Source organism: Streptomyces lusitanus, assembly GCF_042647945.1.
Lineage (GTDB): Bacteria > Actinomycetota > Actinomycetes > Streptomycetales > Streptomycetaceae > Streptomyces > Streptomyces pseudogriseolus.
The window spans coordinates 8,753-66,116 of sequence record NZ_JBHRWL010000005.1 but is presented as its reverse complement, the minus strand read 5'-3'; the positions used below and the strand labels follow the sequence as shown (position 1 = coordinate 66,116).

Here is a 57,364-nt window from a genome sequence, read left to right as displayed (position 1 = left end):
ACGGCACGCCCTCCGTGCTCAAGCTGGCGCCGCCGCGCGCGCGTCCGGAGAGCGAGCGCGTGGCGCTGGCCCACTGGGGCGGGCGGGGCGCGGTGCAGCTGCTGGAGCCGGTGTCCGAGGGCGCCGAGGGGGTGCTGCTCCTGGAGCGGCTGCACCCTGACGTCTCGGTGCGGACGCTTCCGGAGGCGAAGGCGCTGCTGGAGGCGGCGGGCACCCTGCGCAGGCTGTGGGTGGACCCGCCGGAGGACTTCGTGTTCGAGACGGTGGCCGAGCGCACCGGGCGGCAGGCGAAGGCGATGCGGGCCGGGGCGGAGGCGGCGCCCGAGGTGGCTCCGCTGGTGGACGCGGCGCTGTCGGCGCGGGAGGAGCTGCTGGACTCGCCGCCGGAACAGCGGTTGCTGCACGGGACGTTCCGGCAGAGCAAGGTGCTGTCCGGGGACCGGATGCCGTGGCTGGCGGTGGGGCCCGATCCGGTGGTCGGCGAGCACGCGTTCGACCTGGCGCGGCTGGTGCGGGACCGGGTGGAGGATCTGATCGCGCAGCCGTCGGGCGCGACGACGACGCGGCGCCGGGTGCGGCGTCTTGCGGAGTCGCTGGAGGTCGACCGGGAGCGGTTGCGGGGGTGGACGCTGTTCCGGGCGGTCGAGTCGGGGGTTCGCGCGCGGCGCGTGGGGCGCGAGCGGGACGCGGAGCTTTTGCTGGAGTTCGCGAGCTGGCTGTAGACGCGGCGCGCTTGACGCCCCTTCAGGGGCGCGGGGAACTGCGCGCCCAGCCCCGCGCGGCCCGCACCCGGCGTACAACAGCCCCCGGCACCCCAGTGGCCGCACGGAGGTGAAGCGCAGGCCCACTGGAGGGTGCCGCCTGCGCCCACCCGTGCCGCCCCTAGCGGCACGACTGCCCGCAGTCGGCAGGGGCGCGGGGAACTGCGCGACCAGCCACCGCGCCGCCCGCACCCGGCGTACAACACCCCCGGCACCCCAGTGGCCGTACGAAGGTGAAGCGCAGGCCCACTGAAGGGGTGCCGCCTGCGCCCACCCGTGCCGCCCCCAGCGGCACGACTGCCCGCAGGCGGCGGGGGGGCGAGGTGCGCCCCCCTGCCCGGGCAGGGGGGCGCTCGCGTCCGGTCGGCGTGCCTCCCGAGCTTCGCCGGCCGGAGTCAGAGGGCCTGGCCGGCCAGGCCGGCCGCCTCCACCGCTTCCTCCATCACCAGCAACCGCACATGACGCCGGATCACCGCACCCTGCTCCACCGCGTCCACCAGCGGATGCGCCCCCGCGGACTCCGCGTGGAACGGCACGTGCGCGAAGAGGGCGAGGTCGGCGGGAGGTATGTGCCAGGACAGATGCCAGCCGCCGGCGATCAGGCACAGACGGTGCGTCCCCTCGTGCTCCGGCCCGGTCAGCGGGGTGAGGACCGCGCTGGCGGGGTGCAGTGCCGCGAGCCAGGCCAGGAGGTGTGCCCGCTCCCGCTCGGCGTCGCCCAGCCGGCGTTCGTAGGCGTCGGCGTGCTGCTGCCAGCGCGCCAGCCTCAGGCGGCTGACCGCCAGTTCGTGTTCCAGGCGCAGCCGGTCCACGGGCTCGGCGGAGCGGCGGGGGCGTACCAGCCGGCGCAACAGCCCCTCCCGCGCGTGCGCCGGGGCGCCCCTCCCGCCGGGCGGTTCCGTCGCGGTCATCGGTCCCCTTCGTCCGGGGCCGGTTCCGCCGGGGCCTCCGGCTCCGTCACGGGCGTCAACGGCGTCAACGGGCCCGCGTACTCGGCGACGTGGGCGAGGGAGCAGCGTTCGGGGCGGCCGTCGAGCGACATCAGCGGCATGCCGTCGTAGGCGCGCCGCCCCTGGAAGTACCAGGTCTCGCCGTGCGCGTCGCGGTACGGCAGGGTCAGGTCGTACGCCGTCCCGCCGAGTTGGAAGGGGCGGGTGAGCCCCTCGGGGTCCGCGACGTCTTGTTCCTCTGTTTGTTCCCGCGTGTCGTCCGGGCCGGCCGGCAGCGGCTGGACGGCGGCGGTCACGCGGACCCCGTCCCGGCTGCCCTCCCCGGCGAGGATGTGCGGCGCGGTGCACTCGGCGGCGGCGGTGATGCCGAAGTACGCGCACCAGCCGGGCCAGCGGGCGAACGGCGGCTCCAGGCGGAGCAGGACGTGCACGGTGTCGCCGTCGGCCCGCACGGTCCTCACGTCCGGGTGGGTGCCGACCTCCCGCTCGACGGTCCGGGCGACGGACCGGGCGCGGTCGCGGGCGGCGTCCCAGGCGAGCGCCTCGGGGTGCGGGGAGGAGGCGAGGTAGAGGTCGCGGAGGCCGGGCACGGCCACGGTCAGGCGGAGGACGGGCACGGCGTCCCGCGGGTACTCGTTCACGCGGGCACCGCCCCCGCCGCCCAGCGCAGCCGGCACATGGCACGGTGCGTCAGCGCCTTGACCGCGCCGACGGTGCGCCCCATGGTGTGCGCGGTCTGCTCGATCGACAGCCCGCCCAGGAACCGCAGTTCCACGCAGGCCCGTTGGGACGGGGCGAGGGCGCTCAGGGCGCGGTGCACCGTCTCGCGGGCGTCGACGGCGTCCAGGTCGCGCAGGACCAGGGTCTCCGTCCCCGGGCCCGGCTGTCCCGGATCGCCGAACTCGGCGACGAGCATCTCGCGCCGGTGGCGGCTGCGGCCCAGCTCGTCGAGGTGGATGTTGCGGGCGATGGTGGTCAGCCAGGCGGCGGGGTCGGTGCCGCGCCAGGCGAAGCCGGAGATGGTGCGCAGCGCGCGGGCGAAGACCTCCTGGGTCAGGTCCTCGGCCAGGTGCCGGTCCCGGGTGCGGGCCAGCAGATAGCCGTACACCGTGGCGCGGTACTCGCGGTAGAGAAAGGCCAACGCCTCCGGGTCCCCGGTGCGGGCCCGGGTCAGCCAGGCCGGTTCGGAGAGGTCCGGGGTGGTTCTTCCGGTGGCGGGTGAAGTGGTCGCTAAGGACACGTGAGGTGCTCCTCGGTAAGGGGTGGTGGGCAAGGAGGGGCGGAACGCCCGGCACGACCGCACGACATCCGCACAGCACCTGAACGACGTCTGCGATCTTCACGTAGATGTAGATCTCGAGAACATCTACAGTCTTCATGTAGATGAAGATCGGGTCAAGGCGGACGGGGCATATTCCAACCGATGGGTGACAAGGGCGCAGAGGGGGCGGACGGAGGGACGAAGGGCGGGGCAGGGTAGCGCGAGTCGGCTCGAATGCACCGGCGCACACCCTGCGATCCGGCCCCGATCTGCAATCTACTTGCGCTTGTAGATGGCGATGACCGATCCTCGGACGTGTGACGAGCCGACAGACACCGCCCCCTTCGCCCGAGGCCACGGACGACGGTCCACCGTCCCCGGGTGAGGATCTGGCGGCGCTGCTCGAGCGCCTTCTCGCGCTTCCCCAGAGCGGTACGCAGAAGGACCTCGCGCGCGAGGCCGGCATCTCCTACCCGACCCTGAACGCCTGGATGAACCGCACGCGCGGCACGTCCCGCATCCCGCCCGAGAAGCTGCGCGCGATGGTCGAGGTGTTCCGGCGGTGGGGCGTACGGACGACGCCCAAGGAGTTCTTCGAGGCGGTCGGGCGTCCCGTGCCCGGGCCCAGCCGCGACGAGCGCGAGGCCAGGCTGCTGAAGCTGTACCGGCAGCTTCCGGAGGCCCGGCAGCGTGCGCTGATCAAGGACGCGGAGGCCATGCTCCAGGTCAGCAGGATCACCTGATCCTCCCCGGGCGGCCGGAACCTCCCGACGCCCCACGAATGTCCCGAAAGCCCCACAGGTGCGCACCGGCATCGCTACGATCGGAAGCCGCTGGCCTCCCGAAGCGCAACACCGTGCCCTCGCGCATCCCTGGGGAGACAGTCATGTGCATTCGCGTTCACACGGCGGACGACCTGCCGGACCTCGTCGTCTGGGATCCGGACGAGGTCAGCGTCTGGGTGGCGCGCGGCGCCCAGCTGCTCGACGTGGTCCGCGAACTGCGCGCGCTCCTCACCGTCGACCTCGGCGCCCCCGAGGGCACGGGCACCGCCCTCCTCTGCTTCTGCGGCGAGCACGTCGACCTGCCCGCGAGTCTCCTGAGCCGCGCGCTGACGGCGGAGGCCTGCTGAGCACCGACGACGGCGCGCCCCCGTACGAACGCGTCGTCCCGGCCACGGACGGCGAGAGCGTCCATGGCCGGGACGGAACCGGCTGAGCCGTTACGGACTAGCGCGCGGTGAGGCGGGCGATGGCCTCGTCGACCGTCAGTTCCTCGCGCTCGCCGGTGCGGCGGTCCTTCAGCTCCAGGACGCGGTCGGCGGAGCGGCGGCCCGCCACCAGGATGCGGGGGACGCCGATCAGCTCCGAGTCGGTGAACTTCACGCCCGGGGAGACGCCCGCCCGGTCGTCGACCAGGACGCGGACGCCCGCGGCGGCCAGCTTCTCGGAGACCTCGAGGGCCAGTTCGGTCTGGAGCGCCTTGCCGGCGGCGACCACGTGGACGTCGGCCGGGGCGACCTCCTCGGGCCAGCACAGGCCCTTGTCGTCGGCGGTCTGCTCGGCGAGGGCGGCCACCGCGCGGGAGACGCCGACGCCGTAGGAGCCCATGGTGACGCGGACCGGCTTGCCGTTCTGGCCGAGGACGTCGAGCTTGAGGGCGTCGGCGTACTTGCGGCCCAGCTGGAAGATGTGGCCGATCTCGATGGCGCGGTCCAGCTTGAGGCCGGTTCCGCACGCGGGGCAGGGGTCGCCCTCCTCGACGACCACGACGTCCACGTACGCGTCGACCTCGAAGTCACGGCCGGCGACGACGTTCTTCGCGTGGGTGTCGGCCTTGTTGGCGCCCGTGATCCAGGCGGTGCCGGGCGCGACGCGCGGGTCGGCGATGTACGTCACCTTGTCCAGGCCCTGCGGGCCGACGTAGCCGCGCACCAGGTCGGGGCGGGCGATGAAGTCGGCCTCGGTGACCATCTCGACCTCGGCCGGGGCGAAGTGCGCCTCGACCTTGCCCATGTCGACCTCGCGGTCACCGGGCACGCCCACGGCGACGATCTCGCCGTCGACCTTGACCAGCAGGTTCTTCAGGGTGGCCGAGGCGGGGACGCCGAGCTGCGCGGCGAGGGACTCGATGGTGGGGGTGTCGGGCGTGGGGATGTCCTCGGCGGCCGGCGCCCCGGCGGCGTCCACCGGCTTCAGCTCGTAGGAGACCGCCTCGGTGTTCGCGGCGAAGTCGCAGTTGGGGCAGTCGGCGAAGGTGTCCTCGCCGGCCTCGGCGGGGGCGAGGAACTCCTCGGACTTGGAGCCGCCCATGGCGCCGGCGGTGGCCGCGCAGATGCGGTAGTCGAGACCGAGGCGCTCGAAGATCCGCCGGTACGCCTCGCGGTGCAGGGCGTAGGACTGCGCCAGGCCGTCGTCGTCCAGGTCGAAGGAGTAGGAGTCCTTCATCAGGAACTCGCGGCCGCGCAGGATGCCGGCGCGGGGGCGGGCCTCGTCGCGGAACTTGGTCTGGATCTGGTAGAGGATCACCGGCAGGTCCTTGTAGGAGGACGCCTGGTCCTTCACCATCAGCGTGAAGATCTCCTCGTGGGTGGGTCCGAGGAGGTAGTCGCCGCCCTTGCGGTCCTGGAGGCGGAAGAGCTCCGCGCCGTACTCGTCCCAGCGGCCGGTGGCGTCGTAGGGCTCGCGCGGCAGGAGGGCGGGGAGCAGCACTTCCTGGGCGCCGATGGCGTCCATCTCCTCGCGCACGATCCGCTCGACGTTGGCGAGCACCTTCTTGCCGAGGGGCAGCCACGTCCAGATGCCGGCGGCGGTACGGCGCACGTAGCCCGCGCGGACCAGCAGCTTGTGGCTGAGGACCTCGGCGTCGGCCGGGTCGTCGCGCAGCGTCTTCGCCATCAACTGGGACATGCGCTGGACCGGTGCGTTCGCCATGGTTCTCGTACTCCTGCTGCGTCTAGGTGATGAGGCGAGGTTAGCCGGGCGGGACGGGACGGCGGAAATCGGTTATCCGCGCGGCAGGGGCAGCGGGGCGCCCATGACGGCGTAGGGGGTGGGGGCGCTCGGGAAGTGGACCTGGCGGGCGAGGTCCCGGTAACCCAGCGAGCGGTACAGGTGGCGGGCGGGGCTGTCGACGTCCAGAGCGGACAGGATCGACCGGGGCTGCTCGGCGCCGTCGGTGATCGTGGTGATCAGGGCGCGGCCGATGCCGTGTTTCTGGTGCCGGGGGTGGACGTGCAGCTCGGTGATGACGAAGGAGTCGTCGAGCCAGTCGTCGTTGCCCCGGGCGCGCAGGTACGGCTCGACGACGGTGGACCACCAGTGGCCGCGGTCGTTGGGCATGCCGTAGACGAAGCCGACCAGGCGGCCGCGCGTGACGGCGCCGAAGGCGCGGGCGCCGGGGAAGGTCATGTGGCGCAGCACGATCTGCCGGCGCACCGCCACCTCGTCGGGGCCGAGGCCGAACGCCACCGCCTGGACGGCCAGCGCCTCGTCGACGTTGCCGGGGAGGTCGAGGGGGCCGATCACGATGTCGTCGGGCTCGGGACGGCCGTGACCCGGAAAGCGCAGCATGCCGGGGAGACTACAGGGACGCGCGAGTCAGAACAGCACGCTCATGAAGGCGCCGACCTCGCGGAAGCCCACCTTCTCGTACGTGCGGCGGGCGGGGGTGTTGAAGTCGTTGACGTAGAGGCTCACCACGGGGGCGACGTCGGCGAGGGCGTAGCGCAGGACGGCGGCCATGCCGGGGGCGGCGACGCCCCTGCCACGGTGTTCTGGGGCGACCCAGACGCCCTGGATCTGGCAGGCGCGGTCGGTGGCGGCTCCGATCTCCGCCTTGAAGACGACGTTGCCGTCGGCGTCGAAGCGGGCGAAGGAGCGGCCGGAGCCGACCAACTCGGCGACGCGGGCCTGGTAGAGCAGTCCGCCGTCGCCGGCCAGCGGGGAGACGCCGACCTCCTCGGTGAACATGGCCACGCACGCCGGCATGATCGTCTCGAGCTCGTCCTTGCGGACGCGGCGGACGTACGGGTCGGGCGCCACGGTGTCGGGCATGCGGTCGGTGACCAGGAGCGGCTGGCGGGCGCGGACCTCGCGGGCGGGGCCCCACTGCGGTTCGAGCAGCCGCCAGAGGGCGGCGGTGGACTCGGCGGGGCCGACGATGGAGGAGCAGCGGCGGCCGGCGCGGCGGGCGCGGTCGGCGAAGGCGCGGACGGCGCGGGGGGTGGCGCAGATGGGGACGAGGTTGGCGCCCGCGTAGCACATCGAGGTGAGGATGCCGTCCTCGTACCAGCCCCACATCTCGCCGCCGAGCCGCCACGGGTCGAGGCCGGCGATCTGCACGCGCGCTGCCACGAAGGCGTTGGCGACGGGGTCGCGGTCGAGGACGGCGAGTGCGGCGTCGAGGTCGCTCGGTTCGAGGACCCGGGAGGTGGTCTGCGTCAACACGTGCGGGGCCTCACACAATGGGGTTCTGCCTGATTTCCGCACTGTACCCGCGGATGCCGGGGGCCGCCGCCCCCGGATCCCGCGGGTGCCGGGAGGGCCCGGTCAGCCGGCCACCGCGACCTGCGGCTCGCCGGAGGCCACACCGTCCTTCTCCATCTGCTCGGCGATCTTCATCGCCTCCTCGATCAGCGTCTCCACGATCTTCGACTCCGGCACGGTCTTGATGACCTCGCCCTTCACGAAGATCTGCCCCTTGCCGTTCCCGGAGGCCACACCCAGATCCGCCTCACGCGCCTCACCCGGACCGTTCACCACACAGCCCATCACCGCGACGCGGAGCGGCACCTCCATGCCGGTCAGACCCGCGGTGACCTCCTCCGCCAGCTTGTACACATCCACCTGCGCCCGCCCGCACGACGGGCACGACACGATCTCCAGACCCCGCTGCCGCAGGTTCAGCGACTCCAGGATCTGGATACCGACCTTGATCTCCTCCACCGGCGGCGCGGAGAGCGAGACCCGGATGGTGTCACCGATCCCCTGCGACAACAGCGCACCGAACGCCACGGCCGACTTGATCGTGCCCTGGAACGCCGGGCCCGCCTCCGTCACACCCAGGTGCAGCGGGTAGTCGCACTGCGCGGCCAGCTGCCGGTACGCCTCCACCATCACGACCGGGTCGTTGTGCTTCACCGAGATCTTGATGTCGCGGAAGTCGTGCTCCTCGAACAGCGACGCCTCCCACAGCGCCGACTCCGCCAGCGCCTCCGGGGTGGCCTTGCCGTACTTCTGCAGCAGCCGCCGGTCCAGCGAGCCCGCGTTCACCCCGATCCGGATCGGGGTGCCGTGGTCCTTCGCCGCCTTGGCGATCTCCTTGACCTGGTCGTCGAACTTCTTGATGTTGCCCGGGTTCACCCGCACCGCCGCACAGCCCGCCTCGATCGCGGCGAACACGTACTTCGGCTGGAAGTGGATGTCCGCGATCACCGGGATCTGCGACTTCTTCGCGATCACCGGCAGCGCGTCCGCGTCGTCCTGCGTCGGGCAGGCCACCCGCACGATCTGGCAGCCCGACGCCGTCAGCTCCGCGATCTGCTGGAGCGTCGCACCGATGTCCGACGTGCGCGTGGTCGTCATCGACTGCACCGACACCGGGGCGTTCCCGCCCACCGCCACGGATCCGACCTGGATCTGCCGGCTCTTCCGGCGCACGGCGAGCGTGGTCGGGACGGACGGCATGCCGAGAGAAATCGCAGTCATCTGCTGTGCAACCCCAAGTCGTGGATCAAGGTCCGGCTCCCCGTGAGCAGCGGGCTCCGGGCTCCGAGATTACGGCAATGGCCAATGCTCGAGCACATCGCGTTCTTAAACCCACCCAAAGGGCGACGGCCCGGAATCCCAGGGTTCCGGGCCGTCGTGAACGGCGGGTGTCGCGGCGGGGCCGGTCAGGAGATGCGCACCGGGTTCACCACGTCGGCGATCAGGACGAGGATCGTGAAGCAGACGAAGATCCCGGCCACCACGTAGGCGACGGGCATCAGCTTCGCCACGTCGAAGGGGCCCGGGTCGGGGCGGCGCAGCAGCCTGGCGAGGTTGCGGCGCAGCGACTCCCACAGGGCGCCCGCGATGTGTCCGCCGTCCAGCGGCAGCAGCGGGAGCATGTTGAACAGGAACAGGGAGAGGTTGAAGCCCGCGAGGAGCATCACGAACATCGCAAGCTGCTGCGAGGCCGGGATGTCGAGGGTGGCGATCTCGCCGCCGACGCGGGCGGCGCCGACGACGCCCATCGGGGAGTCGGGTTCGCGCGGTCCGTCGCCGAAGGCCGCGTCCCACAGGGCGGGGATCTTCGACGGCAGGGCGGCGAGGGAGTCGATCGCGTCGCCGACCCTGTCGGTCATCCAGGTCACGGACTCGCCGAGGTCCTGCTTGACGACACCGGTGGCGGCGCTGAAGCCGAGGAAGCCGGCCTTGACGTACTCGCCCTCGACGTAGGCGCCGTTGCCGTCCTTCTTGGCGACCATGTTGGTGGCGATGGTGGCGTGCAGCGTCACCTCCTCGCCGCCGCGTTCGACGACGATCGGCACGGTCTTCCCGGCGCTGTCGCGGATGAGGTCGGACAGGGCGCCCCAGTCGTCGGTGCGGACCCCGTCGAAGGCGACGATCTTGTCCTTGGCCTTCATGCCGGCCGCGGCGGCCGGGGACTTCGGGTCGGCCTTGGTGCAGTCGTCGCGGTTCTCGCTCTGCGAGATCACGCACTGGGAGACCGAGCTGACGGTGGTGGTCTGCTGCTGGATGCCGAAGCCCATCAGCACGATGAGGAACAGCACGACCGCGAGGATCAGGTTCATGAACGGGCCGGCGAACATGACGACGACCCGTTTCCACGGCTTGCGCGTGTAGAACAGGCGCTTCTCGTCGCCGGGCCGCAGTTCCTCGAAGGCCGCGGAGCGGGCGTCCTCGATCATGCCGCGCCACGGGGAGGTGGAGCGGGCCTCCAGCTTCCCGTCGGGGCCCGGCGGGAACATGCCGATCATCCGGATGTAGCCGCCGAACGGGACCGCCTTGACGCCGTACTCGGTCTCGCCCTTGTGCCGCGACCAGATGGTCGGGCCGAAGCCGACCATGTACTGGGGCACGCGGATGCCGAACATCTTGGCCGTGGACAGGTGCCCGAGTTCGTGCCAGGCGATGGAGAACAGCAGGCCGGCCGCGAAGACGACTATGCCGAGGATGAACATCAGGGTCGTCATGCACGCGCCTCCGCGCTCGCCGTCCGGGCTGTCAGTTCGCGGGCCCGCGCTCGGGCCCAGTTCTCCGCTTCGAGGACGTCCGGCACGGTCAGGGAGGTTCCCGCGGCGGGCGTTCCGTGTTCCTCGACGACCCGGGTGACCGTGTCGATGATGCCGAGGTACGGCAGCGCACCGGTGCGGAAGGCCTCGACGCACTCCTCGTTCGCGGCATTGAACACCGCGGGGGCGGTTCCCGCGAGTTCTCCGACGTGCCGGGCGAGGTTCACCGAGGGGAAGGCCTCGTTGTCGAGGGGGAAGAACTCCCAGGTGGACGCCTTGCTCCAGTCGAAGACCGGGGCCGCGTCGGGGACCCGTTCGGGCCAGCCGAGGCCGATGGCGATCGGGCCCCGCATGTCGGGGGGCGTCGCCTGGGCCAGTGTCGATCCGTCCGTGAACTCAACCATCGAGTGGACATACGACTGGGGATGCACGACCACCTCAATGCGGTCGAAGGGAATGTCGTAGAGGAGGTGCGCCTCGATGACCTCCAGGCCCTTGTTCACGAGGGTCGCGGAGTTGATCGTGATGACCGGGCCCATGGCCCAGGTGGGGTGGGCGAGGGCGTCCTCGACGGTGACCGCCGCCAGCTCCTGCCGGGTGCGGCCGCGGAAGGGCCCGCCGGAGGCGGTGACGACGAGCTTGCGGACGTCGGCGCGGGTGCCGGCGGCCAGCGCCTGGAACAGCGCGGCGTGCTCGGAGTCCACCGGGATGATCTGACCGGGCTTGGCCAGGGCCTTCACCAGCGGGCCGCCCACGATGAGCGACTCCTTGTTGGCGAGCGCGAGGGTGCGGCCCGCCTCCAGGGCGGCCAGGGTCGGGGCGAGCCCGATGGAGCCGGTGATGCCGTTCAGGACGGTGTGGCAGTCGGAGGCGGCGAGCTGGGTGGCCGCGTCGGGTCCGGCGAGGACCTCCGGCAGCGGCTCCCCGGCGCCGTACCGCGCGGACAGCGCCTCGCGCAGCTCCGGCACGACGTCCTCGCGGGCGACGGCGACCGTGCGCACCCGCAGGCGGTGCGCCTGCTCGGCGAGGAGGGCGACCCGGCCGCCGTTGGCGGACAGGGCGGTGACCCGGAAGCGGTCGGGGTTGCGCAGCACGAGGTCGATGGCCTGGGTGCCGATCGACCCGGTGGAGCCGAGGATCACCACGTCCTTCGGGCCGTCTCCCGCGACGGGGTCGTACACCAGGTGCGGGTCGGCGAGGGGGGCTGGAGCGTCGGTCATGGACCCATTGTGTCGGGTCGCGACCGCTGCCGGGGCCCCGACCCGGCAGCCCGGCTCCGTGCCCCGGCTCGTCGGTCCGCCGTCCCCCGCGCCCACCGGTCAGCGGTCGATGTGGTCGAGCTCACGGCCGTTGCGCGGCTGGAGGGGACGGTTGGTCTTCGGGAACAGCTCCCGGTACGCGGCGACCTGGCCGGGGGTGACCCGCACTTCGTGGTCCAGGACGGTCCACTTGACGCCCTCCGTGCAGGGCGGGGTCGTCAGGGAGCCCTCGTAGCGGTACTGGTCGCGGTCGCGCGGGAGGAACCGGGTGAGGTCGATCGGCCGGGTGAGGTGACTCTGCCCGCCCTCCTCGGCCGGGAGGTGCTTCCACAGGTCCGTGAAGGCCGAGTGGCCCTTCGCCGCCTTCATCAGCACGGCGAGGACGGCGACGTCGCCCTGGTCGTCCTCGTGCACGAAGTGCATCTCCATGGCCGCGTGCTCACCGTCCTCGGTGTGCTCGCTGGGCAGGTGGAAGTGGAACTGCCGCAGCCGGTACGTGGTGCCGTCGACGACGATGGAGCTGCCGGCGGAGACGTTGGCCTGGACGGTGTGGCCGTTGTTCACGACTTCCGCGGTGACGGGCCGGTAGTGGACGGCCACGGGGGTGCCCGTCTCGACGGCGGCGTCCTCGTCGAGGTCGACAGGTGACTGTGCACGGCCGGTGCCGCAGGCCGCGTAGTCCTCGCTGAGCGAGGCCCAGTGCTCGGGGCCGGTGGCTCCCTCGTAGCTCCAGTGCGCCGTCTCCTGGGACGCGCCGTCCGGGGCGGCGGAGGCGGTGGCGGTGCAGGCGGTCGCCGTGACGGCCGTGAGCGCCACGATCGCGGAGACGACAGCCGTGCGTATGTGACGGGAAGACATGCGGATGACCCCTCATCAGGTGTGGGAGGTCATCCACCTTTCGCCATCGACCGCAATGGACGGGACAAGTTTCGAACAGGGGACGGTAAGGAAGGGTAAGCAAACGTTCAAGGCCTCGGTACACGGCCCGCAAAAACGGAGAAAGCCGCTGGGGCACGGGAGTTGACGGTTCACGCGCGGCGGAGGGGGGCGGCCGGGCGCGGGCCGCCCCCCTACGGTGCCGTGGTGTCGCGCGCCGTCAGCGGATCGGGCGGCGCACGTTCTCCCGGGTGCTCGGGCCGGGTGTGGCGTCGGCGATCCAGGGGCCGTCGCCCGACGGGTCCACGACGCCCTCCTCCAGCCACGCGTAGGAGCCCGCGAGCACGTTCTTCACGACCTTGCGGTCCAGGTCGTCGGTGTTGCTCCACAGCCGGCCGAACAGTTCCTCGACGCGCAGCCGGGCCTGGCGGCAGAAGGCGTCGGCGAGCTGGTAGGCCTCGCGGCCGTGGTCGCCCCGGCCGCGCAGGAGCTCCGCGCGGACGCAGGCGGCGCTCATCGCGAACAGCTCGGCGCCGATGTCGACGATCCGCCCGAGGAAGCCCTGCTTGGTCTCCATGCGTCCCTGCCAGCGGGACATGGCGTAGAAGGTGGAGCGGGCCAGCTTGCGGGAGGTGCGCTCGACGTAGCGCAGGTGCGGCGACAGGTCGATGCCGTGCTTGAACTCGCCGTACGTGCCCGGGAGCTGTCCGGGTCCGGCGACCAGTTTCGGCAGCCACCGGGCGTAGAAGGCGCCCGCGCTCGCGCCCGCCCGTGCCTTGTCGCCGAGGGACTTGTCGGGGTCGATGAGGTCGCCGGCGACGGACAGGTGGGCGTCGACGGCCTCGCGCGCGATCAGCAGGTGCATGATCTCGGTCGAGCCCTCGAAGATGCGGTTGATGCGCAGGTCGCGCAGCATCTGCTCGGCGGGGACCGCGCGTTCGCCGCGGGCGCGCAGCGAGTCGGCGGTCTCGAAGCCGCGTCCGCCGCGGATCTGGACCAGTTCGTCGGCCATCAGCCAGGCCATCTCGGAGCCGTAGAGCTTGGCGAGCGCGGCCTCGATGCGGATGTCGTTGCGGTCCTCGTCGGCCATCTGCGAGGACAGGTCGACCACGGCCTCCAGGGCGAAGGTGGTGGCCGCGATGAACGCGATCTTGGCGCCGACGGCCTCGTGCAGGGCGACCGGCTTGCCCCACTGCTCGCGCTCGGCGGACCACTCGCGGGCGATCTTCAGGCACCACTTGCCGGCGCCGACGCACATCGCCGGCAGCGAGAGCCGCCCTGTGTTGAGGGTGGTCAGGGCGATCTTCAGGCCCTGCCCCTCCTCCCCGATGCGGTGGGAGGCGGGGACGCGGACCCGGTGGAAGCGGGTGACGCCGTTCTCCAGGCCGCGCAGGCCCATGAAGGCGTTGCGGTTCTCCACGGTGACGCCCTCGGAGTCCGCCTCCACGACGAAGGCCGTGATGCCGCCCCGGTGGCCCTCGGACTTCGGGACGCGGGCCATGACGACGAGCAGGTCGGCGACCACGCCGTTGGTGGTCCACAGCTTCACGCCGTCGAGGACGTACCCGTCACCCTCGGGGACGGCGGTGGTGGCGAGCCGGGCCGGGTCCGAGCCCACGTCGGGCTCGGTGAGCAGGAAGGCGGAGATGTCGGTGCGGGCGCAGCGCGGCAGGAACGTCTCCTTCTGCTCGCGCGTGCCGAAGATCTTCAGCGGCTGGGGCACGCCGATCGACTGGTGCGCGGAGAGCAGCGCGCCGATGGCGGGGCTGGCGGAGCCGACCAGGGCGAGGGCCTTGTTGTAGTACACCTGGGTGAGGCCGAGGCCGCCGTACTTGGTGTCGATCTTCATGCCGAGGGCGCCGAACTCCTTGAGCCCGTCGATCACCTCGTCGGGGATGCGCGCCTCGCGCTCGATCACGGCTCCGTCGATCCGCGTCTCGCAGAAGTCGCGCAGCTTGGCGAGGAACTCCTCGCCGCGCCGGACGTCCTCGCCGTCGGGGAGCGGGTGGGGGTGGATGAGGTCGAGCCGGAAGCGTCCGAGGAACAGTTCCTTGGCGAAGCTGGGCTTGCGCCAGTCCTGCTCCCTCGCCGCCTCGGCGACCTGCCGGGCCTCACGTTCGGTGACGGTCGGCCGGGACGGGGCCGCTGGTGTCTCGGGTACTGCGGACATGAGGCTCACCTCGCCGCGAATAGGATGGAGTCATTGGTCATTACGGCACGGACCGGTGCTACTCGATCGTATGTACCCGATTCGTAGCGACCCCACCACCCTTCGTGCCGCCGTCCGGCCGACAGGCGCGCGGCGTCGACAGGGCGATCCCGGCCAGTCGAAGCGCTTCGATTGTCTGGACATCAGACCCCTGCGGAAGTTAGGGTCGGAGCGGCTTCACTAGCTGTTTTACCGTCGCCGCGCACTGTCGAAGCGCTTCACATCCCTGGAGATGCCGGATGGTCACCCTCGCCGAGGTCGCCCAGCACGCCGGAGTCTCGGCGAGCACGGTGAGCTACGTCCTCAGCGGCAAGCGGTCGATCTCCGCGACCACCCGGCAGCGCGTCGAGCGCTCCATCCGCGAGCTCGGCTACCACCCCAACGCGGGCGCCCGCGCCCTGGCCAGCAGCAGGTCCAACATCATCGCCCTGATGGTCCCGCTGCGGACCGACATCTACGTGCCGGTGATGATGGAGATCGCCATCGCGGTCGCCACCACCGCCCGCACCCACGGCTACGACGTGCTGCTGCTCACCGGCGAGGAGGGCCCGGACGCGGTCCGCCGGGTCGCCGGCAGCGGACTGGCCGACGGCATGATCCTCATGGACGTCGAGCTGGACGACGAGCGCCTGCCGCTGCTGCGCGAGTCCGCCCAGCCGGCCGTGCTGATCGGGCTGCCCGCCGACACCGGCGGACTGACGTGCGTGGACCTCGACTTCCGCGCGACCGGCGCGCTGTGCGTGGAGCACCTGGCCGGGCTGGGCCACCGTGACGTCGCCGTCATCGGCGAGGCCCCGGCGGTGTACGAGCGGCACACCGGCTTCGCCGAGCGCACCCTGGACGGGCTGCGCTCCCGCGCGCGGGAGACCGGGCTGCGGCTGCTGCACCGCCCGTGCGAGGGCGGGTACGACGCGACGGCCGCGACGGTCTCCCGGATCCTCGACGAACGCCCGGACACCACGGGCTTCGTGGTGCAGAACGAGGCGGCGGTCGAGCCGCTCCTCGCGCTGCTGCGCCAGCAGGGCCGCGCGGTGCCGGAGGACGTCTCGGTGGTGGCGGTCTGCCCGGAACAGGTCGCCGTGCAGGCGTCGGTGCGGCTGACGTCGGTGTCGCTGCCCGCCCAGGAGATGGGACGGCACGCCGTGGAGCAGCTGGTCGCCAAGCTCGACGGGCGGGGTGACGCCGAGGTCGTGCTGCTGCCGCCCGAGCTGACGGTCCGGGCGAGTTCGGGTCCCGCGCCGGTGCGTTGACGCCCCTTGTGCCGTCCGCACCGGCGCGGACGGCACAGGGGACCGTGGCGCGGTCAGCCGCCCGAGACGGTCAGGCTGTCGGTGCGGAAGTCGAGGCCGCCGGCGGACGAGGTGATCTCGTAGCCGAACTGCACGTCGCCGATGGTCTCGTTGCCCATCCAGCCCTTGGTGTCCTTGATCCACTTCAGGATCGGGAGGATGTTGACGGTGCCGGACGTCGAGTCCGAGGTGCGCAGGAACGAGAAGACCTCGTTGGCGCCGTTGTTCCCCTTGTACACGTTCCAGGTGTGGCCGCCGAGGCTCACCGTGCCCTGCGCGGTCCCGAGCGGGCCGACGGCCCCGTTGTGGTTGACCCAGAGCATGATCTCGTAGTCGTGGTCCGTGTCCCAGATGTCGTACGAGGTGTTGTACGCGCCCGCGGACGGGACGGTGACCCGGTAGCTGCTGGTGAGCGAACTCAGCGAGGCGACCGGCTTGTTGATCACCTTCTTGGCGTTCGGGTAGGACTTGATGCCGCCGGTGTTCGGGTGGTCGGCCCAGACGCCCCAGTTGGTGCCGGAGTTGGCCCAGACGCACTGGGAACCGGCGCCGGAGCCCCAGATGTTGTTGTAGAGGGTGTAGCCGTCCAGAGTGGTGTTGCCCCACTGGTCGCAGGAGTTCCAGACGGCGGCGTGCGCGGGCGCGGAGGCCAGTGAGACGGTCGCGCCGAGCGCGAGGGCGGGTGCGATCAGCGCCCGGAGGATCCCGCGCGGGGTTTTCGGTGCCATGGTGTTCCTTCCATGGGTGGGGGGACGTGCCTGGTCATCGCGTCGCCGCCGGCAGCGGGACGACGCGTTCCTCGCCGGCGGCCAGGTCGAGCGGCTCGGTGCCGGCGGGGGTCCACAGGGTGATGCGGTGGGTGCGGTCGGGCCGGAGCACGGCGGTGCCGCCGCCCGGCGTCCAGGTGAGGTCGAGTGCCGCGCCGAACCGGGTGCGGATGCCGGTCAGCCGGCCGCGCGGCAGCGCCGGGAGCGGGGCGGGCAGCAGCACCAGCCGGTCCGGGGCGGACTGCACGAGCGCCTCGATCAGCACGGCGGGCAGGGTGTGGGCGGCGTCGGCGTTGTAGACGTTGCGGTGCGGATAGTGGGCGCTCATCAGGGAGTCGTGGAAGAAGTCGCCGTCGAGCACCCGGCCGAGGGCGTCGGCGACCCGCCGGCCGTCCCGGAGCCGGGCGGCGATCAGGGCGTGGTGCAGATGGCCGTGCGCCGAGTCGTTCTCGGGCCCGCGCAGCTCCAGAGCGCGGCGGGCGGCGGCGGCCAGGTCCGGGGCGTCGTCGGGGGTGATCTCGTCCAGGGGCCAGACGCCGTAGAGGTGGCTGAGGTGGCGGTGGTCGTAGGTGTCCTTCAGGCCGGGCCAGGCCCATTCCGCCAGCGCCCCGTCGGCGTTGACGCGGTGCGGGGGCAGCCGGCCGGCGAGGGCGCGCAGGCGGTCGGCGCGGTCCGGGTGGTACGCGGCGGCGGTGTGCAGGGCGTGACGGGCGGCGGAGAGGTCCATGGCCGCGTTCAGCGCGCCCCAGCCGCCGTTCGCGGGCCGGTTCTCGGGCGAGTAGGAGGGGACGACGGCCAGCAGGCCGTCGGGGCCGGTGCGGGTGAGGAAGTCCTCGTAGAAGTCGGCCACCTCGACGAGCGCGGCGGCGGTGCGCGGGTCGCGGACGCCGTAGGTCTCGTCGTGGTCGACGAGCGGCTTGAGCAGCCAGTCGGCGCCGGCCGTCCACAGGTGCAGGGGGTACTCGCGGCTGAAGTGGTAGCTGTGCCCGGACTCGCCGTCGGTGTGCGCGGGCGCGACCACCCCGCGGGCGCCGAACACCGCACGGGCGTTGTCCCGCCAGTGCGGCAACTGGGCCTGGACGAGCGCCGCCAGGGCCTCGGTGACCTCGGGGAGGGCCGCCGCGGCGGCGGAGGCCGTCTGGAGGCCCAGGTTGGCGTCCAGGGTGAGGGCGCCCGACCAGGCGGTGTCCCAGTCACCGGTCCACAGACCGGTCAGCCGGGGCGGGAGCAGCCCGGAGGCCGACAGCAGATGGTGACGGCCGGCCGCGAACAGCCGCTCCAGCAGGGCGGCGCCGCGCGGCCGGGCGAGCAACGCCGAGCCGGGCAGCGCGCGTTCGGCCGGGTCGGCGTCGAGGTCCAGGGTGACGCGCTCGTACGCGGTGCGGTGCAGGGCGGTATGCCGGTCGAGCAGCGTGTCGTACGTCCGCCCGTCCCCGGTGAGCAGGTCGCGCAGGGCGCGGCCCTCGGCGGTCACGTCCGCCTCGCCGGTGTGCCGTCGTACGCGGGTGAGCAGCAGGACCGAGCGGGCGCCGGTGACGCGCACACCGGACGGGGCGAGTTCGGTCCGCCCGCCGGTGACCGCGGCCAAGGTCACGCCGGTGTACGCGAGGTCGCTTCCGGGGTAGCGGGCGCGCAGGCTGAGCAGGGCGCCCTCCGGGGTGAGGACGGCGCCGTGTCCGACGCGGAGCGCGGCGGGCGCGTTGGGCAGCCGGTGGTCCAGGGAGAGGCGGAGGGAGAGGCCGGGGCCGGTGACGTGCTGGACGATCACGTCGTCGGCGCGGGAGACGAAGACGCGGCTGGTGCGGCCGTCGAGGCGGACGGTGGCCTCGCCGGTGGTGAAGTCGGCCTCGCGGCGGTAGCCGGTCAGGCCGGCGGCGCGGTCGCGGTGGCGCAGGCGGATCTGGAAGGCGGGGTGGAAGGGGCGCACCCACTGGAGGGGGCGTCCGTCGGTGAAGTGCTCGGCGGCGGTGAGGTCGCCGGACAGCAGCCGGTCCTGGATGCCGGGGAGCGCGTCGGCCAGCAGCGGCGGCAGCCGGCGTCCGGCGCCCGCGTCGTCGTCCGGGCGGACGAGGGTGTGGTGGGTGACGACGGTCCGCTCGTCGTCCGGGTCGCCCAGGACGAGGGCGCCGTGCCGGCCGTTGCCGCTGAGGAAGGCGTCCTCCCAGCGGGCGGCAGGCCGGGGCTCCCAGGTGCCGTGCACAGGTGCGGAGGTCATGGCGCGAGCACCGCCACGCCGTAGCGGCCGAGGGTGACCCGGCCGGTGACGGTGGCGCCGGTGAGCAGGTCGCGGTGGGTGCCGGGGACGTCCACGGCGACCTCGTCGCGGCCGTGGTGCAGCAGGAACAGCAGCCCGCCCCGGCGCACCGCCTCCACCTCGTCCGGGAGCCCGTCCAGCACCGGCCGCACCCCCGCCCCGGCGGCGACGCGGCCGAGCAGGTCCCGCAGGGCGTCCGGTTCCGGGAGGGTGGAGACGTACCAGGCGCGGCCCTTGCGCAGTACGGCGGGCAGTCCGTCCAGCTCGCCGCCCCGGTAGGCGAGGGTCTCGTCGGCGGTGCCGTCCGGTTCGAGCTCCTCCGACCACAGCGTGCCGCGCAGGCCGCCCTCCGCCTCCACGGTCGCGCCCGGTTCCAGCGGCCACCACTCGTGCAGGGTGCGGATGCCGAAGAGGGCGCGCAGCCGCTCGTCCATGCCGCCGGGCCGCACCCGGTCGTCCTCGTCCACGACGCCGGTGCCGAAGCCGCAGACCAGGGTGCCGCCGCCGCGCACGTAGGCCACCAGGTTGTCGGCGGCGCGGTCGGTGAGCAGGTGGAGCCGGGGGACGACGACCATCCGGTAGCCGGTGAGGTCGTGCTCGGGGTGGGCGACGTCCGTGGTGACATGGGCCCGCCACAGGGCGCGGTGCCAGGCGGTGAGGATCTCGGCGTGACCGGCCTCGCGGGACGGGCCGCCCTCCTGGTCGCTCGCCCACCAGGCGTGCCAGTCGTGCAGCACGGCGGCCTCGGCGGTGACCGCGCAGCCGGCGACGTGCGGGGCGATCCGCGCCAGGTCCGCGCCGAGCCGGCGTACCTCCTGGTGGGCGCGGCCGTCCGGGCCCGCGTGGCCGAGCATGCCGGAGTGGAACTTCTCGGCGCCCTGCCGGGACTGCCGCCACTGGAAGTAGCAGACGGCGTCCGCGCCGCGCGCCACGGCCTGGAGCGACCACAGGCGGTTCAGGCCGCTCGGCTTGGGGCGGTTCACCGGACGCCAGTTGACCGCGCCGGCCGCCTGCTCCATGAGCATCCACGGCCCGCGCGCCTGCGAGCGGGTCATGTCCTGCACGAGCGCGCCGTGCTGCGCGCCGAACGGGTCGTCCGGGTCGGGGTAGAGGTCGACGGAGACGACGTCCTCCTCCTCGGCCCAGCGCCAGGCGTCCAGCCCGGACCACAGCGGCATGACGTTGGTGGTGACCGGGACGTGCGGGGTGTGCCGGCGGACGATGTCCCGTTCGGCGGTGAAGCACTCCAGGAGCATGTCGGAGGTGAAGCGCCGGAAGTCCAGCACCTGCGCGGGGTTCTTCAGGTAGTGGGTGCGCCGGGGCGGCAGCACCTCCGCCCAGTCGCCGTAGGTCTGGCTCCAGAAGGCGGTGCCCCAGGCGGTGTTGAGGGCGTCGAGGGTGCCGTGGCGGTCGCGCAGCCAGGTGCGGAAGCGGGCGGCGGCCTCGTCGCCGTGGTCGTAGGTGCAGTACTCGTTGTTGATGTGCCAGAGGGTCAGGGCGGGGTGGCCGGCGTAGCGGGCGGCCAGGTCCTCGGTGATCGCGGCGGCGAGGCGCCGGTAGGTTGCGCTGGAGTGCGAGAAGTGCTGGCGTCCGCCCCACAGTTCGGTGTGCCCGTCGGCGTCGGCCGGCAGCGTGTCGGGGTGCAGCCGGCCCATCCACGGCGGCGGTGCGGCGGTGGGGGTGGCGAGGACGACGCCGATGCCGTGGTCGTGCGCCAGGTCCATCAGCCGGTCCAGCCAGCCGAAGTCCCGCTCGCCGGGGCGGGGTTCGATGCGGGACCAGGAGAAGACGCCCAGGGTGACGGAGTTGACGCCCGCCTCGCGCATCAGGCGGACGTCCTCCTGCCAGGTCGCCTCGGGCCACTGCTCGGGGTTCCAGTCGCCGCCGTAGAGGATGCGGCCGCGGGTGACGTCGTCGAGCCGGGGCATCAGGCTGTCCCCCGGTGCCGGACGGCGGGCGCGGCGCACCGGCGGAGAGAGGGCACGGGCATGTCAGGTCCTCGGGACAAGGGGCGGACGGGGAGGATGCGCGCGGGCCGCGGGACGCCCGGGGGCGTCCCGCTCGTCGGGGGTCATCCCTTGACCGCGCCGGTGAGCATCCCCTTCTTGAAGTGCTTCTGGACGAAGGGCGAGAGCACGGCCACCGGCAGCAGGGCCAGCACCATCACGGCCATCTGGACGGCCAGCGGCGACAGCTGCCCCGTGTTGATCTGCGCGGACAGGCCCACCGGCCGCTCCTGCTTCTGCACCAGCTGGATCATGACGTTCTGGAGCGGCATCATGTCCTGGTCGGTGAGGTAGATGGAGGCGTTGAACCAGGCGCTCCAGTAGCCCACCGCGTAGAACAGGGCGATCACCGCGATGACCGCGCGGGACAGCGGCATCACGATGCGCAGCAGGATGCGCCACTCCCCCGCCCCGTCGATGCGGGCGCTGTCGACGAGTTCCTGCGAGATGTTCATGAAGAACGCGCGCAGCACCAGGATGTTGAACACGCTGACCGCGCTGGGCAGGATCAGCGCCAGGTAGGTGTCGGTCAGCCCGAGCGCCTGCACCAGCAGGTAGGTCGGGATGAGGCCGGCGCCGAAGAACATGGTGGCGAGCAGGGTCATCAGGATCCAGCGGTGCCCCAGCGAGCCGGCGCGCGACAGTCCGTAGGCGCACAGCACCGACACGGTCATGCTGAACAGGGTGCCGACGACGGTGACGCCGACGCTGACCAGGGCGGCGCGCTGCACCTGTCCGCCGCCGAGGAGTTCCTGGTAGGCGACGAAGGTGATGCTCCTGGGGATCACCACCAGGCCGCCCGCCTCGTCGATGGTCCGCTTGGTCTGGAGACTGGTGACGATCACGATCCACAGCGGGAAGAGGACGGCCAGGCAGGCCAGGCCGAGGGCGATCCCCTTGCCGGCCTGTCCGGCGCGGGACGGCTCCTCCTCCCACACCGGGCGGGGCGGCGCGGACCAGCGGCCGGGCTTGCGCACCGGAGGTTCGGGGTCCTGACGGGTGCCGAGGACGGCGGTCACTTCTTGTACACCCCCTGCTCGCCCATGAGGTGGGCCACCTTGTTGGCGGTGAGGACCAGGCCGAGGCCCACCACGCCCTTGACGAGTCCGGCCGCCGCGGCGTAGCTGAAGTCCTGGTTGCGGATGCCGTTCCACCACACGTAGGTGTCGAGGACCTCGGAGGCGTCGACGCCCACCGCCTGTCTCTGGAGCAGCAGTTGCTCGAAGCCGACGGTGAGGGCGTCGCCGACGCGCAGCACCAGCAGCAGGGCGATCACCGGGCGCAGCGCGGGCAGGGTGACGTGCCACATGCGGCGCCAGCGGCCCGCGCCGTCCATGGCGGCGGCCTCGTACAGATCGTTGGAGACGGAGGAGAGGGCGGCGAGGAAGACGATGATGCCCCAGCCGGCGTCCTTCCAGACGGTCTCGGCCGTCACCAGGTACTTGAAGATCTCCGGGTTCGTCATCAGGTCGAAGCCCTCGTACCCGTGACGGCGGAGGGTCTGCGCGATGATGCCGGCGCCGCCGAAGATCTGCATGAAGACGGTGACGACGAGCACCCAGGAGAAGAAGTGCGGCAGATACATGATCGCCTGCGCGACCGCCCGCACCCGGGGCCGCACCACGCTGTTGATGAGCAGCGCCAGCAGGATCGGGATCGGGAAGTAGAGCACCAGCTGGAGGAAGAACAGCACGAAGGTGTTGCGCACCGCGTGCCAGAAGGCCGAGTCGGCGAAGATCCGCTCGAACTGCTCGAACCCGGTCCAGGGGCTCTCGAAGACGGCGACGAAGCCGTTCTCGCTGAGATAGGGGTCGTAGTCCTGGAAGGCGACCACGTTGCCGAGGATCGGCACGTAGTTGAAGACCAGGACCAGCAGCAGGGCGGGGACGGTCATCAGGACCAGCGTGCGGTCACGCCGCCACCTGATGCGCGAGGACAGCCTCCCGGCCCTCCTCCCGCGCGTCTCGTGCGAAACCGGGTCCCCGGTCGCCCCGTCGTCGTCCTGCCGGGGTGTCTGCGCCTCGGTCGTCCCCCGAGGCACCGTGCTGTGCGACACGGCCGTCTCCTCGCCTCGGCTCCGGGTCAGTCGGCCGAGCCGTTGTCGTCGAGCAGCTTGCGGTACCAGTCGCGCAGTCCGTCGCCGCCCCTGCCCTTCCAGTCGGACACCGCCTGCTGCACGTCGCCGATCTTCTTGCGGCCGCGCACCACGTCGTCCTCGAGCTGCTCGAAGTCGTCGGCGAGGTTGGACCAGCGGGCCGGCTCGGTGACGGTGAGCCCGAAGAACGACGACTTCTTCGTGAAGGCGCCCATGCGCTGCTGCCACTCGACCATCCCCTTGGTGACCTCGGGCAGGTCGGGGTAGGCGATGTACGGGGCCGGGTTGCCGGTGTAGTCGTAGGCGCCGTTGACCTCGTTGACGCCCTGCTGGGTCTTGACCGGCAGGCCCTTGGCAAGGGTGTAGTCGGTGCCCTCGACGCCGTAGGCGGTGAGCATGAACTCCTTGGTGCCGTAGGGCGCGGCGCAGAAGTTGCAGAGCGCGAGGAAGTCCTTGACCTGCTGCTCGGAGGCCTTCTTCGAGACGAAGGTGAAGATGTTGGCCGGCTGGACCGCCCACAGCGTGGGGTCGCCGCCGTCGGGGCCGAAGTAGTCGAACGCCTCCATCTCGAAGTCCGCGTTCTGCGTGCGCTGTTCGGCGGTCTTGCCCCACCAGTCGGAGATGTTCTGGTTGTAGACCAGCACCTCGCCGGCGGTGAACCGGTTGCCCGCGTCGCCGCCGGCCTTGCCCTGCACCGCGTCGGGGTGGACCACCCCGGCCGCGTACAGCTTGCGGGTCCACTCCAGCGCCTCGAGGTACTGCTCGGTCTCGATGCGGTTGACCAGCTTGTCGCCCTCCAGGTTCCACCACAGTGCCTTGTCGCTGCCGGAGAGGACGCCGAAGATGTTGAACGCCGTCCACTTCATGTCGTCGCAGGCCCACAGCTTGGACTTGGCGTCGGTGGCCTCCTTCGCCCAGGCCAGGAACTCCTCGGGGCTGCCCGGGACGGTGTAGCCCTTCCTGGCGAACAGGTCCTTGCGGTACAGCGGCGCGATGTCGGTGACGTACGAGGCGGGCATGGGGATGCCGCGCAGCTGGCCGCCGAAGATGCCGCGCTGCCAGGCCTCGGTGGGGACGGCGGCGAGGTTCGGGTACTCCTTCACCTTGTCGCCGGACAGATAGGGGCCGAGGTCGGCGAACTTGGCGTTGACGGCGCTCGGGATGCGGCCCATCAGGTTCCAGCCGGGGACGACCACCACGTCCGGGATGTCGCTGGAGGCAAGCACCGCGCCGAGCTTCTGGTCGTAGGTGACGCCGTCCTGGTTCTGCCAGGCGACGTCGACGCCGACGGCCTTGTTCATCGCCGTGTAGTAGGGGTTGTCGTCCTTCGGCGGGGTGCCCCAGAACGGGGACATGACCGTCAGCTTCCCGCCGCTGCCCAGCGCCTTCGGCACGGAGGTCTTCAGCTCGGCCGCCGGGATCGCCCGCGTGAAGCCGGCCGCCGATCCGTTCTTCGCCGGGATGTCGGGTGTGACGACGCTCGACGCCACGTACGCCGGGAGGATCTTCGCGGCCTCCTTGCCCGAGGTGGTGCCTTCCTTGCGTCCCTCCTGGCCCCCGCCGCCGCAGGCGGCCAGCAGCGGCGTCCCCACGGCCACCGCCGCGGTGGCGGCCGCCGTGGAGGCGAGGAAGCTTCTCCGGCTCGGCGCGGAGGAGGAAGCGGCGTTCGGCGTCATTGCGTCAACCCTTCGTGGCGCACCAGGACACCCGGCAGGTGGCCGTCGGCAGTGGTGTCTCTTCGGTGGAACTGGCCGATCGGAAGCGGTCGTCCGGCGGAAGGTGCACGCCGTCAGGGCGAAGGTGCACGCCATCAGACGCCCTCGCTGTCGAAGCGCTTCGATGTTGCTGCGAGGTTAAGTGAACACCCAGGGGCACACAAGGCCCGCTTCGATAATTCCTGCGACGGACGCGCGATCACGAGGGAGGAGGGTCAGGGCAGTTGTGCCACCGGGTGCCGCGAGGGCTCACCGGCCCTCGCACACGGATGCTTGACACCCGCCCTGGCGCCCACCGAGCATCGAAGCGCTTCGAAAGCGCCAGCGCGCTCCACGCCGAGGGGACCCACGTGACCGCATCCACCCCGCCCACGCCGCCGTTCCGCGACCCGGACCTGCCGTTCGCCGAGCGCGTCGACGACCTGCTGTCGCGGCTCACCCCGGAGGAGAGGACCGGCTTCCTGCACCAGTTCGGTCCCGCCGTCGAGCGGCTGGGCGTCGCCGCGTTCCGCACCGGCCAGGAGGCCCTGCACGGGGTCGCCTGGATGGGCCCGGCAACGGTCTTCCCGCAGGCCGTCGGGCTGGGCGCGACCTGGAACGAGGACCTGGTGCGCCGGGTGGGCGAGGCGGTCTCCCGGGAGGCCCGCGCGATGCGCGCCCGGGACGGGCGGGTCGGCCTCAACGTCTGGTCGCCGACGGTCAATCTGCTGCGCCACCCGCTGTGGGGCCGCAACGAGGAGGGCTACTCCGAGGATCCGCGGCTCACCTCGGCGATCGCCACCGCCTACACCCGCGGCCTGCGCGGCGACCACCCGGTGTACTGGCGCACCGCGCCCGTCCTCAAGCACTGGCTGGCGCACAACAACGAAACGCGCCGCGACACCACGTCCAGCTCGGTCCGCCCGCGCGTGCTGCACGAGTACGACCTGCGGGCCTTCCGCGACACGGTGGAGGCGGGCGCGGTGGCGGGGGTGATGCCGGCGTACAACCTGGTCAACGGCCGCCCGAACCACGTGTCGCCGTATCTGCGGGAGCAGTTGCGCACCTGGACCGGGGAGGAGCTGCTGGTGTGCTCCGACGCGGGCGCCCCGTCCAACCTGGTCGACTCCGAGCACTACTTCGACACCCACGAGGAGGCCACGGCGGCGGCGCTGCGCGCGGGCGTCGACAGCTTCACCGACCACGGCACCGACAGCTCGCGGATCGTCGCCCGGATCAAGGGGGCCTTGGAACAGGGTCTGTTGACCGAGGAGGACGTCGACACGGCGGTCCGGCGGCAGCTGTCGGTGCGGTTCCGGCTCGGCGAGTTCGACCCCGACAGGGACCCGTACGCCGGTGAGCGGGCCTTCGACACCCCCGAACACCGGGCGCTCGCCCAGGAGGCCGCCGAGCAGGCGGTCGTGCTGCTGAAGAACGACGGCCTGCTGCCGCTCGCCCCGGGGAGCCGGGTCGCGGTGGTCGGGCTGCTCGCCGACGAGTGCAAGCTCGACTGGTACAGCGGCAGCCTGATCCACCGCTCCACCCCGCTGGAGGGCCTGTACGACCGGTTCGGCGCCGACCGCGTGGAGTTCGCCGAAGGCGTGGACCGCGTCCTGCTGCGCACGTCCGCCGGCGCCTTCCTGCACGTGCCGCCCGCCCCCGACGCCCCGGAGCCGGCGCGCGGCGAGGAGGGCGCCCTCGACCCGGCGCTGCTCGCCGGCCGCACCGACCTGCCGCCGCTCACCGCGGCACCGGACGGCACCGAACTCGCCCTCGTCGACTGGGGCGACGGCGTGCTCACCCTGCGCGCCCCGGACGGCCGGTACCTGTCGGTCGCCGACGACGGATACGTGCGCGCCTCCGCCGACCAGCCGGGCGGCTGGATCGTCCAGGAGACGTTCCGCCTGGAGCCGTACGGCGACGGCCATCTGCTGCGTCACCTGGGGACCGGGCACCCCGTGCGGGTCACGGCGGACGGGGTGCGGGCCGCCGAGGGTGAGCCCGAGGTGTTCGGGCTGGTCGTCACCGAGCGCGGCGAGGACGCCGTGGCCCGCGCCGCCGCCGCGGCCGACGCGGTCGTGGTGGTCGCCGGCAACGACCCGCACATCAACGGCCGGGAGACCGAGGACCGCACCACCCTGCGCCTGCCCGCCCAGCAGGAGCGGCTGCTGCGCGCCGCCCTCGCCGCCAACCCGCGCACGGTGCTGGCCCTGGTGTCCGCCTACCCGTACGCGGTGGACCCGGTGGACCTCCCGGCGGTTCTGTGGACCGCGCACGGCGGCCAGGCGGCCGGCACCGCCCTGGCCCGTGTGCTCGCCGGTGACGTCTCCCCCGCGGGCCGGCTGCCGCAGACCTGGTACGCCGACGACGCCGACCTGCCGGAACTGCTCGACTACGACGTGATCGGCGGCCGCCAGACCTACCTCTACTTCGAGGGCGCCCCGCTGTTCCCCTTCGGACACGGCCTGTCCTACTCCTCGTTCTCTTACGGGGAGTTGACCGCGGAGGCGACGACCACCGAGGTCCGAGTGGCCTTCTCGGTCACCAACACGGGCGCGGTCACGGCCGACGAGGTGGCCCAGCTGTACGGGCGCGCCGTGGACCCGTCCGTGCCGCGCCCGCGCCGCGAACTGCTCGGCCACCGCAGGGTGACGCTGACGCCCGGCGAGAGCACGCGGCTGTTCTTCGACCTGCCGCTGTCCGCGTTCGCCTTCTGGGACGTGGCCGTCGGGCGGTGGCGGGTGGAGCCGGGGGCGTACGAGCTGCTGGCCGGCGCGTCCAGCGAGGACGTGCGGCTGAGCACCACGGTCGTGTTGGAGGGCGAGCCGGGCGGTCCGCGTCCGGTCGTCGAACGCGGCCTGGACGCCGTGGACTTCGACGAACAGAGCGGCATCGAGATCGTCGACCGGACGAAGGAGTCGGGCGACGCGGTGACGCCGCTGGGCGGCAAGGACGGCGAACTGCTGTACCGCGGGTGTGACATGGGCACCGGGGTGCGGGAGGTGTCGGTGGAGGTGTCCGGCGGCACGGGCACGGTGGAGGTCGCCGTCGAAGGCGGCCCTGTCCTGGCCTCCCTCTCTTCGGAGACGCCGACGGCGGGCCCGTACGCGTACGTCACGCTGAGCGCGCCGGTCGCCGGGGCGCCCGGCGGGGTGCGGGACGTGCGGTTGCGGGTGCGGGGGGCGCTGCGGGTGGCGCGTATGTCCTTCGGGGACTGAGCACGGCGAAGGGCCCGGCACCGAACGCGTCGGTGCCGGGCCCTTCGTCGTGGCCGGGGTGTCGCCGTCAGAGGGCGAGACCGGTGAGGACCATCACCCGCTCGTAGGTGTAGTCCTCCATCGCGAACCGCACGCCCTCGCGGCCCACACCGGACTGCTTGGCGCCGCCGTACGGCATCTGGTCGGCGCGGTAGGAGGGCACGTCGCCGACGACCACGCCGCCGACCTCCAGCGCGCGGTGGGCGCGGAAGGCGGTCTGGAGGTCGTGGGTGAACACGCCTGCCTGGAGGCCGTACTTGGAGTCGTTGGCGGCGGCGAAGGCCTCATCCTCGCCGTTCACCTTCTGCACCGTCAGCACCGGTCCGAAGACCTCCTCGCAGGAGATCGTCACGTCGGCGGGGACGTCGGTGAGCACGGTGGGCGCGTAGGAGGCGCCGTCGCGCTTGCCGCCGGTGAGGAGGGTGGCGCCCGCCTCGACGGCCTCGTTCACCCACGCCTCGACGCGCTGGGCGGCGTCCTCGCTGACCAGCGGGCCGACGTCGGTGGCGTCGTCGGACGGGTCACCGGTGACCTGGGCCTCCACGGCGGCGACGACGCGCGGCAGCAGCCGGTCGTACACCGAGGCGTCCGCGATCACCCGCTGCACGGAGATGCAGGACTGGCCGCCCTGGTAGTTGGAGAAGGTCGCGATGCGGGTCGCGGCCCAGTCCAGGTCCTCGTCGCTCGCCCAGTCGCCGAGCACGACGGCCGCGCCGTTGCCGCCCAGCTCCAGGGTGCAGTGCTTGCGCGGCACCGAGTCCATGATCGCGTAGCCGACCTTCTCGGAGCCCGTGAAGGAGATGACCGGCAGCCGCTCGTCCTGGACCAGGGCGGGCATGCGGTCGTTGGGCACCGGCAGGATGTTCCAGGAGCCGGCGGGCAGCTCGGTCTCGGCCAGCAGCTCGCCGAGGATCAGCGCGGACAGCGGGGTGGCCGGCGCCGGCTTGAGGACGATGGGCGCGCCGGCGGCGATCGCGGGGGCGACCTTGTGGGCACACAGGTTCAGCGGGAAGTTGAACGGCGCGATGCCGAGGACGACGCCCTTCGGGAAGCGGCGCGTGAAGGCGAGCCGGCCCTGGCCGCCCGCGTCGGTGTCGAGCCGCTGGGCGTCGCCGCCGTTGAACCGGCGGGCCTCCTCGGAGGCGAAGCGGAACACGGACACGGCCCGGCCGACCTCGCCGCGCGCCCACTTCATCGGCTTGCCGTTCTCTGCGGAGATCAGCCGCGCGATCTCCTCGGTGCGCTCGGCCAGCCGGCGGCTGACGTGGTCCAGGGCGGCGGCCCGGACGTGGGCGGGGGTGGCGGCGAACTCGTCCCGCACGGCGTACGCGGCGGCCACGGCCTCCTCGACCTGCGCCTCGGTCGGCACGCTCACGGCGCCGACGACCCGGCCGTCCCAGGGGGAGGTGACGTCGAAGGCGGTCTCGCCGGTGGCCTGGCGGCCGGCGAGCCAGAAGGCGTGTGTGGAAGTCATCGTGAGTCCCGGCCCTTCCGCGTTGGGGGTGTACGTGGGTTGCTAGGCCACCACGGTAGGTCCGGCACGCCGGACGGGCGTTTGTCCGGGACGGAGCAGTACCGGAACCCACCGCGCCACATTGGCACGAGAGGAGTCCCGCCCGCGGTCCAGTTGATCGGCGTGAGAACAACCCCCCTCAGGGGCGCGGGGAACTGCGCGCTCAACCCCCACGACGCCGCACCCGCCGACGACAGCCCCGCCCCGCACCCCGTGTCCCCCGCCGTCGCTGCCAAGGCGCACCGCAACTCCGCACCCCAGGGGCGCGGGGAACTGCGCGCTCCACCCCCACAACCCCGCACCCGCCACTCAGCCCCCTGCCCCGGCCCCCGGCCCCCCTGCTCAGCCGCCCTCCCCCGCCGTCGCCTTCAAGGCGAGCCACAACTCCATCCGCACATCCGGATCGTCCAGGGACCGCCCCAGAATCTCCTCCACCCGCCGCATCCGATACCGCAACGTATGGCGGTGAACCCCGAGATCCGCCGCGGCCGCGTCCCACTGCCCGTGACGGGACAGCCAGGCCCGCAGAGAAGCGACAAGGTCGCCCCGCCCGGTCGCATCGTGATCACGCAGCGCCCGCAACAACCCGTCCGCGAACGCCTTGACCGCGTCGTCGGCCAGCAACGGCAGCACGGACCCCGCGGCCATCTGCTCGTGCTCCACCAGCACCCTGCCCCGCCGCCGCGCCACGGACAACGCCTGTTCGGCCTGCTTGTAGGCGGCGGAGGCGGCGATCGGGCCGGAGGGCGCGGACAGCCCGACGACCAGTTCCCCGTCCTCGCTCCTGCGGGCGGCCTCACGCGCCGCCGCGTGCTCGCAGCACGCGCTCACCACGGTGCCGCCGTCGGCGGCGAGCACGACCAGCCGCTCCCCCTCGGGCACGGCGAGGACCGGCTCGCCGGAGCGTGCGGCGGCGGACTCGGCGGCCTCGGCGAGGGCGCCAAGGGCGTCGCCGTTCACCTCTCCCTGGGCGCGGCCCCCGCGGCCCCCTCCGCCCCCGCCGCCCCCGCCGCCCCCGCCACCCCCGCCGGTCTCGGCGACGATGATCCGGAACGGCGCGTCGAGGAGGCCGCCGTACAGATCGCCGGCGACCGCGCGGGCGTGGTCCGGCTCCCCCGCGAGCAGCATGCGCAGCACGGCCGCGCCGATGCGCTGCTCGGCGGCGTGCAGCGAGCGGGAGCGTTCGGTGGTGAGGGTGAGCAGCGCGACGGCGGAATGGACGGCGTAGCGCTCGGCGGTGCCCGGGGCGGACGCGGTGCCGACGGCGAGCGCGGCGCGGGGGCGCCGTCCGGTGCCGAGGGAGTGCAGCTCGACGCGGTCCTCGTTCTCGGGTCCCGCCACCACCGAGGAGGCGGGCGCGGGCCGCTCGCGCAGCCGGGTGACCTCCGCGGTCAGCCGGGCGGCACGGCGGCCGGCCCAGTCGGGGGCGGCGGCGACGACCGCGCCGGAGGCGTCGTACAGGGCGGCCCACCCGTCGACCTGGGAGGCGAGCGCGGCGAGCAGGCCCTCGGGGCCGTCGGTGAGGGTCTGCCGGGTGAGTTCCCGCTGGGCGGCGAAGCCGGCGGTGACCGCGCGGTACTGGTCGGCGGCGATCGCGGCGGACACGGCCTTGCTGATGGCGAGGAACGGGGTGCGGCGCGGCACCTCCAGCAGCGGCAGCCCCTCCTCCCGCGCGGCCTCGACCAGCGCCTCGGGGATGTCGTCGTAGTGCACGCCGACGGCGAAGCCGAGTCCGACCACGCCCGCGCCGGCCAGCCGCCTCACGTAGCGGCGCATCGCCTCCCGGTCCTCCGCGTCGAGCTTCAGCGCGGTGATCAGGAGCAGCTCGCCGCCCTCCATGTACGGCACGGGGTCGGCGAGCTCGCTGGCGTGCGCCCAGCGGACGGGCGCGTCGAGGCGGTCCTCCCCCGCGCGCACGGTCAGTTTGAGCGCGGAGTGGTGGACGAGCGAGGCGAGCGTCGGGGGCATCGGGGCGGTGTGCCTTCGGTTCGGCGGCCGGGTGTGCGAGAACGGTGATCTTTTGGCCGCCACGTATGAACGACCTGTGTCGATTCTGCCTCACCGTACGGTCCCCGGCTGCCGTGGCCGCTCACTCCCGCAGATCCACCAGGAGCGGAGGCGCGTGTTCGCCCTTCACGTTCGTCAGCGACAGCACCGCGTGGCCCGCGGGCACCGCGTGCGCCAGCTCGGACGCCGACCAGCGCTCCCGCTCGACCTGCCGGACGGTGACCGCGCGCGCGGTGGGCGCCTTGCCGGTGATCGCCCGCCGCAGCGCGTGCACGGCCTTGCCGGCCGGGCTCTCGGCGATGATCTGCCGGTCGGTGACGTCGCGCGCCTCGGTCCACTCCTTGCCCCACACCTCGGCGAAGTCCTGCCCGTCCCACGGGGTCACGCCGGACAGCGCCATGCGGCAGCCGGTGGCGCCGAGCAGCGGGCCGCGCAGCGGCCGGGGCACGTCGTCCAGGGTGCGCAGGGTGAGCAGCACGCCGGCGTTGGCCGACCGCAGCCGCTGGATGCCGCGCACGGACTCGGGGGTGATCACGCCGGTGGCGTCGTCCAGCACGAGGCAGGCGAACAGGGAGCGGTCCTCGCGCACCGTGACGCTCGCGGTGAACTGGGCGAGGACCAGCCGGGCCAGCATCCGCGAGGCGTCGGCGTGGCCCCGTTCGGGCAGGTCCACGCGCACCCGGACCGGGTGGTCGAGCGCCTTGAGGGTGAACGGCCGGGACTCCCCCGAGGTGTCGAAGAACCCGGCGAAGGCGGGCCGGTCCAGCAGCGCCACCCGGTCGGCGAGGATCCCGCCCACGTCACCGGGGTGCCCCATCTGCCGCTCCCGCGCGTCGAGTTCACGCAGCAGCGACTCCTGGCCCGCCGCCTCGAGGCCCTGGCGCAGGGCGGCCAGCGGCGCGGGGGCGCCGTCGAGCAGCTGCCGCAGCTCCGGCACCGACGGGAACCGGCCGTGCACCGCGCGGAACGGCCCGAGGAGCTGGGCGAGGACGGTGGTGGAGCGGCGGCTGTCGCTGCCGGGGTGCGGGTCCGCGAGGTCGCCGACGAGCGCCTCGGCGAGCACGGCGGCGGCCTCGTCGGGGTCGGTGGTGCCGCCGTACAGGTCGAGGTCGTACACGGAGTCGGGGCTGCCGATGCGGACGACGACGTCGTAGGCGTCGGACGGGCCGAGGCCCGCGCCGGCCGCGCCGACCACCACCACGGCGGTCCGCCCGGCGAGCGCCTGGAGGCACAGCGACTCGGCGACCGGCCGGACCACGCCGCCGGTCTTGCCGGACCCGGCCGGTCCGACCGCGAGCAGCGACGTGCCGAGCAGGTCGGTGCCGAGGGCGAGGCCGGTGCCGCGGTAGGCGTAGGGGTTGCGCGGGTCGTCGGCGGTGGTGCCGAGCCGCACCTGCCCGGTGAGCAGGTCGTGGCGGGCCTGCCGGACGGGCAGGTCGCGGGCGCCGGAGGGGTGCAGGCAGGCGGCGGCGCCGTCCTTGAGCACCGCCCCGGTGAAGGTGGCGAGGCTGTGCCGGCCGGTGCGCACGCCCTGCCAGGCACGGGCGATCCGGGCGTGGTCGACGTCCCGCATCAGTCCGGCGCGGGCGTCGGAGGCGAGCCGGTCGGCGGCGTCCGCCGCTCCGGCGGCGCGCAGCGCGGGCCAGGCGGCCGGGTCCTCCTCGGGGGCGGGCGGGCGTTCGTCGCGGGCGGGGCCGCGGCGCCAGGCGGGCGGGCCGTAGCGGCGCCAGATCTCGCCCCAGCGGCCGAGCCGGCCCACGCCGACCATGATGATCCCGGCGACGAGGACGTAGTAGGCGTAGACGACCACGACGGAGGCGAAGCTGTGCGGCTCGGCCCAGGAGTCGGGGATCATCGCGTACAGCGGCAGCAGCCACCAGCCGCCGAGGTAGCCGTTCCACAGCAGCGACCAGATCAGCCAGCCGACGAGGAACGCGATCAGCGCGCCGCTGAACAGCTGGCGGCCGGGGATGCGCTCCGGCTCCTCCTCGGGGCGGGGCCGGTGGCCGAACCGCCAGATGCCGGGGAGCGTCTCCGGGCGGGCGGTGCGCAGCCAGGCGAGGAACGCGGAGCCGTCCGGGGGCGGCGGCATGCCCGGCGCGTGCGCGGGGCGCGGTGGCGCCGCCGGCACCTGAGGTGGTCCCGCCGGGCGCGGCACGGGGCCCGCCTGCGTGCCCCGCGCGTCCTGGGTACCCTCGCTGTCCATCGCCCCTGCCCCCTGAGCAGCCGCCTCGTCCGCCTGTCGACACGTCAATCTAACGCCCCGGCAGGCGCGGTTCACCGATGGCACGGCCGGGGTCCGACTCCGGCCGGAACGCGTCGTCGCGTCGCGTCGGCACGGCCGGTCCCGGGCGGGTATGTCCACCACGGACAACCGGGACCCCCGGACAACGCCCACATGGAGCATGACCAGCCTTCGTGCCCCGCCCTAGCCTGCGAGAAAAGAAGCACCGAGCGTCCGTTTCACCCCCCAGGAGCCCCGCATGACCGCACTTCCGCAGGAGCGCCGCGTCGTCACCGCCATCCCCGGCCCGAAGTCGCAGGAGCTGCAGGCCCGCCGTACCGCCGCGGTCGCGCAGGGCGTGGGCTCCGTGCTGCCCGTGTTCACCGCGCGTGCGGGCGGCGGCATCATCGAGGACGTCGACGGCAACCGTCTGATCGACTTCGGCTCCGGCATCGCCGTGACCTCCGTCGGCGCGTCCGCCGAGGCCGTCGTCCGCCGCGCCTCCGCGCAGCTCGCCGACTTCACCCACACCTGTTTCATGGTCACGCCGTACGAGGGCTACGTGGCCGTCGCCGAGGCGCTCGCCGAGCTGACGCCGGGCGACCACGCGAAGAAGTCCGCGCTGTTCAACAGCGGCGCCGAGGCCGTCGAGAACGCCGTCAAGATCGCGCGTGCGTACACCAAGCGGCAGGCGGTCGTCGTGTTCGACCACGGCTACCACGGCCGTACGAACCTCACCATGGCGCTGACCGCGAAGAACATGCCGTACAAGCACGGCTTCGGCCCGTTCGCGCCCGAGGTGTACCGCGTCCCGGTCGCCTACGGCTACCGCTGGCCGACCGGCCCGGAGAACGCGGGCCCGGAGGCCGCCGCGCAGGCGATCGACCAGATGTCCAAGCAGGTCGGCGCCGAGAACATCGCCGCGATCATCATCGAGCCGGTGCTCGGCGAGGGCGGCTTCATCGAGCCGGCCAAGGGCTTCCTGCCCGCGATCAGCGAGTTCGCCAAGGACAACGGCATCGTCTTCGTCGCCGACGAGATCCAGTCCGGCTTCTGCCGCACCGGCCAGTGGTTCGCGTGCGAGGACGAGGGCATCGTCCCCGACCTGATCACCACGGCGAAGGGCATCGCGGGCGGTCTGCCGCTGGCCGCGGTCACCGGCCGCGCGGAGATCATGGACGCCGCGCACTCCGGCGGCCTGGGCGGCACCTACGGCGGCAACCCGGTCGCCTGCGCGGGTGCGCTCGGCGCGATCGAGACGATGAAGGAGCTCGACCTCAACGCCAGGGCGAAGCGGATCGAGGAGGTCATGAAGGGCCGCCTCACCGCCATGGCCGAGAAGTTCGACATCGTCGGCGACGTCCGGGGCCGCGGCGCGATGATCGCGATCGAGCTGGTCAAGGACCGCGCCACCAAGGAGCCGAACCCTCAGGCGACGGCCGCGCTGGCGAAGGCCTGCCACCAGGAAGGCCTGCTGGTCCTGACCTGTGGCACCTACGGCAACGTGCTGCGCTTCCTGCCGCCGCTCGTCATCGGCGAGGACCTGCTGAACGAGGGCCTCGACATCATCGAGCAGGCGTTCACCCGGATCTGATCCGGTCCTCACCGGGGCCTGAGCCGGTCCTTCGTCCGGACCTGATCCGGCCTTGATCCCGGCCGCCTCCGGCCCGGCACGGCGTCGGATCGCGCATCGGGGCAGGTGGGCCGCCCGGACCCCCTGTCCCGGCCGTCCGGATCCGGACAGCGGCAGAGCGTGTGAAGAACGTGTGCGAGGTGGATGACAGGAGCCCGTGTGCCCTGTCGCGGGGCCACCCCCTGCCGTAGGTTTCTACCCGGATGAGAGATACACCCCGTCCACAGGGGACTGTGGGCGGTTCAGGCCGGGGCCTCCCCAGCTTCGACCTGGTCGTGCCTCGCGCACACAACCGGGGCCCGCGGGCCTCGGGTCTCCTCACGATCGGACGGTCGCCCGCCCCAGACCCCCCGGGGCGCGCGACGTTCCGATCCGGACGGCCGTCCGGGCACCACATACGGCAAGCCGTTCCCCGGAGGGCCGGCGCACACCCCCCCCCTTTGTGCCGGCCCTCCGGTGTGTCCGCCCCGCCCGCCTGCGAAGCTGTCCCGCATGCTGCTGCTGGTCGTGCCGCTCCTGCTCTTCTCGCTGATCACCTGGCAGGTCCTCGCCGACGGTCCGCTGCTGGACCTCGACGCACGGCTCAGCGACGCGCTGGTCCGACCCGACCGGGCCTCCGAGCTGCTCTCCGACCTCGGCAACGCCCAGGTCGCCCTGCCCGTCCTGGCGGTCGCGCTGGCCGTCACGGCGTGGCGGCTGCGCGCCACAGGTGTGGACCGCTGGTGGCTACCGCCCGCGGCCGGGGCGGCGGCCATGGTCCTGGTCCCCGTCCTGGTGGTCCCGCTGAAGGCGTGGACGGACCGCCCGGGCACCCCCGCCGTCCCTCCGGCGACCGGCTACTACCCGTCCGGCCACACCGCCACGGCGGTCGTCGCGTACGGCGCGGCGACCCTGCTGCTCCTTCCGCTGCTCGGGTCGCCGGCCGTACGGCGCGCTCTGGTGGCGCTGTGCGCGCTGCTGATCCTGGGCGCGTCCTACGGGCTGGTGCGCCGGGGCTACCACTGGCCGCTGGACGTGGCGGGCAGCTGGTGCCTCGGCGCGGCGCTGCTCGTGGGACTGGCGCCGGTCAGCCGAAGTAGCCGTCGAAGGTCCGCTGGAACTCCCAGCCGCCGAAGCGGTCCCAGTTGATCGACCAGGTCATCAGGCCGCGCAGCTCCGGCCAGGTGCCATGGGTGGCGTAACTGCCGCAGTTGACGCGCTTCGTCAGGCAGTCGAGGGTCTTGGTGACCTCGGCCGGGGACACGTGGCCGTTGCCGGCGTTGGCGGTGGCCGGCATGCCGATGGCGACCTGGTCGGGCCGGAGCGGCGGGAAGACGTTGTTCGCGTCGCCGGCGACCGGGAAGCCGGTGAGCAGCATGTCGGTCATCGCGATGTGGAAGTCGGCGCCGCCCATCGAGTGGTACTGGTTGTCCAGGCCCATGATCGGGCCGGAGTTGTAGTCCTGGACGTGCAGCAGGGTCAGGTCGTCGCGCAGGGCGTGGATCACGGGGAGGTAGGCGCCCGCCCGCGGGTCCTGGCCGCCCCACTTGCCGGTGCCGTAGTACTGGTAGCCGAGCTGGACGAAGAACGTCTCCGGGGCCATGGTCAGCACGAAGTCGTCGCCGTACTTGGCCTTGAGGGTCTTCAGCGCCGAGATCAGGTTGACGATCACCGGGGTCTTCGGGTTCTTGAAGTCGGTGTCGTCGGCGTCGAGGGACAGCGAGTGGCCCTCGAAGTCGATGTCCAGGCCGTCGAGTCCGTACTCGTCGATGATCTTCGAGACGGAGGAGACGAACGTGTCGCGGGCGGCGGTGCTGGTGAGCTGGACCTGGCCGTTCTGTCCGCCGATGGAGATCAGCACCTTCTTCCCGGCCGCCTGCTTGGCCTTGATCGCCGCCTTGAACTCGGCGTCGCTCTCCACGCCGGGGCACTCCGCGGCCGGGCAGCGCTCGAAGCGGATGTCGCCCGAGGTGACCGAGGTCGGCTCGCCGAAGGCCAGGTCGATGACGTCCCAGCTGTCGGGGACGTCGGCGAGCCGGGTGTAGCCGGAGCCGTTGGCGAAGCTGGCGTGCAGGTAGCCGACCAGGGCGTGGGCCGGGAGACCGGAGTCGCCGCCGCCGGAGTCGGGTGTCGAGGTCGTCGCCGTGACGGTGGCCGAACGGGCCGACTCCCCCGCGTCGTTGAGGGCGGCCACCTGGAAGGCGTACGCCGTCGAGGGGGACAGCCCGGTGACGGTGGCCGACGTCCCGGTCACCGTCCGCACCTTGGTGCCGTCGCGGTAGACGGCGTAGCCGGTGGCGCCGGACACGGGTGACCAGGACAGGGAGACGCTGGTGGAGGTCACCCCGGAGGCCCGCAGGCCGGTGGGCGGGGCGGGCGGCTGGTTGGTCTCGCCGCCGCCGGGGCCGACCAGGGTGATGTCGTCGGCGTGGTAGGCGCCGGTGCCGTACCAGCCGTGGGTGTAGATGGTGACGCGGGTGGTGGCGGGGCCGGTGCGGAAGGTGGTGGTGAGCTGCTGCCAGGCGGGGGCGGACTGGGTCCAGGTGGAGACGTCGGTGGTGCCGGTGCCTTCGGCGCCCAGGTAGACGTAGCTGCCCTGGACGTGACCGGTGAGCGTGTACTGGGAGTCCGGCTGCACGGTGACGGTCTGCGCGCAGCGGGCGTTGTCGGCGCCGGCCGGGGTCGCCTTCAGCGCCGAAGTGCCGCTGTGCACAGGCGAGTTCACGGTCGTGCCGGCGGTACAGCTCCAGCCGTCGAGGCCGGACTCGAAGCCGCCGTTGCGGGCGAGGTCCGCGTCGGCCGCGCGGGCGGCCGACGACAGCGCGGCCGTGCCGGTGGCGGCGAGGGCGGTGGCGGTGAGCAGCGCCGTCAGGGGCCGGCGCGCGAAAGGTCTGGGGCGGTCCACAAGTGCCTCCGGGCATGGGGGATTTGGAGGGCGGAGCGCGCTCAATTTGGTCCAGACCAATTCGGTTGTCAAGCCCCCGCGTGGCTCAGCGCGGCTCAGCTGTCGAAGCCGAGGCCCAGCCGGTCCATCGTGCGCAGCCACAGGTTCCGTCGGCCCTGGTGGGCGTCCGCCCTGGCCAGCGCCCACTTGGTGAGGGCGATGCCGGTCCAGGCGAACGGCTCCGGCGGGAACGGCAGCGGCTTGCTGCGCACCATCTCCAGCTCCGTGCGCTCGGTCCGCTCCCCCGCCAGCAGGTCCAGCATCACCTCCGCGCCGAACCGCGTCGCGCCCACGCCGAGCCCCGTGTAGCCCGCCGCGTACGCCACCCGCCCCGCGTGGGCCGTGCCGAAGAACGCCGAGAAGCGGGAGCAGGTGTCGATCGCGCCGCCCCAGGCGTGGGTGAAGCGCACGCCCTCCAGCTGCGGGAAGCAGGTGAAGAAGTGCCCGGCGAGCCTGGCGTACGTCTCCGGCCGGTCGTCGTACTCGGCGCGCACCCGGCCGCCGTACGGGTAGACCGCGTCGTAGCCGCCCCACAGGATGCGGTTGTCGGCGGAGAGCCGGAAGTAGTGGAACTGGTTGGCGCTGTCGCCGAGCCCCTGGCGGTTCCTCCAGCCGACGGACGCGAGCTGGGCGTCGGTGAGCGGCTCCGTCATCAGCGCGTAGTCGTAGACGGGGACGGTGTACGGGCGGACCCGGCGGACCAGGCTGGGGAAGACGTTGGTGCCGAGCGCGACCCGGCGGGCGCGGACCGCGCCGTACGGGGTGCGCACCGCCATGCCGGCCCCGTACCGCTTGAGGGTGAGCGCGGGGGTGTGCTCGTACACGCGCACCCCGAGATCGAGGCAGGCCCGCTTCAGGCCCCAGGCGAGCCGGGCCGGGTTGAGCATGGCCACGCCCCGGCGGTCGTGCAGACCGGCGAGGAAGGTGGGCGAGCCGACCTGCTCGCGCACCGCGTGGGCGTCCAGGAACTCGATGCCGTCGGCGAGGCCCCGGGCGGCGATCTCCTCGTACCAGGACCGCAGTTCCCGCGCCTGGTACGGCTCGGTGGCGACGTCGATCTCGCCGGTGCGCTCGAAGTCGCAGTCGATGGAGTGCCGGACCACCGTCTCCTCGATGGCGTCGAGGTTGCGGGCGCCCAGCCGCTCCAGGGTGTGGATCTCGCCCGGCCAGCGGGCGAGCCCGTTGGCCAGGCCGTGGGTGAGGGAGGCGGCGCAGAACCCGCCGTTGCGCCCCGAGGCGGCCCAGCCCACCTCGCGGCCCTCCACCAGCACCACGTCCCGGGACGGGTCACGCTCCTTGGCGATCAGCGCGGTCCACAGTCCGCTGTAGCCGCCGCCCACGACCAGCAGGTCGCAGGTGACCGGGCCGGTCAGGGCCGGCTCGGGGCCGGGGCGGCCGGGGTCGTCCAGCCAGTAGGAGACCGGCCGGGCCTCGGAAAGAGATGTCGTCCAACGGCTCATGGCGCCAGGGGCCATGATGTCAACTCCCTACAGTTCCTCACGGTTCTACAGTGCGTTCATGCCTTCTGCCGGCGGCGGCGGTTGCCGGCGGCCATGGAGACCAGCACCAGCAGCACGGCCACGACGAACATGGCGGTGCCGATGACGTTGATCTGGACGGGCGTGCCGCGCTGTGCGGAGCCCCAGACGAACATCGGGAAGGTGACGGTCGAACCGGCGGTGAAGTTGGTGATGATGAAGTCGTCGAAGGACAGCGCGAAGGCGAGCAGCGCGCCCGCCGCGATGCCGGGGGCGGCGATCGGCAGCGTGACCCGCAGGAACGTCTGCGCCGGGCCGGCGTAGAGGTCCTGCGCGGCCTGTTCCAGACGGGGGTCCATCGACATCACGCGCGCCTTCACGGCGACCACGACGAAGCTCAGGCAGAACATGATGTGGGCGATCAGGATCGTCCAGAAGCCCAGCTCGGCGCCCATGTTGAGGAACAGGGTGAGCAGCGAGGCCGCCATCACCACCTCGGGCATCGCCATCGGCAGGAAGATCAGCGAGTTGACGGCGCCGCGGGCGCGGAAGCGGTAGCGGACCAGCGCGAACGCGATCATCGTGCCGAGCAGCGTGGCGCCGAGGGTGGCCCAGAAGGCGAGCTGCAGGCTGAGGCCGAGCGACTCGCACAGCCCGGAGACGCCGCACGGGTCCCGCCAGGCGTCGGTGGAGAACTGCTGCCACTCGTAGTTGAAGCGTCCCTTGGGACGGTTGAAGGAGAACACCGTGACGACGACGTTCGGCAGCAGGAGGTAGGCCAGCGTCAGCAGACCCGCGATCACGACGACGTTGCGCTTGAACCAATTGACGAAGGCCATCAGACCAGATCCTCCGTGCCGGACTTGCGGATGTGGACCGTGACGACGGCGAGGATCGCGGCCATCAGGATGAACGAGAGCGCCGCGGCCGTCGGGTAGTCCAGGATCCGCAGGAACTGGGACTGGATGACGTTGCCGACCATCCGGGTGTCGGTGGAGCCGAGCAGGTCCGCGTTGATGTAGTCGCCGGACGCGGGGATGAAGGTCAGCAGCGTGCCGGAGACCACGCCCGGCATCGACAGCGGGAAGGTGACCTTGCGGAAGGTGGTCGACGGCTTGGCGTACAGGTCGTGCGCCGCCTCGTGCAGCCGGGGGTCGATCCGTTCCAGCGACGTGTAGAGCGGAAGGATCATGAACGGCAGGAAGTTGTACGTCAGGCCGCACACCACCGCGAGCGGGGTGGCGAGCACCCGGTCGTCGGCCGTCCAGCCGAGGAACGCCGTGACGTCCAGGACGTGCAGCGTGTCCAGGGCGCCGACCACCGGGCCGCCGTCGGCGAGGATCGTCTTCCAGGCGAGGGTGCGGATCAGGAAGCTGGTGAAGAACGGCGCGATCACCAGGATCATGACCAGGTTGCGCCAGCGTCCCGCGCGGAAGGCGATCAGATACGCCAGCGGATAGCCGAGCAGCAGGCACAGCACGGTCGCCGAGGCCGCGTAGAGCACCGAGCGGACGAACTGCGGCCAGTACTCGGACAGCGCGTCCCAGTAGGTCGCGAAATGCCAGGTGACCTTGTAGCCCTCCTCCAGGGAGCCCGTCTGCACGGACGTGGAGGCCTGGTAGATCACCGGCAGCGCGAAGAACACCACGAGCCAGAGCAGACCGGGCAGCAGAAGCAGGTACGGCGTCCAGCGTCCGCGGCGGCGCGGCGGCTTCGCCTCGGGGGCGGGCGGCGCGAGCGGCGGTGGCGCCTCGGTGAGCGTGGCCATCAGGCGACCTCTTCCTCGGCCGCCCCGACGCCGGCGGAGCCGACTGTCCCGGCGAGCAGGGACTGCGCCGCGTCCAGGCCGAAGGTGTGCGCCGGGTTCCAGTGCAGGACGACCTCGGCGCCGGGCGTGAGACGCGGGTCGCGGTCGATGTTCTGCACGTAGACCTCGAACGCGGTGCAGACCGGGCTGTCGATCACGTACTGGGTGGAGACGCCGATGAAGCTGGAGTCGGCTATCCGCCCCGTGATCCGGTTGCGGCCCTCGGGGATCTCCCCGGCCTCGTCGGCGTGGGTGAGGGAGATCTTCTCCGGGCGCACACCGAGAAGCACCTTGCCGCCGGTGCGGGCGGGGGCGCTGTTGCGGGCCTCGGGCAGCACGAGCTTGCCGCCGCCCGCCTTCAGCACGATCTCGGAGCCGGACGCCGAGTCGACCTCGGCCTCGATGAAGTTGGAGGTGCCGAGGAAGTTCGCGACGAAGGTGGTCCGCGGGTTCTCGTACAGGTCGGCGGGGGTGCCGAGCTGCTCGACCCGGCCGGCGTTCATCACCGCGACGCAGTCGGCCATGGTCATGGCCTCCTCCTGGTCGTGGGTGACGTGCACGAAGGTGATGCCGACCTCGGTCTGGATGCGCTTGAGCTCCAGCTGCATCTGGCGGCGCAGCTTCAGGTCCAGGGCGCCGAGCGGCTCGTCGAGGAGCAGCACCTTGGGGTGGTTGATCAGCGCGCGGGCGACGGCGACGCGCTGCTGCTGGCCGCCGGAGAGCTGGTGGGGCTTCTTGCGCGCCTGCTCGCCGAGCTGGACCAGCTCCAGCATCTCCTCGACCTGCTTCTTCACGCTCTTGATGCCGCGCCGGCGCAGGCCGAAGGCGACGTTCTCGTAGATGTCGAGGTGCGGGAAGAGGGCGTAGGACTGGAAGACGGTGTTCACCGGCCGCTTGTACGGCGGCAGCGCGGTGACGTCCTGGTCGCCGAGGTGGACGGTGCCCGCGGTGGGCTCCTCCAGGCCGGCGATCATGCGCAGGGTGGTGGTCTTGCCGCAGCCGGACGCGCCGAGCAGGGCGAAGAAGGAGCCCTGCGGGACGGTCAGGTCGAGCGGGTGCACGGCGGTGAAGTCGCCGTAGGACTTGGTGATCCCGGTGAGGCGGACGTCGCCGCCGCCGGCCGTGGTGGTGTCGTCGGTGGTCTTCATCTCGTCACGCCCCCGTGAGCTTCGCGAACTTGCCCTCGAACGCCGTCTCTTCCTCGGAGCTCAGCGAGCGGAAGGCGCGGGACTTGGCCTGCATGTCCTTGTCGGGGAGGATCAGCGGGTTGTTCGCCGCGTCCTCGTCGAGCTTCGCGAGCTCGTCCTTCACCCCGTCGACCGGACAGACGAAGTTGATGTAGGCGGCGAGCTGGGCGGCCGGCCGCGGCTCGAAGTAGTAGTCGATCAGGCGCTCGGCGTTCGTCTTGTGCCGGGCCTTGTTGGGGATCAGCAGGTTGTCGCTGGAGAGCATGTAGCCGCTGTCCGGGATGACGAAGCCGATGTCCGGGTTGTCGGCCTGGAGCTGGACGACGTCACCGGCCCAGGCGACGCACGCGGCGAGGTCGCCCTTGGCGAGGTCCGCGGTGTAGTCGTTGCCGGTGAAGCGGCGGATCTGGCCCTTGTCGACGGTCTTCTGGAGCCGGGCGAGGGCGGCGTCGTAGTCGTCGGCGCTGAAGGACCGCGGGTCCTTGCCCATGTCGAGCAGCGCCATGCCCATGGTGTCGCGCATCTCGGTGAGCAGCCCGACCCGGCCCTTGAGCTTGGGGTTGTCCAGCAGGTCGGACAGGGTCTTCACCTCGACGCCGTCGAGCGCCTTCCGGTTGTACGCGATGACGGTCGCGATGCCCTGCCAGGGGTAGGAGTAGGCGCGGCCCGGGTCCCAGTCGGGGGTGCGGTACGACGAGGCGACGTTGGCGAAGGCGTGCGGCAGGTGGGAGGCGTCGAGCTTCTGCACCCAGCCGAGGCGGATCAGGCGGGCGGCCAGCCAGTCGGTGAGGACGATGATGTCGCGGCCGGTGTCCTGGCCCGCGGCGAGCTGCGGCTTGATCTTGCCGAAGAACTCGGTGTTGTCGTTGATGTCCTCGGTGTACGTGACCTTGATGCCGGTGCGCCTGGTGAACGCGTCCAGCGTGGGGTGCCGGCGCCCGCTGTCGTCGACGTCCATGTACTCGGTCCAGTTGGAGAAGGTGACGGTCTTCTCCTTCGCCGAGCGGTCCTCCGCGGAGACGCCGCCCTCCTTGTTCCCGGCCGCGGGGATGCCGCAGGCGCTCAGCGCGCCCAGGCCGCCGACCGCGAGGGCGCCGCCCGCCGAGGCGCGCAGCAGGGAACGGCGGGTCAGGGCGGCCCTTCCGTTGCGGAAACTGCGCCGTATCGCGGCCTCCTGGGCCGGCGAGAGGCGGTCGGGCTCGTACTGCTCCATGCGCGTGGTGCCCTTTCGGGAAGTGGCCGCGGGTCGGGCGGCCTGGCTGCTATCGGTCCCCGAAGACGGTGCGGTGCCAGTCCTTGCGGACCACCGCGGTGTTGTCGAACATGACGTGTTTGATCTGGGTGTACTCCTCGAAGGAGTACGCGGACATGTCCTTGCCGAAGCCGGACGCCTTGTAGCCGCCGTGCGGCATCTCGCTGATGATCGGGATGTGGTCGTTGATCCACACGCACCCGGCCTTGATCTCGCGGGTGGCCCGGCCCGTGCGGTACACGTCCCGGCTCCAGGCGGAGGCGGCGAGCCCGTACGGGGTGTCGTTGGCGCGTGCGATGCCCTCGTCGTCGGTGTCGAAGGGCAGGACGACCAGCACCGGCCCGAAGATCTCCGACTGCACGACCTCGCTGTCCTGCGGTGCGCCGGCGATCAGCGTGGGGCGATAGTACGCGCCGCCGGCCAGATCGCCCAGGGGTGTCTCGCCGCCGGTCACCACGCGCGCGTAGGCACGCGCGCGCTCGACGAAACCGGCCACCCGGTCGCGCTGGGCGTGGGAGACCAGCGGGCCGAGGTCGATGCCGGGGGCGAAGGGGTCGCCCAGCCGGACGGTCTCCATCAGGGCGGCGGTGCGCTCGACGAAGGCGTCGTACAGCGGACGCTGCACGTACGCGCGCGTGGCGGCCGTGCAGTCCTGGCCGGTGTTGATGAGCGCGCCCGCGACGGCGCCGTGGACGGCCGCGTCGAGGTCGGCGTCGTCGAACACCACGAAGGGGGCCTTGCCGCCGAGCTCCAGGTGGAGGCGCTTGACGGTGGCGGTGGCGATCTCGGCGACCCGCTTGCCGACGGCGGTGGAGCCGGTGAAGGAGGTCATGGCCACGTCCGGGTGGCCGACCAGGTGCTCGCCGGCCTCCTTGCCGGTGCCGGTGACGATGTTGATCACCCCGTCCGGGAGGCCGGCGTCGTGCGCGGCCTGCGCGAACATCAGCGAGGTGAGCGGGGTCAGCTCGGCGGGCTTCAGCACGATGGTGTTGCCCGCGGCGATCGCCGGGAGGATCTTCCATGCGGCCATCTGGAGCGGGTAGTTCCAGGGGGCGATGGAGCCGACGACACCGATGGGTTCGCGGCGGACGTAGGAGGTGTGGTCGCCCGAGTACTCGCCGGCCGACTGGCCCGCGAGGTGGCGGGCGGCGCCGGCGAAGAAGGCGATGTTGTCGACGGTGCCCGGCACGTCGAACTCGCGGGTCAGCTTCAGCGGCTTGCCGCACTGGAGCGACTCGGCGCGGGCGAAGTCCTCCGCCCGCTCGGCGACCACGGCGGCGAACCGGTGCAGGGCGTCGGAACGCTCGCCGGGCGTGGCGCCCGCCCAGGCGGGGAACGCCTCCCGCGCGGCGGCGACGGCCGCGTCGACGTCGTCGGCGCCGGCGAGGTCGTAGGTGTACACCTGGGCGCCGGTGGCCGGGTCCACCACGGAGTGTGTGCGTCCCGAGGTGCCCTTGGCCGGACGGCCCGCGATGAACTGGGCACCGTCCGCGAACCGTTCGGCGGCCGGGAAGCGGTCCTGCGGGGTGCTGCCGGGTTCCTGCATGTCGCTCTCCTCCGTGTCCCCGAGGGGGGCGGCGTGGCCTGAGCTCGATTTGAGTGCCGATCCTGACAGAGCGGAGGCACTCCAACAAGTGATTCCGTTGTTGCCTTTTGATTACGCGACGAAATCTGTCGACCAGGTGTCGAGCGGCGACGGAAAAGGAGGGACGGAGTGTCAGTGGCGCCTGCGAGACTGCTGCGCGCACCGAACGACAGGGGGGTGATGGGCGTGGCGGGCACCGCGGGGACGGTGGCGTCCCGGGAGGCGCTGATCGAGGCGGTCCGGGCCGGGGAGCGGGTGAAGTACCTGCACTTCTGGGGGCACAGGCCGCTGCCCGACGGACGGATCGGACCGAGCTGCCTGAGCCAGTGGTGGCCGTCCCCGTTCACCGTCGACGGCGTGGAGTACGCGACCGCCGAGCACTGGATGATGGCGGCCAAGGCCCGCCTCTTCGGCGACGCGGAGGCCGAGCGCCGCGTCCTGGCCGCGGAGCACCCCGCCGAGGCGAAGAAGGCGGGACGTCTCGTCCGGGACTTCGACGAGGAGACCTGGCAACGGGAGCGGTTCGGGATCGTGGTGTCGGGCAGCGAGCACAAGTTCGCAGCTCACGGTGAGCTGCGGTCTTTCCTTCTGAACACGGGCGACCGCGTCCTGGTCGAGGCCAGCCCCGTCGACCGCGTCTGGGGCATAGGCCTGGCGGCCGACACGGAGGCGGCCCACGACCCGACCCGCTGGCGCGGCCCGAATCTGCTGGGCTTCGCGCTGATGGAGGCGCGGAGGCGGTTGCGGGAGGCGGGGTAGGGGCACGGGCGGTGACTCACCGCCGCCAACTGCGGGCCCCGCGCCGCACCTCCCTCCGTACGGCCACCGGGGTGCCGGGCACTGTCGCACGCCGGGTGCGGGCCGCACGGTGGCTGGCCGCGCAGTTCCCCGCGCCCCCGCCGCCTGCGGGCAGTCGTGCCGCTAAGGGCGGCACGGGTGGGCGCAGGCGGCACCCCTCAGCGGGCCTGCGCCTCACCCCCGTACGGCCACCGAGGTGCCGGGCACTGTTGCACGCCGAGTGCAGGCCGCACGGTGGCTGGCCGCGCAGTTCCCCGCGCCCCTTAAGGCGCCTGCCGCCTGCGGGCAGTCGTGCCGCTGGGGCGGCACGGGTGGGCGCAGGCGGCACCCCTCCAGCGGGCCCGCGCCACACCCCCGTACGGCCACCGCGGTGCCGGGGACTGTCGCACGCCGGGTGCGGGCCGCACGGGGCCGGTCGCGCAGTTCCCCGCGCCCCTTACGGGGCGACCGGCGGCCAGCCCCACAGCTCAGGTGACCAGGACGATGATGCCGAAGGCAAGAGCCAGCGCACTGCCCACCGCCCCGCAGATCACCCCCGCCAGAGCCTGCCCCCCGTTCGTCGCCTCGCCGCGGTTCGCCTTGCCGCGCCCGATCGCCCCGAAGATCACCGCGAGCAGACCCAGCACGATGGCCACCGGCCACAGGCAGAAGGCGGCTGCCGCGATGATCCCGAGGACCAGGGAAGCGACCCCCATGCCGTTGCTCGGCAGGGGGGCCGCTGCCCCGGCCCAGCCGCCGGGATGGCCCGGGGCGGGCGCGCCCGCGTACCCCGCGTGCGGGTAGCCATAAGGGACCTGCCCCGGCCCCTCCGGGCCGATCGGCGGCGGCGGTACGGCCGCCCCCGCGGGCCCCGCCCAGGCACCGCCGTACGCGCCGGGTACCGGCGTGACGGGAGGCGGGGCCGTGTGCGAGGCCGCCGGAAAGGACGTCACCGTCTGCTGGTCGTGCACCGCGGACGCGCCGTACGCCGGCCCGTCGTGCACAGTGGGCGACGACCACGGCGCGGGCTGTCCCGCCACCACGGTCTCGCCCGGGCCGCCGGAGGCCCGCGGGGGGTCACCGGGCAGCGCCCAGGGATCGGCCGGAGGCGTACCGGCCGCGGGCGTACCGGCCGCGCCCCGCGCCCCGCCCGCCGCCGCACCACCCGTCTCGGTGGTCCGCGCGTCCACCAGCGAACCGTCCAGCGGGGCCACGTGCGGCGCCCCGCCGTCGGCCGGCGCCGGCCACACCTCAGGGGTGGACGAACCCCCTGAAGGCGTTGCGTCCCCCGTGCGGTCCCCGGCCCCCGGTGCCGGTGCCTCGTCGGACATGCGCTGCGACCCCCTTGCTCGGACGGACCGTCATGCTACGGCCCACGCACCTCCCGCGTACGCCCGGCCTACGATGATCCCCGCACCGCCGATCAGCCGATCACCCGCGTCCCGCCGCGAACCGGACGGGGACGCCGTTCCCGGGGAGGAACCTTGACCGACCGCCACGCCACCGCGGCCACCGCCGGACAGGTCCGTGACCTGCACGCCTTCATCGCCGGACTGCCCAAGGCCGAACTGCACGTGCACCACGTCGGCTCCGCCTCCCCCCGTATCGTGTCGGAGCTGGCCGCCCGGCACCCCGACTCGAAGGTCCCCACCGACCCCGAGGCCCTCGCCGACTACTTCACCTTCACGGACTTCGCGCACTTCATCGAGGTGTACCTGTCCGTCGTCGACCTGATCCGCACCCCCGAGGACGTGCGGCTGCTGACGTACGAGCTGGCCCGTGAGCTGGCCCGGCAGCAGGTGCGGTACGCCGAGCTGACCATCACCCCGTTCTCCTCCACCCGGCGTGGGATCGACGAGCGCGCCTTCATGGACGCGATCGAGGACGCCCGCAAGGCGGCCGAGAGCGAGCTGGGCACCGTACTGCGCTGGTGCTTCGACATCCCGGGCGAGGCCGGCCTCGAGGCGGCCGAGGAGACCACGCGGCTCGCGACCGACGACCGGCTGCGCCCGGAGGGCCTGGTCTCCTTCGGGCTGGGCGGCCCCGAGATCGGCGTGCCGCGCCCGCAGTTCAAGCCGTACTTCGACCGGGCCGTCGCGGCCGGGCTGCGCTCGGTGCCGCACGCGGGCGAGACCACGGGACCGGAGACGATCTGGGACGCGCTGAACGAGCTGGGCGCCGAGCGCATCGGCCACGGCACCAGCGCCGCCCAGGACCCGAAGCTGCTGGAGCACCTCGCCGAGCGGCGCATCCCGCTGGAGGTGTGCCCGACGTCGAACATCGCCACCCGCGCGGTCGCCACCCTGGACGAGCACCCCGTCAAGGAGTTCACCCGGGCCGGCGTGCTGGTGACGATCAACTCCGACGACCCGCCGATGTTCGGCACCGACCTCTGCAACGAGTACGCGGTCGCCGCCCGGCTGCTGGACCTCGACGAGCGGGGCCTCGCCGCTCTCGCGAAGAACGCGGTCGAGGCGTCGTTCCTGGACCCGGCCGGCAAGGCGCGGCTGGCGGCCGAGATCGACACGTACACCTCCTCCTGGCTCGCCTCCTGACCACGGCCGCCCCCTGACCACGCTCCCTCCTGACCACCCCGGCTCCCCTCCTGACCACCCCGCGAAGGGCACCATGCAGAACGTGACGGCCGTGGCCCACCGCGGCGACCCCTACCGCGTCCGGGAGAACACCCTGGCGTCGCTGCGCTCCGCGGTCCGGCGGGGCGCGGACGCGGTCGAGATCGACGTGCGGCTCACCCGGGACGGCGTCCCGGTGCTGCTGCACGACGCGACGCTCGGCCGCCTGTGGGACCACGACCGTCCCCTCGCGTCCCTCACCTGGGACGAGGTGCGCGAGGTGACGGACGGCGGGGTGCCCGCACTCGCCGACGCGCTGGCGGCGACCGAGGGCAGCAGGGTGATGATCGACCTGCCCGGCGCCCCGGGCGAGCGCGCCGTGCGCCGGATCGTGGACGTCGTCCGGGAGCGGGGCGCCGAGGACCGCGTGTACTACTGCGCGGGCGCCCCCGCCATGCTGGCCGTGCGGGCGGTGGACCCGGACGCGGAGATCGCGCTCACCCACACCTCCACCGCGCCGCCGCGCGCCGGGCTGCTGGAGGTGGTCCGGCCGCGCTGGCTCAACTACCGCTTCAGCCTGGTGGACCGGGCGCTCGCGGACCGCGTGCACCGCGACGGCTGTCTGCTGTCCGTGTGGACGCCGGACACCCGCCGCTCCATGCGCCGCCTGCTGGCCGCGGGCGTGGACTCGATCACCACGAACCGCATCGACGTCCTGTGCGCGCTGCGCGACCGCGCCCCCTCATGACGTCCGGCGCGCCGGGCGACCGCGCCCCCTCATGACGTCCGGCGCGCCGAGCCGAGCAGCCGGCGCGCCACGACGTGCGACGCGATTGTGGCCGCCCCCGCGGCGGCCAGGCCGGCCACCGCGTCACGGGGCCGGGCGGGACGCAGCACACCGGCCCTCCGCAACCGGCCCCGCGCCCACAGCGTGAACGGGACGACGACCAGCGGCGACGTCAGGGAGCCGGGGGTGTAGCCGCGTACGGCCGCGGCCTGGGCCATGTGGATCACGCCGTGCAGTCCGAAGCCGGTCAACGCGCCCTGGTAGAGGCCGGAACGCCCTCCGGTCAGCCGCCCGGCGGCGGACGCGGCGCCGACGACGGCCCCCATCACGCCCACGGCGGCGGCGAATTCGGCCGCGTCCACGGTCTCGGCCCGCCGCCACACCCGCTCCGGCACCTGCGGGAACCGCGTCCGCAGTTCCGGTACGTTGCGCCTCAGCCACCCCGGCACGGTGACCAGTTCCTCGAGATCGTGCAGGGCCCACGCGCCCAGGAGTCCCCATGTGACGGCCCCGCCCACCCGTTCGCCCTTCATGGGCCCGACCCTACTGAGCGGGGACGGCGACGGCCCTCGGAACGGCCGCCTCCGTGAGCGCCTCAAGGCGCTTGATCCTCTTCCTGACGAGGTACAGCGGGATCGCGCCGAACACGCCGAACGCCATGTCGATGACGCTCCACCAGAAGGGGATGCCGCGCACCGGCCCGCAGATCAGGGCGAGCGGGACGACGCCGGCGCAGGCGATGAGGCCGAACTCCACGACCCAGATGTTGCGTACCGGGTCCCGGTAGGGGCCGAGGAAGGCGACCGCGATGACGAGGTGGGCGAAGGCCAGCCAGTCGGTGCCGTAGAGCAGGAAGGGGTGCTCGGCGTCGGCGGTGTCGAGCCCGTCCCGTACGCGCTCGATCCACTCCATGAGGCCGGGGAGGTGCTCGGGTGCCCCGAGGGTCCGCAACGCCTCCTCGGTCCAGCGCAGTTCGTGCACCAGCGGGAAGGCAGTGGCCCCGCTGAGCACCAGACAGACGACGAAGAACACCAGCCAGACGCGAATGCCCTTGAGCAGGGCGGCTCTGTCGCTCATGACAGGAGCGTACGCCCAGAGTTGAACATGTTCAAAACCGAGGAACGGCGGGTCCCGGACACACGTCGGCCCCGGACCGGTGCGGTGCACCGTCCGGGGCCGACGATCCGCGCGTCAGTCCTCCAGCGAGGTCATCACGTGCTTGATCCGCGTGTAGTCGTCGAAGCCGTAGGCCGACAGGTCCTTGCCGTAGCCCGACTTCTTGAAGCCGCCGTGCGGCATCTCCGCGACCAGCGGGATGTGGGTGTTGATCCACACGCAGCCGAAGTCCAGCTTCTTCGACATCCGCATCGCGCGGGCGTGGTCCTTGGTCCACACCGACGACGCCAGCGCGTACTCCACGCCGTTGGCGTATGCGACGGCCTGGTCCTCGTCCGTGAAGGACTGGACGGTGATGACCGGGCCGAAGACCTCCTTCTGGACGATCTCGTCGTCCTGCTCGAGGCCGGAGACGACGGTCGGGGCGTAGAAGTAGCCCTGGTCGCCGACCCGCTTGCCGCCGGCCTCGACGCGCGCGTGCGCGGGCAGCCGCTCGATGAAGCCCTCGACCTGCGCGAGCTGGCTGGGGTTGTTGAGCGGGCCGTAGAGGACGTCCTCGTCGTCGGGCATGCCCGTCTTGATGTCGGAGGCGGCCTTGGCGAGCGCCCGCACGAACTCGTCGTGCACGGACTCGTGCACCAGCACGCGCGTGGCGGCCGTGCAGTCCTGGCCGGCGTTGAAGTAGCCGGCCTCGGAGATGCCCGCGACCGCCTTGGCGATGTCGACGTCCTCGAAGACCACGACCGGGGCCTTGCCCCCCAGCTCCAGGTGGACCCGCTTGAGGTCCTTGGACGCGGACTCGGCGACCGCCATGCCCGCGCGCACCGAGCCGGTGATGGAGGCCATCGCCGGGGTCGGGTGCTCGACCATCAGGCGGCCGGTCTCACGGTCGCCGCAGACGACGTTGAAGACGCCCTTGGGGAGGATGGAGCCGAGGATCTCGGCGATCAGGACGGTGGAGGCGGGGGTGGTGTCCGACGGCTTGAGGACGACCGTGTTGCCCGCGGCGATCGCCGGGGCGAACTTCCACACGGCCATCATCATCGGGTAGTTCCAGGGCGCCACCTGGGCGCAGACGCCGACCGGCTCACGGCGTACGAAGGAGGTCAGACCCTCCATGTACTCGCCGGCGCCCTTGCCCTCGAGCATCCGCGCCGCGCCCGCGAAGAAGCGGATCTGGTCCACCATCGGCGGGATCTCCTCGGTGCGGGTCAGCCCGGTCGGCTTGCCCGTGTTCTCCACCTCGGCGGCGATCAGTTCCTCGGCGCGCTCCTCGAAGGCGTCCGCGATCCTCAGCAGCGCCTTCTGCCGCTCGGCCGGGGTGGTGTCGCGCCAGCCGGGGAAGGCCTCGGCGGCGGCGGCCATCGCGGCGTCGACGTCCGCGGCACCGGACAGCGGAGCCGTCGCGTACGCCTCGCCGGTCGCGGGATTGACCACCTCGGTGGTCCGTCCGTCGGCGGCGTCCCGGAACTCACCGCCGATGTAGTTGCGCAGACGACGCAGCTCGGTGCTCACTGCAGGCCCTCCTGGTGTTCCTCGTGGGTGCCCGAGGTGTCGGGTGTGTACGGGTGCGAGGTGTCCAACCTCTGAGACACCCACCCTAGACGGACCGCTGACGTTTTCAACACCCCCACTCCCTCCGCATCTGCGAAATCCGCAAGCATCGACTCCGTCAACAACGGATTTCATCGATCGCGCCTTGCGAAACTGTCGATACGTCGTGCACAGTGGCCCCGTGGCCAGTCGAAGCGCAGACCCCAAGGACTCCCGCGAGTCCAGAAACGGCGGCGTACCGCAGTTGGACGCCGTCTCCCTCGCCATCATCGAGCAGCTCCAGGAGGACGGCCGCCGGCCGTACGCCGCGATCGGCAAGGCCGTGGGCCTGTCGGAGGCGGCCGTGCGCCAGCGGGTGCAGAAGCTGCTCGACCAGGGCGTGATGCAGATCGTCGCCGTCACGGACCCGCTCACCGTGGGCTTCCGCCGGCAGGCGATGGTCGGCGTCAACGTCGAGGGGGACGTGGAGGCCGTCGCCGACGCGCTGGCCGCGATGTCCGAGTGCGAGTACGTGGTGATGACCGCCGGATCCTTCGACCTGATGGTCGAGATCGTCTGCGAGGACGACGACCACCTGCTGGAGGTCATCAACAAACGCATCCGGGCCGTGCCCGGCGTGCGCTCCACCGAGAGTTTCGTCTACCTCAAGCTCAAGAAGCAGACCTACATGTGGGGAACCCGATAACCGTGAGCACCGACACCCCCAAGGACCTCAGCAAGTCCGCGTACGACCACCTGTGGATGCACTTCACCCGCATGTCGTCGTACGAGAACGCGCCCGTCCCCACCATCGTCCGCGGTGAGGGCACCCACATCTACGACGACCGGGGCAGGCGCTACCTCGACGGCCTGGCGGGCCTGTTCGTGGTGCAGGCCGGCCACGGCCGCCAGGAGCTCGCCGAGACCGCCGCCAAGCAGGCGCAGGAGCTGGCGTTCTTCCCGGTGTGGTCCTACGCCCACCCCAAGGCCGTGGAGCTCGCGGAGCGGCTCGCGCACGAGGCCCCGGGCGACCTCAACAAGGTCTTCTTCACCACCGGCGGCGGCGAGGCGGTGGAGACCGCCTGGAAGCTCGCCAAGCAGTACTTCAAGCTCGTCGGCAAGCCGACCAAGTACAAGGTCATCTCCCGCGCGGTCGCCTACCACGGCACCCCGCAGGGCGCCCTGTCCATCACCGGCCTGCCCGCCCTCAAGGCCCCCTTCGAGCCACTGGTGCCGGGCGCGCACAAGGTGCCCAACACCAACATCTACCGGGCGCCGATCCACGGCGACGACCCGGAGGCGTTCGGCCGCTGGGCCGCCGACCAGATCGAGCAGCAGATCCTCTTCGAGGGCCCGGACACCGTCGCCGCGGTCTTCCTGGAGCCCGTGCAGAACGCCGGCGGCTGCTTCCCGCCCCCGCCCGGCTACTTCCAGCGGGTGCGCGAGATCTGCGACACGTACGACGTGCTGCTCGTCTCCGACGAGGTCATCTGCGCCTTCGGCCGCCTCGGCACCACCTTCGCCTGCGACAAGTTCGGCTACGTCCCGGACATGATCACCTGCGCCAAGGGCATGACCTCGGGCTACTCCCCGATCGGCGCGTGCATCGTCTCCGACCGGCTCGCCGAGCCGTTCTACCAGGGCGACAACACCTTCCTGCACGGCTACACCTTCGGCGGCCACCCGGTGTCCGCGGCGGTGGGCATCGCCAACCTCGACCTGTTCGAGCGCGAGGGCCTCAACCAGCACGTCCTCGACAACGAGGGCGCCTTCCGCGCCACCCTGGAGAAGCTGCACGACCTGCCGATCGTCGGCGACGTCCGCGGCAACGGCTTCTTCTACGGCATCGAACTGGTCAAGGACAAGGCGACCAAGGAGTCCTTCGACGCCGACGAGACCGAGCGCGTGCTGTACGGCTTCCTGTCCAAGAAGCTGTTCGAGAACGGCCTGTACTGCCGTGCCGACGACCGCGGCGACCCGGTGATCCAGCTCGCGCCGCCGCTGATCTCGAACCAGGAGACCTTCGACGAGATCGAGCAGATCCTGCGCGCGACCCTCACGGAGGCGTGGACCAAGCTGTAGGCCGACGAGCCGACCGCGGCCGTGGACCGTCGACCGTAGGCCGTCCGAGGTACCGATCTTCTCTTTGAATGATCAACACCGGCCCCGGTGCCGCCCGTTCGAGTGAGAAACGGCGGCCCGGGGCCGCGTGCTGTCCTGCCGCCCGCCACCGCCTGCCTAGCGTGCCAGTGACCGATCGGCCCGCCCTTCGTTCCCCCGGACGGGGGAATTACCCGAAGAGCGCACGGCATTTCCGATCCGAACCGAGGTGTACGCCATGGTGGCCCCACCGGACAACGACGTGCTCTGGGCGCGTGCCCTGCACTTCCGGCACGACGACGGCTCGCCCGGCCTGAGCGGCGTCTCGCTCGGCGTCCGGGAGGGCGAGATCCTCGCCGTCTCAGGCCCGCGCGGCAGCGGCAAGTCGACCCTGCTGCGCTGCCTGTCCGGCCTGGTGCCCGCCGACGACGGCGAGGTCTGGTTCAACAGCGTGCCCGTGCACACCATGGGCCCGGCGGCCCGGGAGCGGCTGCGCCGCGACCGGTTCGGCTGGATCGACCCGGCCCCGGTGCTGGTGCCCGAGCTGAACGTCTGGGAGAACGCCGCGCTGCCCCTCATGCTGCGCGGCACCGGGCGGCGCCGCGCCAAGGCCGCCGCCCTGGAGTGGATGGAACGCCTCGACGTCGGCGACCGGGCGCGCAAGCACCCCGTGGAACTCACGCACGCGGAGCGCCAGCGGGTGTGCATCGCCCGCGCGCTGGCCCCGGCGCCGTCGGTGCTGTTCGCCGACGAGCCGACCGCCCCGCTGCACCGCGTCGACCACGCCCACGTGCTGCGCACGCTCACCACGGCGGCCCGCTCGCACGGCATCACCGTGGTCCTCGCCACCCACGACGCGCGGACCGCCGCCCTCGCCGACCGCACCGTGTCGCTGCTCGACGGGCGGTGCGTGCGGACCGTGCACCTCCCCCCGGTCTCCGGACCGGCCGAGTCGGAAGGCCGGGCGGCGTGCTCGCTCTCCGTCTGAGCCTCGGGGCCCAGCCCGCCGTCCAGGTCCGCCGGCTCCTCGTCACGGGCGCCTCGGCCGGGACGGGCTTCCTGCTGCTGAGCGCCCTCGGGCACGCGCTGACCCACCCGGACCCCGCCGCCTCCGCGCTGCGGCTGGCCTGGTGCACGGCCCCGCTCGCCGCCACGGTCTACCTCGCGGTCGCGGTCGCCCGCACCGATCCGGCGACCCGGCCCCGGCCCGGTCTGTCGGCGGTCGGGCTCGGCCCGGTCAAGCTGATGGCGATCTCCGCGGCGACCACCGCCCTGTCCTGCCTGCTGGGTTCGGCGCTGGCGCTGCTCGTCTTCCTCCAGTTGCGCGGCGACCTGACCGGCATGCCCCTCGACGGGGGCGCGCGGGAGTTCCTGGCCGCCGGGCGTCCCCTGCCGATGCCTGCCGCGCTGACGCTGCTGGCCCTGGTGCCGCTGAGCGCGTCGGCGGCGGCCGCCGTGTCGCTGCGGCCGCGCGAGCCGGTGACGGGCGCGGGCCGGGCGGCACGGACGTACGGCCGGTTCGGCGCCTACCGGCGCTCCCCGGCGCGGGAGTCCTTCGGCGCGTACGGACGGTTCGGGCGCCAGTTCGGGGCCGCCGCGCGCGGACGGCGCACGGCCGTGGAGGCGCCCGCGGAGGAGCAGGACGGCGCACCGGTGGAGCCGGCCGAGGCGACCGGTGCGACCGGGGCGACCGGTGCGACCGGTGCGGAGGCCACCGCCGCCTCCTCCGCCGCCGACGCCTCCCCCGCCGTCGTCCCGCCCCCGGTGCCGACCGCGGCCCCGTCGGGTCTGCCCTGGGGCGTCGCGGTGCTCGCGGTGGGGCTGGCGGTGGAGGCGCTCACCAGCCGTACCGGCACCACGGGCGGACCGGCCGCGTTTCTCGGGCTGGCGCTGACCTCGCTCGGCCTGGCCCTGGTCGGCCCCGGGCTCGCCCACCTGTGCGGGCGGCTGCTCCAGGCGGTGCGGCCGGGCGCGCTGCGGCTGCTGGCCGGGCGGGTGCTGATGACGGAGGCGACGCGCATCGGACGGCCGCTGGGCGTGGTCTGCGCGGTGGTGTCGGCCGCGTACGCGATGGCGTCGCTGCACGACCGGGACGACCCGTCGGCCGGTCCGCTGGTGGTGCTCGGGGTGCTGCTGGTGGCCGGCTGCACGGTGGCGACGCTGCTCACGGCGGCCGTCGAGGCCAAGCAGGCGCACGCGGACACCACCGCCTCGCTGCGCCGGCTGGGGGCGCCCGCGGGGACGCTGCGCCGGGCCGCCGCCCTGCGCGCGGTCGCGCTGCTCGCCCTGTTCGGGCCGCTCACCGTGGCGGTGGCCGAGCTGTCGGCGTGGCCGCTGGGCGGCTGAGCGGCTGAGCGGCTGAGCGGCTGAGCGGAGAAGGCTGCGGGCGGCCGGGCGGGCCGGGCGGAGAAAGTCGAAGAAATTTTCCCCGGACGCGATGAGTTCCGCGCGGGCCTGCGGTCTACCCCCTCGAACGCAACGAACACAGGGAGAGGGCCCCGCCATGTACCAGCAGATGATCTTCGTGAACCTGCCCGTCGAGAACATCGAGGCGTCGCGGGCGTTCTACACGGCGCTCGGCTACTCCATCAACGAGCAGTTCAGCGACGAGTCCACGGCGTCCGTCGTGATCAGCGACACGATCATCGCGATGCTGCTGACGAAGGAGAAGTACGCGCAGTTCACGAAGAAGGAGATCGCGGACGCCCGCAAGACCAGCGCGGTGCTGCTGGCGCTGAGCGCAGAGAGCCGGGAGAAGGTCGACACCCTGGTGGAGAAGGCGCTGGCGGCGGGCGGCTCCGTGGCCGGCGACACCCAGGACCTCGGCTTCATGTACGGCCGCTCCTTCGACGACCTCGACGGCCACACCTGGGAGGTCGTGTGGATGGACCCGGCGGCCGTGGAGGGCTGACGGCGGCCCGGCGCCGTACCGGACGCGGCAGGGGCGGGGTGCT

At 72.6% G+C, this 57,364-nt stretch carries 46 protein-coding genes (1 of these 46 only partly in view); 15 read left to right on the top strand and 31 right to left on the bottom strand.

All coding sequences use genetic code 11. The features are described 5' to 3' along the window. On the top strand, positions 1-722 hold the 3' portion of the coding sequence (locus tag ACFOSY_RS09450) for an aminoglycoside phosphotransferase family protein (RefSeq protein WP_394306294.1). It extends 184 nt beyond the left edge of the window; only the last 722 of its 906 coding nucleotides appear in the window; the start codon falls outside the window, past its left edge; it ends in the stop codon at positions 720-722. A gap of 434 nt (positions 723-1,156) precedes the next feature. On the opposite strand, the gene ACFOSY_RS09445 is transcribed toward ACFOSY_RS09450, so the two are convergent. From ACFOSY_RS09445 to ACFOSY_RS09435, 3 genes are read right to left on the bottom strand one after another with little or no spacing between them, the layout of a single operon-like run. Then, positions 1,157-1,672, bottom strand: a complete 516-nt coding sequence (locus ACFOSY_RS09445) for a hypothetical protein (protein ID WP_394306293.1) — start codon at positions 1,670-1,672, stop codon at positions 1,157-1,159. Continuing rightward, positions 1,669-2,352, bottom strand: a complete 684-nt coding sequence (locus tag ACFOSY_RS09440; protein ID WP_394306292.1) for a BN159_2729 family protein — start codon at positions 2,350-2,352, stop codon at positions 1,669-1,671. Before ACFOSY_RS09440 ends, ACFOSY_RS09445 begins: the two co-directional genes overlap by 4 nt. Then, positions 2,349-2,951, bottom strand: a complete 603-nt coding sequence (locus tag ACFOSY_RS09435; protein WP_394306291.1) for an RNA polymerase sigma factor — start codon at positions 2,949-2,951, stop codon at positions 2,349-2,351. The genes ACFOSY_RS09440 and ACFOSY_RS09435 overlap by 4 nt, the downstream gene beginning before the upstream one ends. A 338-nt stretch (positions 2,952-3,289) precedes the next feature. Here ACFOSY_RS09435 and ACFOSY_RS09430 point away from each other — a divergent pair, with 338 nt between their 5' ends. Beyond that, on the top strand, positions 3,290-3,715 hold the full coding sequence (locus tag ACFOSY_RS09430) for a helix-turn-helix domain-containing protein (protein WP_394306290.1): 426 nt from the start codon (positions 3,290-3,292) through the stop codon (positions 3,713-3,715). Positions 3,716-3,858: 143 nt separating this feature from the next. Then, a complete protein-coding gene (locus ACFOSY_RS09425) occupies positions 3,859-4,104 on the top strand; it encodes a hypothetical protein (RefSeq protein ID WP_394306289.1) in 246 nt (81 codons plus the stop codon). 97 nt (positions 4,105-4,201) lie between these two features. Here the strand turns inward: ACFOSY_RS09425 and ACFOSY_RS09420 are convergent, their stop codons facing one another. The 8 genes from ACFOSY_RS09420 to ACFOSY_RS09385 form a co-directional block, all read right to left on the bottom strand. Continuing rightward, entirely contained in the window at positions 4,202-5,905 is a 1,704-nt protein-coding gene (locus ACFOSY_RS09420; RefSeq protein ID WP_394306288.1) for a proline--tRNA ligase, read from the bottom strand. 72 nt (positions 5,906-5,977) lie between these two features. Next, on the bottom strand, positions 5,978-6,544 hold the full coding sequence (locus ACFOSY_RS09415) for a GNAT family N-acetyltransferase (RefSeq protein WP_394306287.1): 567 nt from the start codon (positions 6,542-6,544) through the stop codon (positions 5,978-5,980). 27 nt (positions 6,545-6,571) lie between these two features. After that, positions 6,572-7,420 (bottom strand): GNAT family N-acetyltransferase, encoded by an 849-nt coding sequence (locus ACFOSY_RS09410; RefSeq protein ID WP_394306286.1) that lies wholly within the window; start codon positions 7,418-7,420, stop codon positions 6,572-6,574. Between the two features lie 102 nt (positions 7,421-7,522). Further along, complete coding sequence (gene ispG / locus ACFOSY_RS09405; protein WP_086680422.1) at positions 7,523-8,680, bottom strand: flavodoxin-dependent (E)-4-hydroxy-3-methylbut-2-enyl-diphosphate synthase; 1,158 nt, start codon at positions 8,678-8,680, stop codon at positions 7,523-7,525. A 185-nt stretch (positions 8,681-8,865) separates the two neighbouring features. Then, complete coding sequence (locus tag ACFOSY_RS09400; RefSeq protein ID WP_086016235.1) at positions 8,866-10,158, bottom strand: M50 family metallopeptidase; 1,293 nt, start codon at positions 10,156-10,158, stop codon at positions 8,866-8,868. An 8-nt stretch (positions 10,159-10,166) separates the two neighbouring features. After that, positions 10,167-11,429 (bottom strand): 1-deoxy-D-xylulose-5-phosphate reductoisomerase, encoded by a 1,263-nt coding sequence (gene dxr / locus ACFOSY_RS09395; protein WP_394306285.1) that lies wholly within the window; start codon positions 11,427-11,429, stop codon positions 10,167-10,169. A gap of 99 nt (positions 11,430-11,528) precedes the next feature. Further along, positions 11,529-12,326: a carbonic anhydrase gene (locus tag ACFOSY_RS09390; RefSeq protein WP_394306284.1), complete on the bottom strand. Its 798-nt coding sequence runs from the start codon at positions 12,324-12,326 to the stop codon at positions 11,529-11,531. Positions 12,327-12,564: 238 nt separating this feature from the next. After that, on the bottom strand, positions 12,565-14,514 hold the full coding sequence (locus ACFOSY_RS09385; protein WP_394306283.1) for an acyl-CoA dehydrogenase family protein: 1,950 nt from the start codon (positions 14,512-14,514) through the stop codon (positions 12,565-12,567). 278 nt (positions 14,515-14,792) lie between these two features. Between ACFOSY_RS09385 and ACFOSY_RS09380 the strand changes: the two genes are divergently transcribed. After that, a complete protein-coding gene (locus ACFOSY_RS09380) occupies positions 14,793-15,803 on the top strand; it encodes a LacI family DNA-binding transcriptional regulator (protein ID WP_394306282.1) in 1,011 nt (336 codons plus the stop codon). A gap of 53 nt (positions 15,804-15,856) precedes the next feature. Here the strand turns inward: ACFOSY_RS09380 and ACFOSY_RS09375 are convergent, their stop codons facing one another. The 6 genes from ACFOSY_RS09375 to ACFOSY_RS09350 all read right to left on the bottom strand — a co-directional run bounded on the left by ACFOSY_RS09375 (position 15,857) and on the right by ACFOSY_RS09350 (position 24,640). Then, positions 15,857-16,570, bottom strand: a complete 714-nt coding sequence (locus ACFOSY_RS09375; protein ID WP_394306281.1) for a glycoside hydrolase family 12 protein — start codon at positions 16,568-16,570, stop codon at positions 15,857-15,859. A gap of 34 nt (positions 16,571-16,604) precedes the next feature. Beyond that, positions 16,605-18,824, bottom strand: coding sequence for a glycosyl hydrolase family 95 catalytic domain-containing protein (locus ACFOSY_RS09370; RefSeq protein ID WP_394306280.1), 2,220 nt, complete (start codon positions 18,822-18,824; stop codon positions 16,605-16,607). Further along, the gene (locus ACFOSY_RS09365; RefSeq protein WP_394306279.1) at positions 18,821-20,791 is read right to left on the bottom strand and encodes a beta-galactosidase; all 1,971 of its coding nucleotides are present in this window, start codon (positions 20,789-20,791) and stop codon (positions 18,821-18,823) included. Before ACFOSY_RS09365 ends, ACFOSY_RS09370 begins: the two co-directional genes overlap by 4 nt. A 143-nt stretch (positions 20,792-20,934) precedes the next feature. Then, a complete protein-coding gene (locus ACFOSY_RS09360) occupies positions 20,935-21,888 on the bottom strand; it encodes a carbohydrate ABC transporter permease (protein WP_394306278.1) in 954 nt (317 codons plus the stop codon). After that, positions 21,885-22,925, bottom strand: coding sequence for an ABC transporter permease (locus ACFOSY_RS09355; protein ID WP_394306277.1), 1,041 nt, complete (start codon positions 22,923-22,925; stop codon positions 21,885-21,887). The genes ACFOSY_RS09360 and ACFOSY_RS09355 overlap by 4 nt, the downstream gene beginning before the upstream one ends. Before the next feature lie 26 nt (positions 22,926-22,951). Continuing rightward, a complete protein-coding gene (locus tag ACFOSY_RS09350; protein ID WP_394306276.1) occupies positions 22,952-24,640 on the bottom strand; it encodes an extracellular solute-binding protein in 1,689 nt (562 codons plus the stop codon). 389 nt (positions 24,641-25,029) lie between these two features. Here ACFOSY_RS09350 and ACFOSY_RS09345 point away from each other — a divergent pair, with 389 nt between their 5' ends. Continuing rightward, complete coding sequence (locus tag ACFOSY_RS09345) at positions 25,030-27,876, top strand: glycoside hydrolase family 3 C-terminal domain-containing protein (protein ID WP_394306275.1); 2,847 nt, start codon at positions 25,030-25,032, stop codon at positions 27,874-27,876. Positions 27,877-27,943: 67 nt separating this feature from the next. Here ACFOSY_RS09345 and ACFOSY_RS09340 read toward each other — a convergent pair whose 3' ends face one another. The 3 genes from ACFOSY_RS09340 to ACFOSY_RS09330 form a co-directional block, all read right to left on the bottom strand. Next, the gene (locus ACFOSY_RS09340) at positions 27,944-29,389 is read right to left on the bottom strand and encodes an aldehyde dehydrogenase family protein (RefSeq protein WP_394306274.1); all 1,446 of its coding nucleotides are present in this window, start codon (positions 29,387-29,389) and stop codon (positions 27,944-27,946) included. Between the two features lie 381 nt (positions 29,390-29,770). Further along, positions 29,771-31,396, bottom strand: a complete 1,626-nt coding sequence (locus ACFOSY_RS09335; protein ID WP_394306273.1) for a PucR family transcriptional regulator — start codon at positions 31,394-31,396, stop codon at positions 29,771-29,773. 121 nt (positions 31,397-31,517) lie between these two features. Then, complete coding sequence (locus ACFOSY_RS09330; protein WP_394306272.1) at positions 31,518-33,641, bottom strand: ATP-binding protein; 2,124 nt, start codon at positions 33,639-33,641, stop codon at positions 31,518-31,520. A gap of 277 nt (positions 33,642-33,918) precedes the next feature. Between ACFOSY_RS09330 and gabT the strand changes: the two genes are divergently transcribed. Together gabT and ACFOSY_RS09320 are read left to right on the top strand one after the other, a co-directional pair. Then, entirely contained in the window at positions 33,919-35,253 is a 1,335-nt protein-coding gene (gene gabT / locus ACFOSY_RS09325) for a 4-aminobutyrate--2-oxoglutarate transaminase (RefSeq protein WP_394306271.1), read from the top strand. A gap of 531 nt (positions 35,254-35,784) precedes the next feature. Then, positions 35,785-36,420, top strand: coding sequence for a phosphatase PAP2 family protein (locus ACFOSY_RS09320; protein ID WP_394306270.1), 636 nt, complete (start codon positions 35,785-35,787; stop codon positions 36,418-36,420). Here the strand turns inward: ACFOSY_RS09320 and ACFOSY_RS09315 are convergent. The 7 genes from ACFOSY_RS09315 to ACFOSY_RS09285 form a co-directional block, all read right to left on the bottom strand. After that, positions 36,359-38,176, bottom strand: coding sequence for a chitinase (locus ACFOSY_RS09315; protein ID WP_394306269.1), 1,818 nt, complete (start codon positions 38,174-38,176; stop codon positions 36,359-36,361). The two genes, ACFOSY_RS09320 and ACFOSY_RS09315, sit on opposite strands and share 62 nt — an antisense overlap. A gap of 95 nt (positions 38,177-38,271) precedes the next feature. Further along, complete coding sequence (locus ACFOSY_RS09310) at positions 38,272-39,690, bottom strand: NAD(P)/FAD-dependent oxidoreductase (protein WP_394306268.1); 1,419 nt, start codon at positions 39,688-39,690, stop codon at positions 38,272-38,274. A gap of 41 nt (positions 39,691-39,731) precedes the next feature. Further along, entirely contained in the window at positions 39,732-40,532 is an 801-nt protein-coding gene (locus ACFOSY_RS09305; RefSeq protein WP_394306267.1) for an ABC transporter permease, read from the bottom strand. Beyond that, positions 40,532-41,461 (bottom strand): ABC transporter permease, encoded by a 930-nt coding sequence (locus tag ACFOSY_RS09300; protein ID WP_394306266.1) that lies wholly within the window; start codon positions 41,459-41,461, stop codon positions 40,532-40,534. The genes ACFOSY_RS09305 and ACFOSY_RS09300 overlap by 1 nt, the downstream gene beginning before the upstream one ends. Beyond that, positions 41,461-42,648 (bottom strand): ABC transporter ATP-binding protein, encoded by a 1,188-nt coding sequence (locus ACFOSY_RS09295; protein WP_394306265.1) that lies wholly within the window; start codon positions 42,646-42,648, stop codon positions 41,461-41,463. Before ACFOSY_RS09295 ends, ACFOSY_RS09300 begins: the two co-directional genes overlap by 1 nt. A gap of 4 nt (positions 42,649-42,652) precedes the next feature. Continuing rightward, the gene (locus ACFOSY_RS09290) at positions 42,653-43,900 is read right to left on the bottom strand and encodes a polyamine ABC transporter substrate-binding protein (protein ID WP_394306264.1); all 1,248 of its coding nucleotides are present in this window, start codon (positions 43,898-43,900) and stop codon (positions 42,653-42,655) included. A 49-nt stretch (positions 43,901-43,949) separates the two neighbouring features. Next, positions 43,950-45,485, bottom strand: coding sequence for a gamma-aminobutyraldehyde dehydrogenase (locus tag ACFOSY_RS09285; RefSeq protein ID WP_394306263.1), 1,536 nt, complete (start codon positions 45,483-45,485; stop codon positions 43,950-43,952). 219 nt (positions 45,486-45,704) lie between these two features. Between ACFOSY_RS09285 and ACFOSY_RS09280 the strand changes: the two genes are divergently transcribed. Next, positions 45,705-46,283 carry an NADAR family protein gene (locus tag ACFOSY_RS09280; RefSeq protein ID WP_394306333.1) on the top strand — a complete coding sequence of 193 codons (579 nt, stop codon included), beginning with the start codon at positions 45,705-45,707 and terminating at the stop codon, positions 46,281-46,283. A gap of 506 nt (positions 46,284-46,789) precedes the next feature. Here the strand turns inward: ACFOSY_RS09280 and ACFOSY_RS09275 are convergent. Further along, positions 46,790-47,515 (bottom strand): DUF4190 domain-containing protein, encoded by a 726-nt coding sequence (locus tag ACFOSY_RS09275; RefSeq protein WP_394306262.1) that lies wholly within the window; start codon positions 47,513-47,515, stop codon positions 46,790-46,792. A 216-nt stretch (positions 47,516-47,731) separates the two neighbouring features. Between ACFOSY_RS09275 and ACFOSY_RS09270 the strand changes: the two genes are divergently transcribed. Further along, a complete protein-coding gene (locus tag ACFOSY_RS09270; RefSeq protein WP_394306332.1) occupies positions 47,732-48,856 on the top strand; it encodes an adenosine deaminase in 1,125 nt (374 codons plus the stop codon). 73 nt (positions 48,857-48,929) lie between these two features. After that, on the top strand, positions 48,930-49,622 hold the full coding sequence (locus ACFOSY_RS09265) for a glycerophosphodiester phosphodiesterase (RefSeq protein WP_394306261.1): 693 nt from the start codon (positions 48,930-48,932) through the stop codon (positions 49,620-49,622). A 29-nt stretch (positions 49,623-49,651) separates the two neighbouring features. On the opposite strand, the gene ACFOSY_RS09260 is transcribed toward ACFOSY_RS09265, so the two are convergent. The 3 genes from ACFOSY_RS09260 to ACFOSY_RS09250 form a co-directional block, all read right to left on the bottom strand. Further along, on the bottom strand, positions 49,652-50,194 hold the full coding sequence (locus tag ACFOSY_RS09260; protein ID WP_394306260.1) for an HXXEE domain-containing protein: 543 nt from the start codon (positions 50,192-50,194) through the stop codon (positions 49,652-49,654). Between the two features lie 10 nt (positions 50,195-50,204). Next, on the bottom strand, positions 50,205-50,738 hold the full coding sequence (locus tag ACFOSY_RS09255) for a hypothetical protein (protein ID WP_394306259.1): 534 nt from the start codon (positions 50,736-50,738) through the stop codon (positions 50,205-50,207). Positions 50,739-50,852: 114 nt separating this feature from the next. After that, positions 50,853-52,292 (bottom strand): gamma-aminobutyraldehyde dehydrogenase, encoded by a 1,440-nt coding sequence (locus ACFOSY_RS09250; protein ID WP_394306258.1) that lies wholly within the window; start codon positions 52,290-52,292, stop codon positions 50,853-50,855. Positions 52,293-52,497: 205 nt separating this feature from the next. Here ACFOSY_RS09250 and ACFOSY_RS09245 point away from each other — a divergent pair, with 205 nt between their 5' ends. From ACFOSY_RS09245 to ACFOSY_RS09225, 5 genes are all read left to right on the top strand, one after another. Beyond that, entirely contained in the window at positions 52,498-53,016 is a 519-nt protein-coding gene (locus tag ACFOSY_RS09245) for an Lrp/AsnC family transcriptional regulator (protein ID WP_031023264.1), read from the top strand. Between the two features lie 2 nt (positions 53,017-53,018). Next, entirely contained in the window at positions 53,019-54,392 is a 1,374-nt protein-coding gene (locus tag ACFOSY_RS09240; protein ID WP_394306257.1) for an aspartate aminotransferase family protein, read from the top strand. Between the two features lie 256 nt (positions 54,393-54,648). Beyond that, positions 54,649-55,398 carry an ABC transporter ATP-binding protein gene (locus ACFOSY_RS09235; protein WP_394306256.1) on the top strand — a complete coding sequence of 250 codons (750 nt, stop codon included), beginning with the start codon at positions 54,649-54,651 and terminating at the stop codon, positions 55,396-55,398. After that, positions 55,380-56,756, top strand: coding sequence for a hypothetical protein (locus ACFOSY_RS09230; protein WP_394306255.1), 1,377 nt, complete (start codon positions 55,380-55,382; stop codon positions 56,754-56,756). The genes ACFOSY_RS09235 and ACFOSY_RS09230 overlap by 19 nt, the downstream gene beginning before the upstream one ends. A 157-nt stretch (positions 56,757-56,913) precedes the next feature. Then, positions 56,914-57,321 carry a VOC family protein gene (locus ACFOSY_RS09225; protein ID WP_225655486.1) on the top strand — a complete coding sequence of 136 codons (408 nt, stop codon included), beginning with the start codon at positions 56,914-56,916 and terminating at the stop codon, positions 57,319-57,321. Positions 57,322-57,364 lie beyond the last annotated feature (43 nt).

Bases quoted from the DNA above. Each gene is read 5' to 3' on its own strand.
- ACFOSY_RS09445 (WP_394306293.1), bottom strand. From the start codon at position 1,672: ATGACCGCGACGGAACCGCCCGGCGGGAGGGGCGCCCCGGCGCACGCG.
- ACFOSY_RS09425 (WP_394306289.1), top strand. From the start codon at position 3,859: ATGTGCATTCGCGTTCACACGGCGGACGACCTGCCGGACCTCGTCGTC.
- ACFOSY_RS09420 (WP_394306288.1), bottom strand. From the start codon at position 5,905: ATGGCGAACGCACCGGTCCAGCGCATGTCCCAGTTGATGGCGAAGACG.
- ACFOSY_RS09415 (WP_394306287.1), bottom strand. From the start codon at position 6,544: ATGCTGCGCTTTCCGGGTCACGGCCGTCCCGAGCCCGACGACATCGTG.
- ispG (WP_086680422.1), bottom strand. From the start codon at position 8,680: ATGACTGCGATTTCTCTCGGCATGCCGTCCGTCCCGACCACGCTCGCC.
- ACFOSY_RS09400 (WP_086016235.1), bottom strand. From the start codon at position 10,158: ATGTTCATCCTCGGCATAGTCGTCTTCGCGGCCGGCCTGCTGTTCTCC.
- dxr (WP_394306285.1), bottom strand. From the start codon at position 11,429: ATGACCGACGCTCCAGCCCCCCTCGCCGACCCGCACCTGGTGTACGAC.
- ACFOSY_RS09390 (WP_394306284.1), bottom strand. From the start codon at position 12,326: ATGTCTTCCCGTCACATACGCACGGCTGTCGTCTCCGCGATCGTGGCG.
- ACFOSY_RS09385 (WP_394306283.1), bottom strand. From the start codon at position 14,514: ATGTCCGCAGTACCCGAGACACCAGCGGCCCCGTCCCGGCCGACCGTC.
- ACFOSY_RS09380 (WP_394306282.1), top strand. From the start codon at position 14,793: ATGGTCACCCTCGCCGAGGTCGCCCAGCACGCCGGAGTCTCGGCGAGC.
- ACFOSY_RS09375 (WP_394306281.1), bottom strand. From the start codon at position 16,570: ATGGCACCGAAAACCCCGCGCGGGATCCTCCGGGCGCTGATCGCACCC.
- ACFOSY_RS09370 (WP_394306280.1), bottom strand. From the start codon at position 18,824: ATGACCTCCGCACCTGTGCACGGCACCTGGGAGCCCCGGCCTGCCGCC.
- ACFOSY_RS09365 (WP_394306279.1), bottom strand. From the start codon at position 20,791: ATGCCCCGGCTCGACGACGTCACCCGCGGCCGCATCCTCTACGGCGGC.
- ACFOSY_RS09350 (WP_394306276.1), bottom strand. From the start codon at position 24,640: ATGACGCCGAACGCCGCTTCCTCCTCCGCGCCGAGCCGGAGAAGCTTC.
- ACFOSY_RS09340 (WP_394306274.1), bottom strand. From the start codon at position 29,389: ATGACTTCCACACACGCCTTCTGGCTCGCCGGCCGCCAGGCCACCGGC.
- ACFOSY_RS09335 (WP_394306273.1), bottom strand. From the start codon at position 31,396: ATGCCCCCGACGCTCGCCTCGCTCGTCCACCACTCCGCGCTCAAACTG.
- ACFOSY_RS09330 (WP_394306272.1), bottom strand. From the start codon at position 33,641: ATGGACAGCGAGGGTACCCAGGACGCGCGGGGCACGCAGGCGGGCCCC.
- gabT (WP_394306271.1), top strand. From the start codon at position 33,919: ATGACCGCACTTCCGCAGGAGCGCCGCGTCGTCACCGCCATCCCCGGC.
- ACFOSY_RS09320 (WP_394306270.1), top strand. From the start codon at position 35,785: ATGCTGCTGCTGGTCGTGCCGCTCCTGCTCTTCTCGCTGATCACCTGG.
- ACFOSY_RS09310 (WP_394306268.1), bottom strand. From the start codon at position 39,690: ATGGCCCCTGGCGCCATGAGCCGTTGGACGACATCTCTTTCCGAGGCC.
- ACFOSY_RS09305 (WP_394306267.1), bottom strand. From the start codon at position 40,532: ATGGCCTTCGTCAATTGGTTCAAGCGCAACGTCGTCGTGATCGCGGGT.
- ACFOSY_RS09300 (WP_394306266.1), bottom strand. From the start codon at position 41,461: ATGGCCACGCTCACCGAGGCGCCACCGCCGCTCGCGCCGCCCGCCCCC.
- ACFOSY_RS09295 (WP_394306265.1), bottom strand. From the start codon at position 42,648: ATGAAGACCACCGACGACACCACCACGGCCGGCGGCGGCGACGTCCGC.
- ACFOSY_RS09290 (WP_394306264.1), bottom strand. From the start codon at position 43,900: ATGGAGCAGTACGAGCCCGACCGCCTCTCGCCGGCCCAGGAGGCCGCG.
- ACFOSY_RS09285 (WP_394306263.1), bottom strand. From the start codon at position 45,485: ATGCAGGAACCCGGCAGCACCCCGCAGGACCGCTTCCCGGCCGCCGAA.
- ACFOSY_RS09280 (WP_394306333.1), top strand. From the start codon at position 45,705: ATGGGCGTGGCGGGCACCGCGGGGACGGTGGCGTCCCGGGAGGCGCTG.
- ACFOSY_RS09265 (WP_394306261.1), top strand. From the start codon at position 48,930: ATGCAGAACGTGACGGCCGTGGCCCACCGCGGCGACCCCTACCGCGTC.
- ACFOSY_RS09260 (WP_394306260.1), bottom strand. From the start codon at position 50,194: ATGAAGGGCGAACGGGTGGGCGGGGCCGTCACATGGGGACTCCTGGGC.
- ACFOSY_RS09255 (WP_394306259.1), bottom strand. From the start codon at position 50,738: ATGAGCGACAGAGCCGCCCTGCTCAAGGGCATTCGCGTCTGGCTGGTG.
- ACFOSY_RS09235 (WP_394306256.1), top strand. From the start codon at position 54,649: ATGGTGGCCCCACCGGACAACGACGTGCTCTGGGCGCGTGCCCTGCAC.
- ACFOSY_RS09225 (WP_225655486.1), top strand. From the start codon at position 56,914: ATGTACCAGCAGATGATCTTCGTGAACCTGCCCGTCGAGAACATCGAG.